This is a genomic window from Shewanella basaltis, assembly GCF_023283885.1.
Classification (GTDB): Bacteria; Pseudomonadota; Gammaproteobacteria; order Enterobacterales; family Shewanellaceae; genus Shewanella; species Shewanella basaltis.
On record NZ_JAKILA010000016.1, the window covers coordinates 1 to 57,671 of the forward strand.

Here is a 57,671-nt window from a genome sequence, read left to right on the forward strand (position 1 = left end):
TATCAATTCAGCAATAAAAGGCGAGCAACCACCAGAGCTATTACCGTTTGTGGGAAATGAAAGACTCAATATGCCTAACGGGCTCATGTTCAGCGTTAAAGATTACATTGTTCTAGTTGAAGATACCGGTCGGATTATTCGAGAAGATAAGCGTGGCGCTATTAGCTCAAGCAGTCAGGACATACTGAATAGGCTCAACATCCCCGCAGAGAATTGGCTTAAAATCACTACAGAGTTTGGTGCATTATTTAAAGGTCCAGTCGGAGCATTACCTGCTTTAACTGAATACTGTGAGCATTTAGAGCGAAAACGACGACAAGGCGCGGCAAATTGTCAACGCTGGCTGTGCGCTTAAGTCATCATCCCCAATCAAATTTCAATTCTTCTTATGCTTGATTAATATCAAGGCCCTCTGCTGTGTTGAATTCTACAAATGATGAATAAACCACTAATTTAAATATAATATTTTAGCTATATTGATAAAAGTTGATGAGTTGTTCACATCGACGATATCTCTCGCCAACACAATGAGAACGGGTAAAGTTATTTTTCAAATAATGGGTGGCTTGGCTTTCGTTATTTTTCAAATAATGGGTGGCTTGGCTTTCGTTGGCTTTCAAATGCCTAAATTCAACTCAGCCATAAATAATAGAAAGAATACTCAGCCAACAATCGCTTTATGTATTATCCCATTGATGACAAAACGCGATAAAGCTTGTTAACAACGGGCTGTGGTATTTGTCTTTGTGCACCACTAGCCAAAAGGGGCGTTGCATATTTAGGGTATGATTGTGAGGTAATGGCAGTTGAGTGACTCGGCCGTCATTAATGGCATACTGCGCGGCTAGGGTCGATAAGCAGCCTAAACCTAATCCTGCCGCAACACTGTTGATGAGCGCTTCAGTGGTATTGAGCTCAAACACCTCATGCCATGCCTCAATGTGTGGTGCAACCGTGCGTAAAAAAAATTCTCTTGAGCCTGAACCTGCCTCACGTAATACCCATTGTGATTGTTCTAAATCGCTAAATGAGCATGGCGTGTGCTGGCTTATGGACAAATGAGGCGCAGCAATAATACACATTTGGTCGTGACTAAACTGATGGGCAACTAATTCTGGGTGATGGCTTTTACCTTCAATAAGGCCAATATCTAACTCGTAATCGAGCAGCTTTTGGCAAATTAATCGTGAGTTAGAAATCACCACACTTTGGGAAAAATGCTGTGATTGTTGCCTAAATTGGCTCAATAATCCCGGGACAACATGGTTACCTACCGTATCACTAGCGCCTATTTTTAACTGACCTGAAAAAGCGTGGTCTGCATCAAACAATTGGCTGATGCTATTTGCTCTACTTAGCAGTTCATCGGCAAGTGGCAATAGTTTGTGGCCTTCTTGATTGAGAATTAATCGGTTATTGACCCGGTCAAATAACGGGTGGCCTAGCTGTTTTTCTAATTCTGCGAGCGCCATGCTCACTGCTGCTTTAGATAAAAAAATGGCCTCTGCTGCAGCTGTTAAGGTGCTGTGTTGGGTAATGCTTATAAATACATTGAGCTGTTTAAGTGAAATATTCATGTTATTGGGATTTCTGATTAACAGGTATAACACTCGATGCTGTATTAGCACGCCGGTTACAGATAATGTTCAACTTTTGTTTAGTTTTATTGAACGTATGTTTCATATAATTGGATATTTATAAACAAACCGCAAGCGTAAAATGATGTTATTGGCTTGCAGGTTGGTTTGAGGTTGAAATGTTTCGAGCAGTAAAGCAAACAGTGATGATGGCACCCACACCTATGGCAGGCCTTGCCTTAGGCATTGCCAGTTTAGGTTGGAGTTGGGAAAACCTTGTCAGTATCAATCATTATGGTCAGTGGGGCGGTGCGGCCATTGCCAGTGTGTTGCTATTGGTGTTAGCGACAAAATTTATATTACATTCGCATTTGTTACGCCAAGATTTAGCTCATCCTGTGGTGGGCAGTGTGGTGCCTACTTTTGCCATGGCATTAATGGTGGTATCTAACTCGCTGGGTTATGTCTCAGCCATGGCCGGTGATTTATTGTGGTGCTTTGCAGTTATATTACACATTGGCTTTTTAGTGAGCTTTATTTACCATCGAAGTAAGCAGTTTTCACTATGCCACATGGTGCCGAGCTGGTTTATTCCCCCCATTGGTATTGTGGTGGCGGATGTGTCTTTTTCGGGAAATGCACATTTATTGTGGGTTGCTCAGTCGGCACTTATTTTTGGCATGTTAAGTTATGCGTTTATGTTGCCTATGATGATTTACCGACTTATGTTTACAGAGCAGGTGCCCGATGCCGCTAAGCCCACATTAGCGATTCTTGCAGCCCCTGCTAGCCTGTCTTTGGCGGGGTACTTAACCATTACTCAGCAACCGTCGCCTGTGATTGTTGCGCTATTGTTTGGTATTGGAGTGTTAATGACCTCGATTATTTATCTGTCATTTTTTAAATTAATGCGTTTACCTTTTAGCCCAAGTTATGCAGCATTTACTTTCCCGATGGTGATAGGGGCTACAGCATTATTTAAAATGGCAGACTGGATGGAAAGTGTTGGTATTGCCACACAATACATACAGCAAATTAATGCATTAGCAGAGTTTGAATTGCTTGTTGCCACTGCGGTTGTGGCTTATGTTTGTTTGCGATATTTGCATTATTATCAGCCCAATAAAGTGCCAGTAATGAATTTATAGGATTGAAATGACCCCAGCAATTAATATGGCTAAAAAGCATAAGATTGATTTTAAAGTGCATGAGTACCAGCATGATGATAGTAACGAAGCTTACGGCTTAGAAGCGGCACAAAAATTAGGATTACCAGCCGAACAAGTCTTTAAAACCTTGGTGGTGAGCCTTGATAATCAATCATTGGCCGTGGCGGTTGTACCTGTGTCAGCAATGTTAAGCATGAAATTAATGGCCAAAGCCTCGGGTGTTAAAAAAGCTCAAATGGCTGACGCTGCAGCGGTTGAGCGGTCTAGCGGTTATGTACTTGGCGGCGTCAGTCCGTTAGGGCAAAAAAGACGCTTAGCAACTGTGATTGACGCTTCGGCGCAGCAATTTGAGTGCATTTATGTCAGCGGCGGCAAAAGAGGGCTTGATATTTCGCTGAAGCCCGATGATTTACAGCGCTTACTCAATGCTAAATTTACCGATATTTGTGCCTAATAAACAGCGACATACCCCTGTGGATATATCGCTTTGTTGGTTTAAAGCTTCAATAAAAGCGGATTTACTTCAGCTCTGGTTAATTATTGATTTATTCTGGCCTTAAATTCAGCTTGCGTTTGTGGGCTTGCTTTTTGGTACCAGTAATCGAGCATGGTAGATACTTCAGCCTGGTTGGGTTGTTCTGTATGGTCGGTGATAACCGTGGCGGTATGTTGTGATTGACCATCGCTTATGGTCAACGTCGCTGGCACTGATGCTGCAGTTGAGGTCGAGACAGTTGAGGTCGTGACAGTTGAAGCAATTGGCGCAACCGCTGGGGCTGATACTTGCGCTGCACTCCAGCTAGCGGGGTTGGCGGCGCTATTGTATTTGGCGATTTCTTGTTCAAAATCACGACCAAGCTGTAAGCCTTTTTTCATTAATTTGTCTTGGGTAAACTCAACTGCATTACCTGCCTTATCGGTTAAGGTCAGTGCTGGCGAGTCATTAAACCGCGCCGCGCTGCTTTGTGAACGTATGCTGGGTAGGGTTAATTGATAGTCTTGATCGCTCGCGGCAAAACGCAAAATAATCACATCTGAGCTAAAGCTATGTTGGCTGCCTTGATCTCTAAAGCGCGCATGATAGCGAAAGGCGATTTGTTGTAACCCTTGTGGTGTTGTGATGTCTAGGGCCACTTGTTGCTGCTCAATTGCGACACCATTGACTAACACCGTATTGGCATTGTTAGGTAGCTGTAAGCTGGCTGCTAAACTGCTTGGGCTGAGTATTAATGTACTTAAACTGAGCGTGATAACAGTGAATAAACGCATGTGGTGTTCCTGTGGCTTAGCCACGCAATAGGGGTTGTTGGTCGGCAAACTGAGGTCGATAGTGTTGCGGTAATTCAAACTGTTTTTGTATGCCAGTAAGAGGGCATATAAAACCAAAGTAGCAAGAGGTTAAGGCAAGATCGGGGGATTGATCGTCACCATTACCGTGTAAACGGTCACCCACCACGGGATGACCTAAACTGGCCATATGAATACGGATTTGATGCTTGCGCCCCGTGTCGATTTTAACTTGCACTTTAGACTGGTTAAGCCCTGGATTAAATTCTAATAGGCTGGCGTGCGAGCGCGCGGGTTTATTGTCGACAGGGCTATCTATAATAACCTCTTGGCGAGAAAACTCACCTTCAACAATCACTTGGTAATATTTGGTGAGTGCGCGAGTTTCAAAGAGTTTGGCTATCGCGGCGGTGGCTTTTTTGCTATGCCCTAACACGATTAAACCGGTCGCTGCGCGATCGAGTCGGTGAATAATAAATGCGTTACGTTGCGGCTGTAAATTAAGCTCGGCATAACGATTAATGGTGGTGTGGTCGCTCCATTTTGAGCCCTGGCAACGCATGCCATATGGCTTATACCAAATGCTGTATTCACCTTCATCAAATAACAGCTCTGCCGGGGTGACTTGTTCATCAAGTATGTGTTGGTTGTAATATAGGTGCAGTTTATCACCCGCTTTCAATGGTTTTTTTGCCCGCCTAATTCGATTAGTTTGTTTGCCGTGGCTATGCCAAATAGCACCTTTTTGCATGGCATCTTTTAAGACTTGCTTTCCTAGGCCGCTGGCTTGGGCTAATAGCTCAATAGCATCAGTCGTTTGCTCAAGGATATCAATATGGTATTCGGTTTTATCGGCCATTATTTGGTTAGCTCTAATCGTGCGGTTCATCGGCAATTAATCGTGTTAAATGTTACCTTATTTACAGCCTCATTGTTAATTTACCTTACTTAGGTTAATGAAACTTTCTCTTCGCCCACGTATCTATGTATCATCTAAGATGAAGTTGTTTTAGCATAATGCGATAAAACATAGCATGAATTTGGAGTAGGTAACTTGGAACACATCGTTTGGGATTTTGATCCTATATTAGTCTCTTTTATGGGATTAACCGTCCATTGGTATGGGGCGCTGTTTGCGTTAGCCATCGCGACGGGTTTTCAGGTGATGAAGTACTTTTATAAAAAAGAAGGCTTAGACTTAGAGTCGCTTGATAATTTATTAGTGTACTGCGTTGTTGGCATTATTGTGGGCGCACGTTTGGCCCATTGTATTTTTTATGATCCGGCTTATTACTTTGCTCATCCACTGAAAATTTTAGCCATTTGGGAAGGTGGTCTTGCTAGTCATGGTGGTGGCTTAGGTGCGATTTTGGGGCTGTATTTTTACCAACGCAAAGTAAAATTACCGTTTTTGTTTTTGCTTGATCGTTTAGCCATTGCAACGGCAATATTTGGCTTTTTTGTGCGTATGGCAAATTTTGCTAACTCAGAGATTTTAGGCGAACCAACTACTCAGCCTTGGGGCATTATTTTTAAACGGATTGATATGTTGCCGCGTCACCCGGCGCAGCTGTATGAGTCGATAGCTTATTTATTAATATTTATTGGTTTATTTGCTATTTACAAATACACCAAGATGAAGCAAAAGCACGGTGCTATTTTTGGGGTGTTTTTAGTCGCTGTATTTAGCGCCCGGATTGCGATAGAAAGCGTAAAGGTGAGCCAGGCGGCTTATCATGAGTCGATGTTAAGTGCTGGGCAGTGGTTAAGTTTACCTTTTTTACTTACCGGTATTGTGTTGCTAGTGATGGCTTATCGTAAGCCTAGTTAGCAGTTAACAACAAGCATATACGATGAATAAATAACCTTGACTCTTCCAATGACTTCGAACGATATATTCAAACTTGAAGTTTGCGTTGATAACTAGACAAATTTACGCGTCAATAGCGAGTCTATTACAAGTCAATTTAACACCTGCATCGATGTAGGTGTTTGTTTATCAAATGTTTATTTCCAAGGGTTGAGGTTACTTCGTCGTAAAACACAATCGCCGGTTTTAGCTGGTGTGATTGGTGCAGGGTTATCGATAGTGCCTATTTTAGGTGTGGTTTATTTGGTGGTTCTACTGCTTAAAAAAGACATTAATACCACTTCAAGTGCGGTAAATATTTAGCTTGCAAGCAGTGGTTCGTTTGTTGCGCTTGAGATGTATTGTTATCAAGTAAGGCTATCATTTACGACACCTTGAGCTGACCCATTTTAGGCATCAGCTCAACGGGTTGGCCACAAGTTTATTTCAGTCTAAATATCACTTCGACTCGATCGCTGACCGTCACTTGGCTTTGTTGGTATGTTTGCGCCACGTCAGCGTTCATCTTCATGCTGGCGCGGTACATTTCAGGTTGATGTGATTGAGTGGGAAAATACCTCACCTCCCATACGCCAGCCACTTGTTCGCCAAAACCGTTGGCGAGCGAGTTGGCTTTTTGTTTAGCATCTTTAATCGCTGCCTGACGCGCTTGCAAAATCATCTCGGCTTCGTTGCTGGATTTGAGTTCGATATTATTCACCTGGTTAATACCGTCAGCCAATGCACTGTCTAGTAAAGTATTTAAGTTGTTGAGCTCAACAACGGTGACAGTCATTTGACGAGTCGCTGTGTATCCCATCAATTTACGTGGTTCATTTTGTTCATATTTGTAGACTGGGTTGAGCTGTAAATTGGCACTTTGGATATGTTTTTGGTCCACACCCGCCTTAATTAAACGTTGCATAAATTGGCTAACCGCCTCATCGGCTTGCTCTTTTGCTGATTTAGCATTAGCGGCTTCAATCGAGACGGCAACACTGATTATTGCCATGTCAGCTGGCGTTTCAATTGTGCTGGTTCCGACCGTTTCAATATGAGCGAAATTTAATTCAGCAGCTTGCAAGGTTGATAAGTGGCTTGCTGATAGGGTCAATAATGAAGCAGAAATCATTGTTGTGAGTAATCGTTTGTTCATGAAAAACTCCGTGATCATTTAGGGCTTATCGATGTAAACGTAGTAAAGCATAAAAAGGGTTTTATTTTTTGTTTAGAGCATTTCTAAAAAAGAGACTAAATCATTTTGCTCTTTTGTAGTTAAATTAAGTTGATGAAGTAATGATGATGTTTGTGGGTAGAGCGGGTCATCATTAAACTTCGTAGGTCGTTTGGGTCTCGCGCCACCTGCATTGTATAGCCGCACAATGCCAAGCATTTGCGTAAACAATCCATTATGCATCCAAGGGGATGTTTGGTTTAGCATTAATAATGACGGCGTTCTAAACTTACCTACATCGTCAGGGTTGTTGGTTATTTGGTAGCGGCCTAAGTCTTCACGCTTGCGACCATAAAAACTCAACCCGGTATTATGAAACTGATTATCACTGAGTAGGGCGCCATTATGGCATGTCATGCATTTGGCTTTAGTTCTGAACAAGTGTAGCCCATGTAGCTCTGCATCATTTAATTGAGCAATAGCACGTTGAGGTTGCAGAGTTGTTTGGGCAATAAACTCAGTAAATCGATTGTTTGGCAGTGGTAGTGAGCGTTCAAATTCTGCCAGTGCAGTCCCGAGATCTTGAGCATTAAGCTTTTTTTTGGCGAATGCTTTTTGAATTAATGGTAGATACTGAGGGTTACTGTTGATTCTAATAAGCGCTTCTGTGATTGACAGATCCATTTCTAATGGGTTTTCTATGGGCATTATTGCTTGTTGCTCTGGCGAACTGACTCGACCATCCCAAAAAAAACTTGTCCAATGATCAATAGCAAAGATAGCTTGAGTATTTCGATTGCCTGGTTGGTTTTTAATGCCAATGGCAACGGTTCTTGCATCGCTAAAAGCAATACGTTTTTCATGGCAGTTTGCACAAGATACGCTGTTATCGCGTGATAAGTTTTGATCATGAAATAGCTTTTCACCTAAAGCGACTTGTGCCAGATTCAGTTTAGGCTTAAGCCTTTTTAGCGGTGCAAGTGGTTTAACTGCACGATTGTCAGCGGTTTGAATATCTGGCCATTGTGACTGAGGTTGGCTATACAATTGGCGTAAGTTAATCATATTAGTTTGCACCTCTAGCGTGGTTGCAAGCACGTTAGAGGTGTGTATTAATAACAAGCTGGCTAGGTAATGAATTATGCTCCTTGGCCATATTTTCTTATTATTCATAGGTATAGGTAACCCCTAGCCATAACATTCGACCGGGTTCAATACCTGCACTGTCTTGTGCCACTGTGTAGGTACGACTATTAAGTAAATTACTAATATCAGCACGAATTTGTAACTGCTGATGTTCACTTAATTGCATTTCCCAACGTACATTAAGCGCAAGCATAACTCGCTCTTTTAAGGTGACTTTTTTGTACACAGGCAGCAATACGTTGTTTGATTCACATTCGGGGCATGTCCAGGTGAGTTCGTTGGTTGAGTAAAGGTTACTACTGAGCTCAGCTGTGTCATAAGCACCGCTGTAGGTTCCTGTAATACTGGTGGATAAATTATTGTTCCAGTTTGTGCTCCAACCAAAATTGGCAGTGATTGGACGACCAAAATTACTGCGAATGGTGTCTAATTCATCAATGCTGACAATGCCGCCATCATAGAACACTAGTTCTTCAACAGGCGTTTGTGTTGCGACAGCATCATAGTCGTCATTGCTTTCGTAGTTTTCACTGTAGCTCGCATTCGCCCAAAAAGAATGGTCGTAAAATTTAGCGTCCCACGAAATAGAAATTCGATCACTATGGCCATCACCAGAGTTATTCATGGTGATATATTGGTAGCCATCATTTGCTGTTGTAATACTGCTATTACGCGCAAGTTGACGATGCTTTTTACGCTTAACATATTTTATTGAAAAGTTACCTATAAAGTCAGTTGCTTGTTTAAATCCAATTGCAATTTCATCGTCATAGGGCGTAGCAAGATTGTCGTACTTGTATCGATAATTTCCGGTATAAGATGAGGGTAGCCAACCTTGTAAATATCCGTCCAGAATTGGACGATATTCAGTGTAAGCAAATCGCTGTTGTTCTTTTATTTTGTAGTGTAATAAACCAGCGTCGTAATACCTGTTGATCCCAAGTGTAAGTAAGCTGTCGTTATCGTCAAAAATGTCATACCCCATTGAAAATCTTGGAGCAACATTGTGATTTTCAAAAAAGTCATCGTAATCGTAACGTAGACCCAAATTAACTTGTAATTGCTCCCAATGTATTTTGTCGGTTACATAAATAGCAGCTTTATTCAAATTTACATCAATGTATTCTGCCGGTGTGACTTGCCTAGATTGGAAGTATTGCGGTGTTGTTAGGACATTATTACTGTATGCCTGAATGTGTTCAATTTGAGTAAAATCGATGGTGCCACCAAGTTGTTCAGCAAGGGTGTCAAGGTCAACAATAAAGCTTTGCTCAATACAACTGGTGGTATATCCGCTGCAATTGAGTTTGGTCGTGCTATCTGTTGAATACTGTACGGGCGAGTCATAAGAGTAGCTATCTTGAGCACGATCGCGGCTGATTTCTTGGCGGTTTAATTCTATGCCGGTTTTTATGTGATGTTCAGTGTTGTGCCAGTTTATGACTGGTAGGGTTAAGCTGTTGCGCCATTGCTGTGAGGTTTGTGTGTTGTCTAAGTTTCCGTAGCCACCTTGTTTAGACACTTGTACAGTATCTTCACTTTGCACACTGTCTTGCCCCCACTCTTTTCCTTTGGCTTGCAACCATAGGTAGTAATGTTCTGGTCCTGTGCGGCTATTACTACTCTGGCTTAGATTGATATTACTTTGCCAAAGTCCAAGATCGGTTTCTTGCGATAAATTAATGATGCCACCAACGCTACCACCTTCGAGGTGGAAATCACTGTTAAGTACGTCTTTTAGGAACGAGTCTTCTTCGTAAGGGGCGTATAATAAACTGATGTCAAGCATATCAACCCAACCATCTCGATAACCATATTTGAGCAATGCATTCGCATTTTTGCGCTGTTGTTGCTTAGTTTTACCCAAAGAAATATCTGAAATGGTGCTTTCTAAATAGTTCATATTGAACATTAATGCATGGTGCTGATTTATTGTGCCTTGCAGCATTAAATCAATGTTATTTTTTTCGTAAACTGGCGCTTCATAGTCTATATCCGGGGTATCTTCACTACTGTGAGTCGATTCCGGCGCGATGTAATTGTATTCTCCCCAACTGGTTTTATTACCACGATAGCCCACAGATACTTTACCATCACTGATAAAGGGACTTATGGTTTCTACATCAACCACCCCACCAGAGAAGTCACCATATTCTGCAGGGATGTTGTGATCATATACTGTAATTGATGAGACGATTTGGCTGTTAACGTTCATACTTTGCACGCCACCAGAAACATCGTTACTGGTTGAGTTGATGCGGCTGCTACTTGCTGGATCGATACGATTGTTGTAGTTCATTCCATCAATAGTAAAGCCAGTCTGCCAAGGTTTCGCACCTGAAATAGTAATTTCTGGCGCGCTGATTTCGGCTAAGTTATCAATGGACGAGGCACTCTCACTAAGTTGTACGCCTGGCAGCAAAGCAATTAATTCATTGATGTCACCGTTAGTTTTTGTCGTCGATTCAATAAACTCCCGGTTTAAGTGTGCCCTACCGACGACCTCAGGAACCTCAATACCAACATAGCGGCCAATGACTTCAATGTGCTCAATTTGGGGGGGACACACTTTGAGATTAGGAGAGGATTTACAGTTGTCTTTTTCCAAGTGATTAACATTGTCGCTGGTTTGTTTTTTGTCTGTTGTCTGTTCTTGGTTTGTGTCTGCAGCAAAGCTGCCGCTACAAAACACCAAAAACAGACATGCTACTGAACTACGCGTAAACATGTCTGTTCCTTACACCTTAATTACCCAATGGAGTGGTATCGATACTGTCTTCAATTCCATCAGCATCAGCATCGGTATCAGCGCGAAGCCCTGAGGCTTCAATTTCTGCATCTGTCACATTGGCTAGGAAAAAGTTGGGTAGCCCATCATGGTCGGTATCAACGCTAGCAAGGTAGGTGCTGGTAAAATCATCTTTTGCTGCAAGTAACATTGCATATTTCTTATACAGACTTATTTGATCGGCGGAACCATTAACCGAGTTTAGAATTAACGCCATGACTTCATCGGGTTGGTCGATGTAAAAATGCAAGTCAATAAGTCGTGACATATTGTCTTGCAGGGTTTTATCTGCTGATGACATTACTGTTGCGGTGTATTGGTTAATATCTGCCGTGACTCTAGTGATGATGGATTGGTAAATCGTGGCATAATTTTCTGTTTGGCTGGCATGGCGTGATAATTCGTTGAGTATGCTATTACGGTAGAAATAACCCGTTTCGGCTTGTTCACTTGCGAGCACTTCATTGTTGATTAGATCAAGAACGTCAGGAATTTGCTCTGCATCTTCAGACACAGCAAGCTTTAATTCATCTAATGCTGTGGTTAACCAAGGTAGATAAGCTTCTGTGATACCTGATGACGCGATATAGTTGAGTACTTGTAAACGATATTCTGCGCGTTCCAGTGGTGAATCAAGACGATTAATTTCAACTTCTATCATGGGGAGCACTGTGTCTTTTTGAGCAAAGTCACCAGAAATTTGGTAGGTATTGATGAGATTTATGTATGCGACAATGAGCTCTGTGGTGCTAAACGCCTCACTGTTTGCGGTTATGTAGGTGTTGATCATATCGCCACATTTTTGTGCTTGTGCCGATGCATCGCCACCAAAGGTTTCGGTGTAATCAACTAATCGTGCGCAACCAATAAATCCGGTGATTTTTGACATTAACGACTGCGAATAAACATATTCTTCAGAAGTAAGGATGTCGCTGCCACGTTGCAGTAACGCTAATGCCAGGTCGTTATAACCTTGATTGTGTAAAATGAGTGCCGCACCATTAGTCGATGAGCTAGCCACGAGAGATTCATATAAACTGCGAATACCATCTTGTTGTTGCGCAAAGTACGTGGTTGCTGCATCGGTTGCATCATCAATACTGGTTCCCAACTTCATTGCTTCTGCAATTTGTTTCGCAAACATTGATGCTTTGGCATCTGCAATATCGTATTCGTTAGTTAATAATGCAAGTGCAGGGTTATTTGTTTCATCGGGATATAATCCGGCGATTAAACCAGCAAGGTCCAGAAGCGGATAAGTATAAGTGGCGAGCGTTGCTTCAGCGTAAGGCGAAGCCTCGTAGTGATACGTTTCATCTAAAGTTGTGTGACCATATAGTGATAACGCTAAGTTAACGTAATTTTTAGCTTCGTCGATAGCATTTATTTGGAACAGTAAATCAGCTGCCCAAACAATATATAAGGCTTTTAATCTTTCTGTGGGTTGATTTTTATAATCACCACTCTTTTGCAGGTAGTAACCCGTTTTAGCCGTTAACTCTGCATATGTTGTGATTATTGATAATGCTGTTGCTTTATTTTCAGCGCTATTATTACTGATGTAGTTTTCTGTTGCAGCAATACTGGCTTTGTTAAATGAAGTTAAGAAACGTCCATAAGTTGTAGTGTATTGTTCTTGACGTACAGTGTCGGCATACACTTTAAGGGTATCTAATAATGCATTGGCTTGCTCCACTTGGCCTGCTTCACGATAGTGATTAATGACAGTGATGTAAAAAGTGGGGTCGTCACTGTTGATGTTATCTAACCCTTTATCTGCAATATATTGGTTATAAGCGATAATTGCTTTTTCTCTATACTCTGCAGCTTGATCAAATAATCCCACATTGTCATAGCTATTTGCTGCTGTGCGAAATGCAGTTGCTTTAGTCGGTAAGGTTTGTATGTTGTCAAAGTGTGTTTGCGCTGTTTCGATAAAACCTGCGAGCAGATACCCTATAGCCAATTTTTCATTGACCTCTTCTAAGGCGAAATCATCATTAATGTTAAGAGCAATATTTTCAGCTTGTTTTAAGTGAGATTTATTGGAGCTGTAGTAATAATTACGTTTATCTTCATTGGTTATGTACGAAGGGGTAAGGGTAATCGTGGTTTCAATTGGTTGTGCGATAATTCCGTCGGTATAACTGATTTTAAATGTGTCTTCAATTTCAGATAACGTTGCTGCCGTGTAAACAAACTCACCTGTGCTACTGTCGAGTATGAGTTCGCCTTCTTGTGGTGATTCAATCAAGGTTACACTAACCGTATCATTGTCAGCATCAAAAAATGCTAGCGTCCCTTCTGTAGTTGTCGAAGAGGTGACGTGTATTTGTGTGCTCAAAAGTTGAGGTGCATCATTAATATTGTTAATGGTAAATATTAATGATGCTTGGCTGCTTAAATTACTATCCGAAGCATTGATGGTGACTTGATCTGTGCCAACGAAATTTTCGTTAGGGGTATATGAAAAACTACCATTGCTGTTAATGGTGAATACACCATTACTGGCTGCGGACGCTGTAGTGTAGGTTATCTCATCGTCATCTTGTGCCATCACAGCATCACTAAAAGTACTGTCTTCATCTAGGGTAAAGTTATATGTGGTAGTAGAAAATACAGGGGCTTTGTTGCTTTCGTCACTACCACAACCACTCAGTGCCAAGCATGAAATAATGCCGAGAAGAAGAGTCGTTGGTTTCATGGGGAGTTCCTATTATTGACTGTTATTAAAAATCGGCAAAATGCTAACATTTAAATGGTAATGATAATAGGTCTCAATAGCGTTTGCGGGGGTTCGCTGTAAATGTAAAGAAGTTGATATCGATATTTCTAAGTCGATGTATATGGTTGCGTTAATGTTACCGTTTTCAGTTTATTGTTGTTAATCATTTGTTTTTATGATCTATTTATTTTTTCTGATTCATTTTTTTACATCGATAACTTACATTTTTGGCGTAATCTATTGATGTGAAATTATGGGTGGGAGACCTAAAAACTTACAAAGTCTTTGTTTAGCTGACAAAAATTTGTGCTGAAATATCAAGCAATTTTTGTCTTATCCATTGATTTACCGGATCGTCATCGGCTTGTTTGTGCCAGTACATGTGCACCGCTAAATCGGGTACTTCAAAGGGTAAGGGCGATACCACAATAGGCATGGATTGTTGCAACAACATGGCGTAACTGCTTGGCATGGTCATGATCATGTCTGACTGGCTCACCACATTAATGGCGGCAAAGTAATGCTCGCATCGTAATACAATGTTGCGGGTAATACCTTGAGTGGCCAATGCCATGTCGACCGTGTCGATGGCAAAATCTTTTAAACTGACCAAAGCATGTGAGGCATTGGCATAATTTGCTAGGGTTAATTGCTGCAAGATTGGGTGGTTTGTACGACAAACCAGTGAAAATGACTCGTGACAAATTAAGCTACTGCGAATGTCTTTGTGGGTTGGCATGAGTACATCGATGACTATGTCTAAGCTTTGCTGCGCTAAAGAAGTTTCGAGTTCAGTACGTTTGATTTGTCGGCTATTTAAGGTGAGGTTTGGCGTATTATTGAGTAAATCGGGAACCAATACCGGAAAAAACATCGACTCTAATATGTCTCTTAACCCTAATTTAATTTCACGCTTGTGCTGCAGAATATCGAAATTGGCCGGAGTTGATAGGGTATGCTCAAGCAAGTCCATCGCCTGCAATACATCGGGAATGATTTTTTGACATAACGGTGTTGGCACCATTTTGCGACCATGACGCACAAATAGTGGGTCATTAAACTTAGTTCGAAGCCGAGCAATAGCATGGCTTACCGCAGGTTGGGTTAAGTGTAATTTACTGGCGGCACTGGTGATACTGCCTTGTTGGTAAACCGTTGTCATGATGAGAAATAGGTTAAGATCAATTGTACTATGCAGCATATTTATAGTTATCTATGATTTAGTATCATTTGAATTAATTTTAGGCTTGGTTAAATTAAAGTCAAACTAAACCAATAAAAGCAGATTCAACATGACTACACTACAAGAAGCACAACAAATTAAAAAAATGACTATCGGTACCGACAAGTACCCCATGCCATTACCGCCTAAATTTGACTCTAAACAACAGCAGCAACAATATGAAAAACAGCGCTTAGCCGCTGCGTTTAGGGTGTTTGCCCATTACCGATTTGACGAAGGTTTAGCCGGCCACATTACCTTGCGGGACTGCATCGATCCAGACACCTTTTGGGTAAACCCATTAGCAGTACATTTTTCTAAAATTAAAGCATCTGATCTTGTCCGTGTTGATCACAAAGGCAACATTTTGGAAGGTAAACACCCGATTAATAATGCCGCATTTGCGATTCATTCTCGTATTCATCATGCTCGCCCAGATGTGAATGCTGTTGCCCATGCGCACACCACGTACGGCCGGGCTTTTTCGGCTTTAGGTCAATTACTACAACCGATTTCACAAGATGCTTGCATGTTTTATGAAAACCACAGCGTATTTGACACCTTTACCGGTGTAGTGGCTGATTTGTCTGAAGGCGATATGATTGCCAAGGCGCTGCAAGGCCATGCGGCGGTTATTTTACAAAATCATGGCTTACTCACGGTTGGCAAATCGGTAGATGCGGCCACGGCGAATTTTGTGATGTTAGACAGTTGCTGTCACAGCCAGTTACTGGCACAAGCTGCGGGTGATCTTAAATTGATAGGCCATGATATTGCCACTAAAACTCGCCAAATGAATGGGTCTGACTTAGTTACCTGGGGGAATTTCCAACCTATGTATCAAGTGGTGCTGGCGCAAGACAACAGCTTTTTAGATTAATGCTGCTTAAGCCGTTAACACGACTCTCGCTAGGCCGCCAGGCTTGGCGAGCAAGGATGGATGTATGACAGGTTCGATAATTACCGAAATTCTGCTGCCACTTGCACTTGCTTTTATCATGTTTGGTATGGGATTAAGTTTAACGCGGTTTGATTTTTTACGCCTCTGGCAAACACCAGCGCCTATTGTCACAGGTTTTTTTGGGCAAATTATTGCACTGCCTTTATTAGCGTTTGTTATTTGTTTGGCAATGGATTTACCTACGCCTATGGCGGTTGGCTTGATGATATTGGCCGCCTGCCCAGGTGGCACTACATCAAATGTTGTAAGCCATTTGGCTAAAGCCAATTTAGCTTTGTCTGTGAGTTTAACAGCCATTAGCAGCATAGTGTGTGTGTTCAGTGCGCCATTTGTGATTCAATTTGCAATAGGGTATTTTGCCAATGAAGCGCCAATAGAGGTGTCGCTCAGTAGCATCTCGTTAGGCTTGCTGGTGATCACCTTATTGCCCATAGTACTTGGTATGCTGGTTCGCAGTTATTACAGAGCATGGGCCATTAAGGTTGAAGTGTATTTTAGGCGTTTTGCGTTTGTGTTTTTGTTATTGATGATTGCCGGGGTGGTGATTCAGGAGCACACCATTATCGTTGAAGCATTTAATGAGGTGTTTCTGGCCTGTATTTTACTCAATTTTGGTGCAATGATGATTGGTGGTTTGAGTGCGAAAGGCTTGTCGCTAGCAGACAAAGATGGTTTAACGCTGGCAATTGAAATTGGTTTGCAAAACTCAACTATGGCGATGCTTATTTGTATCAGCTTATTGAATATGCCCAGTTATGCTGTGGTTGCAGGCGTGTACAGCTTAACCATGTATGCTGGCGCGGGTTTGTTAATTGCTTATTCGCGCTATCGCCCCTTTGCTAAATCAGCCAAAAGCGCGCTGTAGTCAGCGCGCTTTTACTGTGTGATTAGCTGCCTATATTAATGCGATTACGGCCGGTTGATTTTGCTCTGTAGAGCGCGGTATCTGCTGCGCACATCAATGCGGTAGGTGTACGGTATTGGCCACTGCGCTCACAGGCTATGCCTTGGCTAACACTAATGTGAGTTTGTGCTGGTAAGCCTATGTCAGTAAAGCTTAATTGGTTAATTCTATTTTGAATGTTTTTCGCGACATACTCTGCTGTTAAAGGGTTGCTGTTTGGTAAAATAATCACAAACTCCTCACCACCGTAGCGAGCCGCCATCGCATTATTTGATGGCAGTGCTTCTGCCAACACCTTGGCTATTTTTTGCAAACATTTATCGCCGTTAACATGACCATACTGGTCATTAAAGATTTTAAAGTAATCAACATCAATAATGATTAAACACAGTGGTTGATCGTGATTGATGCTGTCGTTCCAATGAGTTTGCAAGGCATCATCAAAAGCGTGACGGTTGGCAAGGCCTGTCAGTTTATCTGTGTGGGCTAGACGCCTAAGTTTATTGTACTCAGCCTTGTGCGATGTGAGGTTATGCATGATGCCGATAAATAAGGGTTCAGATCCTATTTGTATCGATGGCAAATAAGAGAGTGATAAGTCGGCTTCGAGTAAGGTGCTGTCGGCGCGATTGATGATAATTTCTTTGGGGCCATGGTTAAATGGTGTGTCGATACGGGTGTGATTGGCTGCGCCATTCCATAGTGAGAATAGCGATTGATATTCGTCTTTAAACGGACTTTGTAAGTAATCGGTCCAGGTTTGACCGATTAACATTTCAGCAGGCGCACCAAATAATTTGGCCCCTAAAGGATTTATCATTTCAATAATACCGTTTGAGTTAACCACAAAAATGGCTTCTGAAATGGCGGTAATCACGTTCAATAAAGTGCGTATTTGTACATTATCTGTCATTGCCAAATTGCTTTCTTGATTAGGTGACTCGGTGCTGGTGGTCACTTGATTGACCATTGTTTGGCAGCTTACTGTTTTGCCTGACGCTGGGGATTTGGCAAATGAACCTGTTAATTTTGTCACTCGAGAAATCGTATCATTGAGTTCAGTTAATTTGTCATTAGTAAACATGGTGCATTCCCTTAAGCGTTTGGTATTGGTAACCCTTGGTTGATGCCAATCACTCTATTAGGAATGCCGTTTATTTACCTTTCGGTAATCTTCTGATTTTAAGTTGTTGATTTTTATTGTTTTAAATTTTGGTTTAATGCTGTTTTTTTTGTGTGACGGTATTGGGTATGAGCTGGCTTTATTGTTTATTGCAGATGATGATGCGTTTAATTAACCTCAACTCTGGATAAGAGATGTATTGATAACGATATAAATCAATAGATTGACTAAAATCCACTGTCAAGCTTGTGATTTGTTTTGCTAACAAGGCGAATTAACGCGTCAATAGCTAGCCTATTGCAAGTTAATTCAACGCAGTGAGGAAGGCAAAGGACTGCTTGAAAGGCGTTTGTTATCCAGAGCTGAGGTTAATTATCTTTTAACCGAGGTGTTTTTGGCTAAAAAGTCTTATTGCGCGCGTGTGTTTAATGGCACTTTTTGCTGAGGTTTGGCCAATATTGGCAGGTGCTAAATTTGCAGTATTTAATCGATAACCCCAGCCGTTTAGCAAGGGTTAATAATGATGTTGTACACTTTAAAAAGCTCAGGATAAGCCTGAGCTTTTTAATATGTTTAATGCTCTGGAGTATTAATGACTTGCGGATCGGGACTGAGTACCTGCAAGGTATTACTGCTGTTTGACAACACAAACTGAAAACCGGTATTGCCTGGGGTTTCATCTAAATCGGTTAATTGAATTAATGTGCCATCGCTGCTGATGGTAATTGCATTAATAATGTTATCAAAAGGAGTCGTAAAGGCCGCACCAACAAATTTTAGCCCTTTACCGGTTTTATCAATTAGTTGGTAAGAAATGCTGCTGTATTGGCTGACGACAACATTGCCACACACAGGGGAGCCGTCAAGGTTGGTGTAAGTAAATACTGGCACTTCTTTTTTGTTCAGGGTGACGGTGAGCTTAAAAAACGTTGCTTGGCCTTGAGTGTTTGACATTTTATTCTCTATTCTTTTATTTAGGGTTTAGGGCTAAACCTGAAATCGGTTATGGCCGATTGTTGTAACAGTTGCAATAAACTAGGGTGTTGGTCGAGTTCGCCAAGGCAATCGAGAGCTTGAGCATAAGGAACTGTAAATTGGGGAGCATTACTTTTTTCTGCAATAGACGCTAGTAAGACTTTTGATTGCTCACACAGAGTATGTACATCTTTATGCCGGTTTAACGCATTTAGCAATCTTGCAGTTAACATCTTACTTTGAGCTAAATTAATTGAGTAACTCGTGTCTTGGGTGAATTCTATTGTCAATTGCTTAAATGAAGCGATGGCTTTTTGAGCATAAACTAGGCCTTGTGGTAACAGATCTTGTGATGCTAGGTAAGTCGCTGACGAGAGTTGAAATTTAGCCAGCAGTGGATTCTTTTTATTGGAATTTGCCAAAGCGATATCTTTACTAAGATTCTTGGTCAACGTTTCAATACTATAATCCATGTGTTTTTCAATGTATTGGGTGCTAAATGTCAACATATCGAGGTAAGCGTAATACTGTTTAAGCTTCCAAACATCGTTATCTGGATCTTGCTTAAGGGCATTGGTAATTGTGTCTAAGCCCAATTGCGCTTTTGTAAATGCTTGTGATGAGTGTCCTTGATAACTCATCAAACTCGCAAGAAATCGATAACTACTGGTTAATCGTTCTAACAAGTAGGGTTGTTTTTCTATGGCGTTATTGACCAGTAACTGTTGAATTTGTTCATGGATTTTTATTGCTGCATTAATATCGCCTTGGGCGGTGGCGGCGCTGGCAATCCATGAGCGAGTGTCTGCAATATCAGCTATTAGCTGGCTGTTGGTGTTATCTTGTTGCCATAGTTGTAACTTGAGTAGTAACGATTGCTCAAATGCCTCTCGTGCAGCTGCAAAGTTTTGCTGCTTCATGTGTATCGAGCCAAGAGAGTTTTGTGCGTACGACAACTCCATAATGGCATCGTCATCGTTTGGCGCAAATTGATACATGGCTTGGCTGTATGTTAAATATTGTTCGAACCAAGGCTGCGTTGCTGCCCAATCACTTTTATCGTATTCAAGCTGGCCAAGCCAAAAAGCATTGGCTCCTAAGGTTTTAAGTAAACTCAGGTTTTGCGGTTGTATGTCGAGTAATGGCAGCATGCGCTCGCGGGCGGCGATTAAAGCGCTGTGTGCTTCGCCGGTATTACCACGAGAGTAAGCCACTTCGCCCATAGCCTCTAAGGTTTGGCTGTGTTGAAATTGGGCGTCAAAACTTAAGTAGTTGGCGTCGTCGGCAGAAAAGTCGCTGAAATATTCTAATGCTTTATTACTGATACCATCGAGTAAGTCCATGCGGCCAATGCCGCGCATTTTGTCGGCGAATTCACCCACCATAAAACCCAGTAAGTTTTCTGCCGCAAGACGTTTTTGCTGGGCTTGGTTTTCGGCCTCAATGCTGCGTATGCTCATGGCAATAGATATAATCGTTAATGCGGCGAGACTAAACATCATAATACGGCGGCGCCAGCGCCCCATATTGGCTCGTTTGCTTGAGGCCTGTATAAGTGATAATTCTTGTGGTTCCAGAGTGAATAAGGCATTACTGACTAAACTTTGTGCCTCGGCTAAGGGTTTACCTTCTGCCAGTAGATAGGCTGGACTTTTTGACTCAGTTAACCAGCGTTGGGTTTGGTGTTGTAAACGGCTTTTTATGGCTAAACTGTCTTTGTGTTCGCTTATCCACTGGGTTGCGCGAGGCCAACGTCTCAATAGTGCTTCGTGGGCAATACTAAAACAGGCCTTGTCGTATTGCAGGTGCGAAACAAATAGACGATTGTCGACCATTGCTTTTACCAGGTGTTGTTCTGCCTCTGTTTGCAACCTATCCCAGTTAGCCGCTCGGCTGGTCACTGACTTTTCGTCTTCAGATAAGGCCACTAACATGGATAATATGTTAGGTAATGCAGCGCGTTCGGCATCATTTAATTGGGCAAGTACCTTTTCGGCATTTTTACCTATGGCCCCTTCTAGACCACCTAATGAACGGTATTCAGAAACCAAAAGCTGATTGTTCTCATCACGTTTTAAGTACAGCGCTTCTAGTGTGTATTGCAGCATTGGTAGCGCGTCTGGGTTCGATGCCGCATCGCTACACAGAAGCTCATCAAGAGGCATGGCGGTATCTGGATCAATAGACCAGGTCAGGTTGGCTGCATTAGCTGGCAGGCGGATCATTTGCATCAGCTCTGAGCGGCTCGGTGCCGATAAGTCAAAATGTGAACCATTTGCCTTGCCAGCCATTAGGCTAGAGTGGCTTACCACTTGAGGATAAAAATCATTTCGGCAGGCACTAATCACCAGCACAACGCCAGATGTGGCTAATTTTTCAAGGACCTCTAATGCCTCAATTCGTTGTGTTTCACTGTAAATGGGGGCTGATAGGAGAACCTCTAAACGATCGATAAACAAACAAAAGAGTGATGTATTGTGCTTAATATTAGGCTGAGCGTTGGCAATCGCTTGTTGGCATTGCGCAATCACAGCGGGCATATCTTCAACAAGTTGCAATGCCAGATCTTGCGCGCTCAGTTGGGTAAAAACGGGTGTGTCGTTAATTTCCCAGTCGAGCATCGCGCAAGCGATATCAAGCAGTAGCCTTCCTTGGGTGACGTCGGCTAAATCTAGGCTGGCATGATCGACTACACCAACGCCATTAAAGCCTGTGTGGCTTTTAAGGTTAGGGATGACACCTGCATTAATCAAAGAAGACTTACCACTACCACTTGGGCCAAGCACTAAACAAAATGCTCGGCCAAATTCAATTTGCTTGGTAATACGATTTAATAAAGTATCGACTTGCTCTGCGCGGCCAAAAAAAACATTCGCATCATTAGCTTCAAATGCACGCAGGCCAGGGAAGGGCGATTGACCTTGCCATGGCTCATTTTTTACTCGTGTGTGATGACCAATTGGGAACTCAACCTTGGCTAATGTTCGGTATCCGCGTTTACGTATGGTTTCGATATAGCTTGGGTTTGATGCTTGGTCGCCAAGTGCTTTACGCAGTTGTGTCATGACTTTATGAAGTGGATTATCGCCAATGGCGATATCGCCCCAGCACTGGCGAATAATATCGTCTGGGGTAAGCACCTCTCCCTGGTGTTGGCATAATAGTCTCAGTACATCCATGGCTTTAGGTTCAAGGGTGCGGGTTACACTACCTGATTGAACACTGTTACTTTGTGGATTAATTTGCCAATCGCCAAAAAAGAAAGTGCTGTCTTTCATGTTTTATCCAATGAATAAATGTCTAAATAATGTGGCTATCTATCTTTCAAGCTTGTTTTGCCACTACTTGTTGGATATCTATCTAAGGTAAAAACGTTTCCTGTTAAAATCGCTAGGGTCTGTTGAACTTTCAAGGTTATTTTTGCAGCGAATTGTTGGCCATTACTCATATACAAGTGCGCGGCAGAGACTTTGAAGTGTAGTTATTCTACATAAAAAGTCGATAACGCAGTAAAAATGACCAACAAACGCTGCCCACAGGGTTCGGCTAAAAACGTTTTACTCTTTGTTGAATAGATTTTGCTTAGGTGGCTAGGCTTCAATCCATTCGCCTCGATTAAAACGTTTTTAACTCGAACAAAATTCAACCAGCAAAGATCAACAGACCCTAGCAAAAAACGAACCGCTGCCAAAATGGGTGGATTAAATGCAGTTGATTTGTGGCGAGCCAGTTGCACTGACTTGAACACCTATCTTGTCGTCATTTAAACGCGTTTCATTCAGTGTGCCGATGGCTCAGCCCAGGTCAACTTACATTGCCTTGATTATGTGTCAGCCATTATATCGATTGTTGTTAAATTGTAACTTAGCTTTACATCAGTATCGACACATATATCTGGTACGCAGTCTGGTTAAATAAATAATGCAAATGGTATTAAACGGATTGTTCTAATTTATGTATTTGTGCAACGATGGCACGATTAATTGGGGTATTAACACCATATTGTTTACCTAGACGTACAACCGCGCCATTAATGTACTCGATTTCTGTTTTACGTTTGGCCTGTATGTCTTCCCACATTGATGAGCGCGCTTGCGGGTCAATGTCGAGCATTTGTTTTGCCAGTAGGGTAAATAACACATTGGGCAGCGACAAAATAAGCGGCAACCATTTGGGCTTCACTTTAGTGTATTGATGCAGCGCTATGTTAGCGGCTTGGCATACATTGAGCCATTCGGTCATGGCACCGGCTAGTTGACGGCGACTCTCACGCTGGCTGAGTTGTTGTTTAATCGGTAGGTCGGTTATGGCATTTAATGCGTTATTTAGGTTTAACAATAGTTTGCCGTAAATCACTGGTGCCATATCGGGGTGTAAGTCACAGCCAAAACCTTGAGCTTGCATTGCGGTTTGTATCGTTTGGGTACGCTCATTTTGCTGTAAGGTGAAAACGCCTTCAGTGCCTTTATGAAAACGCCCACCCGTTTGTTGCAACACATTAAAAGGGGTTATGCCTTGCAGTAAATTACAGTGTTTTAGCGTATCTTTGATGGTATCGAAACTGCCTAAGCCATTTTGCATAAAAATAATGCTGCTGTTGTTGTGGGTGATTTCGATTAAGGTATTGGCAATACTGGAAACTTGATGGCATTTCAACGTGACAAATACCACATCAAAAGCGGCATATGCTGTTGGGGTTTGTTCTATATCGGTGATCATCTTTTGTGGCATCACAGTGGCTAGAAAGCCTTGATAATCACTCATGGTGATGCCGTTATTTGCGAGGATGGTTTGCTTTATTGTCGGCCTGCAAATTAAGCTAACATCAAAACCAGATAAACACAGTTGTCCTGCTAAATAACAGCCAGTTGAACCCGCACCAAAGATGGCAATTTTCATTATGTCGTTTCTCTTTATAAGGGGCTGTTGATTTTTCAAGGTTATTTTTGCAGCTAATTGTTGGCCATTACTCATATACAAGTGCGCGGCGAAGACTTTGAGGTGTAGTTATTTTACATATCTACATAAAAAGTCGATAACTCAGTAAAAATGACCAACAAACGCTGCCGACAGGGTTCGGCTAAAAACGTTTTACTCTTTGTTGAACGATGCTTTACAAATAAAGAGTTGCTTAGGTGACTAGGCTACAATCCATTCGCCTCGATTAACACGTTTTTAACTCAAACAAAATTCAACCAGCAAAGATCAACAGGCCCTAGCAACTTCGCAATCAAATCAGTGTCACTTAAAGGGCGCTTGTTATTAGTTGTAACATATCAAAACTTGTAACATATCAACCTTTTTGTCAGTGTAGAACTTTTAACTTGCGGATAATAATAAAAATGAAAAATCATTACATAACTACGCTAGCACTGAGTTGCTTTGCGCTAAGCGCTTCGGTTATTGCGGCTGATATTAAAGTGATCCATGCCGGTACAGTATTAACTCTGGCCGGAGAGTCGCCACTGACTGAGCGTACGTTGGTCATTACCGATGGCGTAATTACCTCAATAGAAAAGGGATACCTCACAGGACCAATGCCAACAGCGACAGACACTGTTGAAGTTGTGGATTTAAAAAATCGCTTTGTTATGCCGGGGCTTATGGACATGCATGTACATTTACAAGGTGAACTCGGTCCTAAAAATGACAGTGAAGCATTACGCATGTCAGATGCCGATGTTGCAATGCAAAGTGTTTATTTTGCTAAAAAAACCTTACTTGCAGGGTTTACGACAGTACGTGATTTGGGGGCAAAACCAGAGCAAATTTATGCATTACGTGACGGCATTAATAAAGGCTGGATTGATGGGCCGAGGATTATTGCATCTGGCGGTGTATCGGTGACGGGCGGCCATGGTGATGTTGACGGCATGAGCCCAGATTTACTTGATAAATACACCTCAAAAACCATTTGTGATGGGCCTTATGATTGTCGACGTGCCACACGCCGAGCCATTAAATTTGGCGCTGATGTTATAAAAATCACCTCAACCGGTGGCGTATTATCTGACACCAATACCGGTACGGGGCAACAAATGGATGATGATGAATTACGTGAAGTCATCCAAACCGCTCATGCATTAGGGCGAAAAGTAGCCAGTCATGCTCATGCTGCGCAAGGGATTAATGCTGCACTGCGTGCAGGTGTCGACAGTATTGAACATGGCAGTTATGCCGACAAAGAAAGCATTAAGCTAATGAAGCAAAGCGGCGCATATTTAGTGCCGACGTTATTGGCCGGTGACACTGTGGTTGCAATGGCCAACAGTGCGGGTGCTGACTTTATGTCACCAGCCATCAAAGCTAAAGCGATTCGAGTTGGTTCAGATATGATGGCAAATTTTACTGCGGCATATAAAGCGGGCGTCAACATCGCTTATGGTACCGACAGCGGTGTGTCGCATCATGGTAACAATGCCAAAGAGGCTGTGTTAATGAGTCAAGCTGGCATGAGCAATAGCGATATTTTAAAAAGTGCCACGATAAATGCCGCTAAATTGATTGATATGTCGGATTCATTAGGTTCATTAGCGGTTGGGAAACAAGCAGACATTATTGCATTATCAACCAGCCCGCTGGAGCAAATAGATACATTACTCAATGTGCCTTTTGTGATGAAAGCCGGGGTTATTTATAAACGTTGATGTTAAATTAACCGTCATGGTGCCTGTAATTGACGTTTATCGCGTCAATTAAGTTATTTTTATTCATTAAGCTCATTATTTATTTGATTTGTTTAGCTTGTTTTCACATACTAGCTAAAGTTAAACAGAGTTGTTTGACTAAATAATAGCAAGCACATGGATGTGGATTGAAAGCTAAGGAATGCTCATGTCGATTGATAATATAGCGTTGTTAATAACCGTGTTACTGGGTTTAATCGCCTTGCTAATGTTGTTCAATTTACGTGAATATCACAAAACCCAATCTAAAAAACAACAGCTCAATTCTTACGAACAAATCCTCGACCAAGTTGGTGCTTATGTTTACGTCAAAGACGTGAACTGCCGTTATGTTTATGGTAACAAACTTACCTTAGATTATTTTGGGGTCACTCAAGAGCAGTTAAAAGGGACGAGAGATCAACAATACTTCCCATTAGTGGTTGCCGATGTCTTGCAAAGAAATGACCGTAAGGTACTGTCTAAAAAGCAAAAAATGACTGACGATATTAAAGTTGATAGCAATGGTCAACAACTTGTGTTTCATGAAGTAAAACAACCATTATTTAACAAAAAAGGGAAGTTAATTGGGTTAATTGGTATTTCTACCGAAATTACTGAAGAGTATCATTTACGCTCTGAATTAGAACAACTTGCCAATACCGATCCATTAACCGATTTATTTAATCGTCGTTCATTTACCGCATTTAGTGAGCATGAGTTCTCCAGGGCGATGCGATATTTTAGCCCCTTATCCCTTATGATGATTGATATCGATTTATTTAAAAATATCAACGACACCTATGGCCATTTAGTGGGTGATGAAGTCATAAAACGTGTCGCCTCTATTTGTGATGAACACATACGTGAGTCAGATATTTTGGCTCGTATAGGCGGCGAAGAATTTGCCATTTTATTGCCAGACACTGACATCGACTCAGCGTTTAAACTGGCAGAGCGATTGCGACTCGCCCAGCAAAATCACCAAGAAACCATTCTTCCAATCAATGATAACTTGCCCCAAATAACAATTAGCATTGGGGTGTCGTCTATACATGCAAAAGATAAATCATTTGCTGACATGTTTGCACGTGCAGATAAAGCCTTATATTCATCGAAACATATTGGCCGAAATAGCGTCAATGTCGCGTAGACGTGAAACAGTAAAAAGCATCATGCCGACTTAAAGGATTAAATTAAGTTGTGCGCAATTTATTATTGTTGTTATGATGTGAGGCAGATGTGCACTGTAAGCGTTGACGATTAAAAATCAATGTGATCAACCAATTTCGCCTTAAATTTTTCGAGCAACAATTTGAGTTGATCCATCTCCTCAACACTTACACCACATTGTTCAACAATACTGTTATGTATCGATTGCGCCTGTGGTTGTTTTTCTCGGCCCAATTCAGTGAGTTGTAAACATAGCTTACGTCCGTCTTGAGGCATACGAACGCGTTTGACTAAGCCATCAGACTCTAGGCGTTTAATCACTGGTGTGAGCGCCCCTGATTGTTGCCCCAATTGGTTTGCGACATTTTTTAAGCTTAAGCCGTCTTGTTCCCACAAAATGAGCATGACTAAATATTGAGTGTAAGTTAGGCCAATAGACTCAAGCAAAGGCTTATAAAGTTGAACAATGGCTAGCGAGGTTGAGTAAACCGCAAAGCAAAACTGATTATTAAGTCGAATAGGTGGGTGTTCATTCATAATTTGGCGCTCAGCGATTCTAAATGGTTTTTTGATCAACCTAAGTCATGTTTTCGTACAACATGGCTTTATTGGCAGATAACAGGCCCTAGTAGTGTACTTGTATATACCACTAAAGGCTATGCTGTTTTTATGTACAACTCGACATGGGGTTTTCATTGTTATTGAGTGGATTAAGCAAAGTATATGCACTGCTATAGTCAGTTTTATAGTCAGTTTAAATAGTTACTTTTAATAGTCACTTTTAATAGTTACTTTCGATTCTATTTTGCGTTAACCACAACCAACTACATATTTAACAGCCACAGTAAATAATAACAGTAACTGCTAGCCCAATAACTGCTAGCCCAATATTGACCCAAATAAAGGATATAAAATGAAAGTATTAATGGTATTAACCTCACACGATCAACTTGGTGACACAGGTGAAAAAACGGGCTTTTGGTTAGAGGAGCTTGCAGCTCCTTATTACACTTTTGCTGATAAAGGCATCGACGTGGTGTTAGCGTCACCCAAAGGTGGCTTACCACCGCTAGACCCTAAAAGTGATGAAGCCGATTTTCAAACGGATGCAACACGTCGTTTTGCAGTTGATACAAAAGCCCAAGCATTACTGGCCAACACACATGCGTTGGCGACAATCAATCTAGCTGATTTTGATGCCGTATTTTATCCAGGTGGCCATGGTCCTTTATGGGATTTAACCAACGACAAAGATTCTATCGCACTGATTGAAGCGTGTTACAACACAGACAAACTCCTTGGTTTAGTGTGTCATGCACCTGGTGTGCTTAAGTACCCTAAAAAAGCCGATGGCACACCGTTAGTTGCCGGTAAAAATGTTACTGGTTTTACCAACAGCGAAGAAGAAGCCGTGCAGCTAACCAACGTGGTACCGTTTTTAGTGGAAGACATGCTGCAAGAAAATGGCGCCACTTACAGCAAAGCAGATGATTGGCATCCTTATGCGGTTGTTGACGGCAAATTGATTACCGGCCAAAACCCCGCGTCTTCAGAGCTTGTTGCCGAGAAAATGTTAGCGATGCTGAGCTAACCCAAATTTGCTCGAGTAGCAGATTAACCAGTACATCCATTAGCCCAGTGACATGTTATTGGGCTGATTTTATTGCTTAAAGGAAGGATGGCAAATGATTAAATTACACCATTTAAATAAGTCACGTTCAAAACGCATTATTTGGTTACTCGAAGAACTCGGCGTGGAGTATGAGTTAGTTGCTTACCAGCGCGATGCAAAAACTTTTTTAGCGCCAGAATCGCTTAAAAACGTTCACCCGCTAGGCAAATCACCCGTGCTTGAGGCTGACGGTTTGACTATTGCAGAGTCTGGTGCGATTACACAATACCTTATTGAAACCTATGGCGCAGATAAATTAATGCCAGCTAAAGGCAGTGCTGATTACATTGACTACATACAATGGATGCACTTTGCCGAAAGCTCGGCTGCCTTACCCTTGTTGTTAAAAATATTTGTCAACATGGAAGGCGGTGAAACTCGATTTATTGGTAAGTATGCCGATGTCGAGGCACAGAAAGTGATAAGTTATGTGGATAAGCGACTTGAAGGAAAGCGTTATCTTGTTGGCGACAGCCTAAGCGGCGCCGACATCATGATGTCGTTTATTGCAGAGTTGGTTGGGCAAAATGGCGACTTTGAAAAGTACCCCAATATTGCTCAGTATTATCAACAATTATTGACTCATGAAGCGTTTAAGCAGGCGCTGAAAATCGAAGCTGATAATTAACATATACCGGCAAGACGAAAGGCGGATTTGATTCGCCTTTTTTATACGTATAAAAAACAAACTCGTTACACAGTAAAAACGGGTAAAGTTATTGAGCAAAGTTTGTTCAGCATCATACTAAGGTGTTAGAATAATGGCTGGTTGGTAAGATTTTTGTTTAGGATTGTCTATGTCTACTTTATCTAGAGAAGAGTTAGCCTACTTTAGCGATGTGTTTTCGCCAGAGTCTTCTGGTGATTCTGAAGATAATGTATTTTCAAAACATTCGCTGAGCGTAGCAACTGAAATTCCACAAGTGTTATCACACATATTGGGTAACGCTAAACTCACCCTATTGGCAGAAATAAGCTATTACCGCTTGTGGTTTCCATTGCAATTAAAGCAAGATGAGTTTGGTCAGTTTACGCCAGAACTCGGTATTCCTGAAGTGGTCGACATGCGTGGCGGTGAACGAAGTTGGCGTATAGATGACTTAAAAGATGTACGAGTCATGGACAACGAAACGTCCAAATTTGTAGAGGTGTTGTCTTTGTCTAGTTCAGGCATCACCATAAAAATCCCAAAAGAGCTCGATACTAAATCGCCACGCCATACTCAGCTTATTTTACCTAACGGCACTCATGTTGATATGGAGTTTGAACCCGTCAGAACGGAAAATGGCGTGATGGCAGCAAAAATTAGCGCAGAAGGTGAGTCGCGCCAACTTTTAAGGCAGTTTTTGTTTAGCCAGCATAAAGCCAAGTATTCACATCTTTATGAAAACATTAACCGTTAACTTTAAAGTCTTTTGCTAATATCACTTTCATTGCATTGATAAAGTCCAAATCATTTTTGGCTTGGATCAATTGGCACAATTCATCGCCCACCGTAGTGAATCGATAGTAAGTGAACAACAAGTGCTGCCCTTTAGGTTTTAAACTGATATTGGCATGGCACAAGGTTAATTGAATCTCTTCGTTACGGTTTAATAAGCCGGTTTCAAACTCACTTTTATGTAAAATCCCCGCATCGACCAGGGTTAAAATATTTGAATAAGGCAAGCCAAATTGCGACAAGCCAAAGTTAGCTTGGTTGTGTTTACGAAAATATTGAGTCAGCCCACCATTTAGCCGATAACCACTTAATAGCTTAAACCTCGGTTCAGTGTTTATTTTTACCGACATGCCCAACGCTTTTTCAAAAATCTGTGCTTCGCGCAAGGTTAATTGCTTTAACACTGCTAACGTGCGCAGGCTAAAGTTGCCAGGATTGACGATTTCGCTTGCTAAAATCCGCGCCCACAAATCTTGCATTTTACGATTGTGTATTTGTTCTGCCATTTGAAAAAACTGATAACGCCAGTCTGGGTCTAACTCAACGCCAGTCACATCTGAGGGAGTATAATTAAGGGCGAGGGCAAAAATACTCTCAAGATTACTTTGATGCTGGCTAAGTTGTTTACGCAGACGATGCTCAGCACGCTCTGCGATAGATGCCGATGATGGACGATATTCATCTTCGCTTGCTAAACCAATAACACGCCCGAGTAACAACGCCTTTTTACGTGCAGACACTTGCGTATTGTCATCGGGTAGATCTATTACGTCCATATCAGCCATAACCATCCAAAATAAATTTAACGAACTGATTTAAAAGGCGCCTGAGTTGGCGCCTCGTTAATGTTTTGCTGTTTGTTTGCGCCGTAAAATCAAATAAACGCCTGTTTTTTTGATTGCCATCGACGCTATTTCAATATGATTTATCGCCTCAATATGAGTTTAACTATGCCCTAGATTTATCTCATTTCCAACTAAATGCGTCGTTATTTAATGGCGATAATCCACTCTTGTACAGCGCTAATATAGCGCACTTCACCCTGGTTTTATGCGTGTGAGTACACAAGGAAATAAGCTGTAATAGTGAGTGAACGCCAATCTTTACAAAGTAAATAGAAATGTAAATTGTAATGCGAATTATTATCAATATGTGTATGGTTGTGTGCAGTTTTTGAAAATTGTTAACGCGTTGTGCGTTTTGTTGGAGAGATAAATGAACCTAAAGTTAACCTTGCTGGCGGTCTCTGTCGCGAGTGCGTTCAGTCTAATGACTCAAGCGCAGGCAGCCACCGATCCAGAGACGTTAGCCAAAGCCATTGCCAAGCAAGAGGCTGAAATTGCTTTACTTAAACAACAATTGGCAACACTTGCAACAGAGCAAAAACAGCAACAGCAAAATAATACCGACGTTGCCAAGCAGGTTGAACAAGTATCGCACCATGTTGCTAAAGCAGATGACCGCTTTAGCCGCTTTAGCTTTGCATCCTATGGTACTGCCAATTACACCAGCGATGAATATTTCGATAACGTGCAAGATACCACTGGTGAGCGACGTAACCGCACCGATCTTGAGCGTATTGTGACTGAATTTGGCTATCAATTTACCGATCATTGGAGCATGGAAGTTGAAATCGAATACGAACATGGTGGTACAGGAACAGCATTAGAATATGACGGTTTTGACGAATTTGGTGAGTTTGAATCTGAGGTCGAAGCTGGCGGAGAGGTGCTTGTTGAAAAGGCTGAGATCCGTTACCGCCCCAGCCAAGCGTTTGGGGTTAAGTTTGGTAATATCCACTTGCCAATGGGTTTAACTAGTATTTTACACAAACCTAATCAATACCTTACGGTGCAGCGCCATAAAAGCGAAGCGGCAATGATGCCGGCCGTCTGGAATGAAAATGGCATTGGGGTTTACGGTGAAATTGCCGACTTTCATTACCAGGCTCAGGTGGTCAGTGGGTTAAATTCTGAATACTTCCGCACCTATGACTGGGTCGCTTCAGGCCACCAAAAACGCTTTGAACATGTCAACACTGATGATTTAGCCTTTGCGGGCCGTCTTGATTACGGCAATTTTAAAACGGGTAGTGCCGTTGGGGTGGCGTATTACTTTGGCAATACAAGTGGTAATAGACATAAAAGTAACAAGTTAGATGACGATGGCGCACTGCGCATTGTGTCTGTTGCAGGCGCTTTTGTTGAAGGCCCGTGGATACTGCGTGGTCAATACCTCTATGGCACGTTAGATAACGCCGATGCCATTACGCAAGCCAATAAAACCACCCCTGGTTTACGCCCAGGCAACTTTGCGCAACTAGGGTCAGAGTCGCAATCATTCTTTGTCGAAGCCGGAGTCAAACTCGACGAATGGTTTGATTTACCCATGACCGTTTTTGCCAATATTGATTATTCCAACCCGCTTATGGATGTCGAAACCGGCACCGCAACCAAGCGTTATGAAAATACCTGGAGCAGTGTGGGTATTAACTACTTCCCAATCCCAGAAATTGTGATTAAAGCCGAAGGGGGGCTGCATCAAGTCGCCGTGGCGAGTATTCCAGACACCGAATTTTTTGCGTTAGGTGTTGGGTACCAATTTTCACTTTAAGTCAGTTTATTTAACGAGTACGACCTAAATTTATTAAATGGAGTTTTATTATGCGTTTTAACTACACCGTAATCTCATTAGCATTAGTGGCTACATTATCTGCGTGTGGTGGTTCAGGTTCTGATTCTGGTGACACAGAAACCCCAACAGTTGGCTTTAGTTTTGCCGCGACAGAGATGATCACCAACATTACCGATGACATTATTGTGGCCGGATATGCTGACTTGGCCGCCCAAGGCGATGCATTACTTTTAGCAACACAAACATTATTAACGTCAACTTCGCAGGCTGATTTAGTCGCCGCGCAAAACGCCTGGAAAGCCGCAAGACAACCCTGGGAGCAAGGCGAGGCGCATATTTTTGGCCCGGTAGATTCGTTAAGTATCGATCCGCACTTAGACAGCTGGCCGCTCAATACCACAGACTTACAAACTCAGTTGGACAACAGCGAAGGTTTTGATGCCGAAACCATTAAGGGGTGGAACGACGACGTGCAAGGTTTCCATACTATGGAGTACCTATTATTTGGCGACGGTGTGAATAGCAACACTAAACAAATTGCAGACTTAACCACCAAAGAGCGTGAGTATCTTATTGCCCTTGCAGAAGTGTTTCGTGACTATGCCGTACAGCTTGATGACGCATGGCAAGTAAGCTACAACCCGCAAGACACCAATGCCTTACCTTATGCCGAGTTACTTAAAACGCCTGGTGATGCCAACAATGCGATTTATTCATCTGAGCTTGCGGTGATTGAAGAATTAATTAACGGCATGATTGGCATTGTAGATGAGGTAGGTAACGGTAAAATTGCCGATCCATTTGGCGAGTCGCTAGCCACTGCCGACACGTCTAAAGTGGAGTCTCAATATTCTTGGAACTCGTTAACCGACTTTGCAGACAACATTATTGGTGTGCGCAATGTGTATCAAGGTGAGTTGACCGGCTCGGCCGATAAAACCGGGCTGATTGATTTTGTTGCTGCTGCCGATGCACAGTTATCTGCCCGAGTGGCGAGTGAAATTGACGATGCCATTACTAAAATCCAGGCTATTTCTGGCACCACTGACATGCCATTTCGCCAAGCTATTTTGGATGAAGCGGGGCGCGAGCGGGTACAAACTGCCGTTGATGCCTTAACGACATTACAAACCTCTTTAGAGTCAGACGTACTTCCGCTGTTATCTGAGTGGAATTCATAGTCTGTCTTTGTTTGGCCTATATCACTTTGGTGTAGGCCAAACATCACCGCCAACGCTTACCAAAACAACACAATTAGAGTAAGCGTGGATCATTTGAGTGAGCCTGTAATGAATCATTTATCGACCCCCCCTTATTTTTTATTAGCCTTGATGGGGCTAACCTTAACGGCATGTGGTGGCAGTGGCGACGACAGTGGCGCACCCACCACACCAACAGTGAGTTATCCATCTTATACAGATGTCATCGCGTTAGGCGGTGACACCACAACCTTTGATGCCAGTAACTCTGGGCATGGATTTTCTACCCCGTCATTAAACTTAACCGAAGATGAGCTTGCATTGCACCTAGAGGGCGATGCTAATTTTGAAGCGTCATTTACCACTGCACCTAACAGCGAACACCCAGAGTTAGATGGTTTAGGGCCGGTATTTAATAACGCCGATTGTAATTCATGCCATCAACGTGATGGCCGAAACTCAACGCCGTTTTTAGCGGCTGACCAAACTCGAGTCAAACTCGACTCTTCTGCTGGGATTTTTTTACGGATCAGCAAAGCTTCCGATCAACCCTGTACCGTTGGTACGGCAGACAACCAATATTGCGCCCCCATTAAGGTGCCTGATTTTGGCGACCAACTCTTTCATCGTGGGGTATTAAAAGCCCGTGCCGATTGGCAAAACAATGCGTTTGTCGGCCAGGCCGATGTGTATTTATCTTATGAACGTCACGATGTGACTTATGCCGACGGTGTAGTCGTTAGCCTTAAAAAACCGATTTTTGAGGTTGAAAATCCCTACGACGCACCCGGCGAAACCAAACAAAGCGCCAATGTTACCTCCAATTTATTGCAAGACGATGTGTTAATGGGCTGGCGTAATGGCATGCCAGTCTTTGGCCTAGGGTTACTCGAAGCCATCCCAGAAGCGAGTATTCTGGCAAATGTCGATGCAGATGACAGCAACAACGACGGCATTTCAGGCCGTGCAAATTGGGTATTTGATGCAGTAAAAGCGCAGCAAGGTGACGAAAATCCCGTCTCTTTAGGCCGATTTGGCTGGAAAGCCAATACCCCTAGTGTGCGGGTACAATCGTTAGGTGCTTTACGAGGCGACATTGGTATCACTAACCCACTGTTTCCCGATGAAAGTGTCGCTGGCACCAGTTTGCACGACTCGTATTTAACGCGAACTGGGTTTATTGATACTGGCGAAGATGCCAATGGCGAGCCTGAAGCCAGTGCAGCATTTAGTGATTCGGTGGTTTTTTATGCCGAAACATTAGCCGTGCCAGCAAGGCGCAATGTTGACGATAGCGATGTTCGCGAAGGTGCGCGGCTGTTTGAACAGCTTAATTGTAGCGGTTGTCATACACCGTCGTTTGTCACCAAAACCTCGGGCGATATTGGTGGTTTACCGATGAGTGACAGTTTAAAAGGCCAAACGATTTATCCATTTAGTGACATGTTGTTACATGACATGGGCGAAGGCTTAGCCGATGGACGGCCAGACTTTTTAGCCGACGGTAACGAGTGGCGCACCCGCCCATTATGGGGCATTGGGTTAACGCAAACGGTTAATCCGCAAGCGGGTTTTTTACATGATGGCAGGGCCGCAACACTAGAAGAAGCTATTTTATGGCATGGTGGAGAAGCGCAGCAATCAACTGATGAGTTTATGGCACTCAGTCAAGATGAGCGTAATCAAGTGATTGTGTTTTTACGCTCGTTATAATCAAGGTTACATGTAACATGACGACTTACCCTAGCGGGTTAGCTAGGGTATTTTGTGTATTACTTCACATTGCTACCATAGCGGGTTGCAATGGCGTGATCGGTTTCATGTAAATTTGTTATTCAGTCAGCTAAGATATTGTATTACTTTTAAATGATTTCAATTTGAGGTCAGCATGAGTCATATTTTACTGATCCACTCAAGTGTTCATGGTTATACACAAAAAATATGTGAATACCTTAAAGGCAAGCTAGAAGCCCAGCAGCAACAGGTTACCATTGCGCCCCTGTCTGAGGTGCCTGAGCTAGCCAAGTTCGACAAAGTGTTTATCGGGGCCAGTATTCGCCACGGTAAGCACCGTCCAGCCCTATACCAGTTTATTGAAGATCACCGTAAAGAGTTAGAAAGCATCCCCAGTGGATTCTTTTCTGTCAGCTTAGTGGCGCGTAAACCGCTTAAAAACACCCCACAAACAAACATGTATATGCAGCAGTTTTTAAGCCAAAGCGTATGGCAACCTAAGCTTTTACAAGTGTTTGGCGGTAATTTAGATTACCAAGGCTATGGAGCAATGGACCGTAATATTATTCGCTTTATTATGTGGATAACCAAAGGGCCTACCGACCCCAATACCAAAGTCGAGTTTACTGATTGGCAAAAAGTCGATGAATTTGCTCAGCAAATGATAGAGGCTTAACCGTCATGAAATTCAAGCTGTTATGGCAGCGTATTGAAGTGATGTTGCATCCATTAGTGATGTTAATGTGCCTGTTATTAATTTGCACCAGTCCGTGGATCCTTATTGGCCGTCAACTTGGCTCGCGTGCCAGTTTTTGGGATTTTTTCCATGTATATGGTGGTTTATTCACTGCTTTATTGGCCGTCATGTTTACTTATAAAGTGTGTTCAGCCGGGCAATGGCGCCAATTTTTTCCTTGGCTAACACTTGAGTTCAAACCACTTCTTGCAGATATACGCGGTTTGCTACGGGGGCAATTACCTCATTCAGGAGGCAAAGGCTTAATTAGTGTTATTGAAGGCATAGGGGTTATTTTATTGCTGCTAGTGGTCATCACTGGTGGTGTTTGGTACGCGGTAGAGCCTCACGCTGCATTAGTGTGGCGCGGTTATCATATTCTGTTTGCACAAGGATTTATCGGTTTTATTGTGTTGCATTGTTTATTGGCACTGCTACATCTTAGAGACTTTTTTAGTTAGCCGTGGGTATCTTGATTTGTGTAAAAAGGTGTTTCTCTGGCATGTTGCTGCACTTAACGAAGTAACATAAATTCTGTTATCGATAAGCGTTAACCCAACACCATGGGTATTGTTTAGTGGTTGTTTTATCAAATCATAATTTTGTTTTTTGTGCTTCACCTTCATCAATAAACCTCTACACTAGTGATATCCTTATCTAAAGAGAGTTTATTTAATGTCAGCGCTTCCATTACAAAATGTATTACCTCATGTGAGTTCGTTAGCCTACGGCTGTATGGGGTTGGGTGGCGGTTGGAATAATAACCCTATTTGTGCCAGCGATATTCAACAGACTCACGACATTATCGATACCGCATTGCAAAACCAGATTAATTTTTTTGATCATGCCGACATATACACATTCGGTAAGGCAGAAACGGTATTTGGCCAAGTGTTAAAGCAGCGGCCTACATTGCGCGATACTCTGTACTTGCAAACCAAATGTGGTATTCGTTTTGAGGACCATCAAGGCCCAAAGCGATACGATTTATCATCGGCTTGGATCACCCACAGCGTTGAAAAAAGCCTCACTGCGTTAAACACAGATTACATTGATGTGTTACTGCTTCACCGACCAGATCCATTAATGCGAGTGAGTGAAATTGCAGACACTTTTCATCAGCTAAAAGCGGCGGGTAAAGTGCGCTTTCTTGGTGTGTCTAATATGCAACAGCATCAAATGAGCGCCTTGCAACGGGCACTGAATGAACCATTAGTGGTCAATCAAATTGAGATGAGCTTGCAAAAACATGCCTGGGTTGACGAAACCGTTTACGCAGGTAATCAAGACGGAAAAGACATTAACTTTACCCCAGGTACACTCGAATATTGCCATCAACATAATGTCCAACTGCAAGCTTGGGGCAGTTTATGTCAGGGCATTTACACTGGCGTTAGTACAACAGGGCAATCTGATGCAGTGCAGCACACCAGTCAACTTGTTGCTAGGTTAGCTGCTGAATACGGTGTCAGCCCAGAAGCCATTTTACTCAGTTGGTTAATGCTACATCCAAGCCAAATTCAACCTGTTATTGGCACAACCAACCTTGAACGGATAAAGGCTTGCGCGCAAGTAGGAGTTATAACCCTAAGCCGCGAGCACTGGTATGCATTGTATGTCAGCGCTAAAGGGCACGAGCTTCCTTAAAAGGCTGCACAGTTCAATAAAAAATGGCTATCCACTGGATAGCCATGTTTATTTTGTAAGGTAAACTTTAATTTCTAAAGCAAATTACTTTTCTAATGCGAGATAGTTAATTAAACCAATAATGTCATCAAGGGTGCGCATTTCATTTAAGTTAATGGCGTATTTATCGTTAACAATAAAAGCGGGCACGCTTTGTACCGCGTATATGACTTGCTGCTGACGCCATAAACTGAGTTTTTTGTCGGTTGCCGCGCTGTCGGCAACATCATCATACTGCTTGGCATCAACACCAAATTCAGCAAACACTTTTTTTATGTCATCACGGCTGTTAATCAGCGATTTATGCTCATGTCCTGCCGCGCTATGATCATGGCCAGCGTTATTGTCTTTACCTTGAATGGCACCAAACATGGCCATTTTTAATGCTTCTTTGTTAGCTACTTCGTGGATAACCGCTAATGAGCGCATGACTTCTGTGCCTAAATCACTGTTCATAAAGTCGACGTGTTTGCTGTCAAATGCCACTCTTTTGTCTAAGCCTTTTTTAATTTCAGGTAGATACTGGCTTTCCATGTTGAAGCAGTTATGGCAATAAAAAGAGAAAAACTCAGTCACTTTAGGTTCGCTTGGAACCATGTTGTTTGAGATTTGAGTGTAGTGTTGACCTTCAACAAATTGCGCCGCAAAACTGCTAATAGGGGCAAGGGCAAAGGTGACGGCTAAAGCTAAATATTTAAACATGGCAACCTCAATCTGGAACAATAAACCACAATATGATGGCATAAATAGCCAATCACGGCGGCAGAATTTATGTGATCCAGCTGAGATTTACGCAAAATACTTCAGCGATAATCGTATAGGGTTTATTCTCGGAGCGTTTGCCAGGCTTCGCATACTTCACGAAACCGTTCTGTATCGCCTTCATCACGATCAGGGTGCCATTTAAGGGCTAGCTTGCGCCATTGCTTACGAATGTCTCTGTCTGTTGCGGTTTCATCCAGCTCGAACACTTTTAAAGCATGGCCTTTATTCATTAATTTAACATTAACACCAATATACTGTTGGTAGCTTGACCAGAAAGACTCCAGCATTTCGCGCACCACATTGACACTGGCATCATAATTACTCCAATCAAGATAATAGTCACGTAAGGCGCCATCTCTTACATGCTCAATATCTGCGTTGGCCGGAATAATCCTAAAAATTTGAATGTCCATCGCTTTTACTTGCAGCCATTGTCTGGGCATTAACATATCTTGCAACTCATAAAGGGCATTCATCAGCAGAAAGTTGCGTTTAAACAAATCTTTTTCAGGCAATGGGTCAAGATCGTGCATCAAACCTTTGGCTTGCAGTTCGCTGGCCAAATGATGGACCTTCCAGCTTTGACTTGAGGATTTTAATAACGTTAATACAGGCCAAATTAATGGATTGTCGCCTTTAGGCACATTCATTTCGCGAGTTGATCCCGCGTGAGATAAAGCGTGTTGTGAATGATTCTGTGAGTTTTTGTCGAGCAACATAGTGGCGTATTCATCCTGAATTGGCGATTGAATCAATGTTTCGATGAAATCACTATGCCATAGCCGCAGTGAATGACAAGTAGATTTTAAGAGCGACTCAACAGACATTCATGAGCTTAAAGCAAAGCGATATGAGTTCACTTATTTTAGAAGATAATCCAGTTTCTGGTCTTAATGTAGATTTTGATCAATTAATTCTGATTCTTACAGGCAAGATAATTTGATTTGGTATAAAATTCCCGGCAACAAATTAATAAGGGGCTTTGCAATGACCGATAAACACTATATTAGCGCACAACAACTTTTAGAAGATTCATTTAGACTGGCAGCGCAAGTGTATGACAGTGGTTTTAGACCGCAGTTTATTGTTGGTATTTGGCGTGGCGGGGCTCCCATTGGTATTGCAGTGCAAGAGTATTACGACTTTAAAAAAGTCGAAACCGACCACATCGCGGTGCGCACGTCATCTTACTATGGCATCGGCACCGACAAGCAAGATAAAAATATCAAGGTTCATGGTCTGCATTACATTATTGAAAATGCCAATGCCAGCGATGGTTTGCTGATTGTAGATGACGTATTTGATTCAGGTCGCAGCATTGATGCGCTAATTGGCAAACTTAAAAAGTTTATGCGCCTAAATGTACCAAACGACATTCGTATTGCTTGCCCATATTACAAGCCTAAAAACACTAAAGTGGATTTAAAGCCTGATTATTTTATTCATTCATCTGAAGACTGGTTAGTGTTTCCACACGAAGTATCAGGCTTAACACCACAAGAAATAGCAGAAGGTAAATCGGACTTTAAAAACATCCAAGAGCTGTTTTTATAAACCAGCGAGTTAGTCGTAATTTTACTTAGAACTTTGATTAAAGTTTGCTAAAATACGTGTTAATGCGAGTGCGTCAACATACTCATGTCATTGAGACGATATCAGTATGTTGGCGCACTTTTTTATCCGAATTGAGCGAAATTTAGTTAACATTATGGTTTCTGTAGAATTGTTTACCCCTGAGGCACCTGTAAAGCGCCAACTTGAACTGCTTGCACCAGCTAAAAATGCCGATTACGGCATTGAAGCGATTCGCCACGGTGCTGATGCGGTTTATATTGGCGGCCCTGCGTTTGGCGCGCGTCATAATGCTGGCAACAGCGTTGAAGACATTGCTCGCCTGGCAGAGTTTGCTCATCGTTACCATGCCCAAGTGTTTGTGGCATTAAACACCATTTTAATGGATAACGAGATAGACAAAGCGCAAAAGCTCATTTGGGAACTCTACGAAGCCGGTGTCGATGCCTTGATTATTCAAGACATGGGTGTATTGCAACTGGATTTACCGCCTATTGCCTTGCACGCAAGTACACAAACCGATAACCGCAGCCCAGAAAAAACCGTCTTTTTAGAGCAGGTTGGCTTTTCGCAGGTGGTTTTGGCTCGCGAGCTGAATATTCCGCAAATTCGTGATATTGCCGCCAGTACCAAAATGAAGTTAGAGTTCTTTATTCATGGGGCGTTATGCGTAAGCTACAGTGGTTTATGTAATTTAAGCCATGCCTATTCTAACCGCAGTGCTAACCGTGGCGAATGTTCACAAATGTGCCGCCTACCGTGTAATTTAACCACGCGTGACGGTGACGTATTAGCTGAAAACCAGCATTTATTGTCACTGAAAGACAACAACCAAACCGATAACCTAGAAGCCTTAATCGATGCAGGTATTAGCTCGTTCAAAATCGAAGGCCGCTTAAAAGACATTACCTATCTTAAAAACGTTACTGCACATTATCGCCAGCAACTAGACGCCATTATTGCCAAACGCAATGATTTAGAATCAATTTCTCACGGTCGCTGCGAGTTTAACTTTACGCCAGACCCAGATAAAAGCTTTAACCGTGGTAAAACCGATTATTTTGTTAATGAGCGCACAGAAGCCATTGAACACTTTAGCTCGCCTAAGTTTATTGGTGAAAAAATTGGTCGTATTACCCAGGTTGGTAAAGACTTCATTAAAATTGATACCAAAGAAAGCGGCAAAGACATTCAATTTAACAACGGCGACGGCTTATGTTACTTCGTTGAGCACTATGAAACTCAGCGCCTGTCTGATGACAAACTCTCAGGTTTACGGGTTAACCGTGCCGACGGTCATACCCTGTATTTAACTGAAGTACCAAAAGACTTAAAAGTCGGTGTAATGATGTTTCGTAACTTCGACCATAAGTTTGAAGCGACATTAAATAAAGACTCAGCAACACGTAAAATTACTGTTGATATGAAACTGTTTGATACCGACGACGGTGTGGGACTAACCATCACCGACGTACATAATATTAGTGCCAGTGCAACGCTAATATGCGACAAAGCCCCCGCAAACGATCAAGCAAAAACCGCTGACAACCTTAAAAAGCAATTAGGTAAACTTGGCAGCAGTGATTTTGTGTTAAACAAGGTTAACTTACACACCGCGCAAATGTGGTTTTTACCGGCCTCAATGATTAACGAGCTGCGCCGTGATGCCGTTAGCGCGTTAATGGCGGCACGAGTGGCTGCTTACAAGCGCCCAGAACGTTGGGTGCATGATAAAAGCGCTCGTTTCCCACAAAAAGCCTTAAGCTTTTTATCTAATGTGGCCAACGAAAAAGCCAAATCGTTTTACGAGCAACATGGGGTGATTCAAATCGAAGACACCTACGAAAAAAACACCGTATTGCATGATGCGCCATTAATGGTCACCAAGCATTGTTTACGTTACAGCTTTAACTTGTGCCCCAAAGAAGTTGAAGGCATTAAAGCCGAGCCGATGTTCCTCGATGTGGGTAAAGACAAGCTAAAGCTGGTTTTTGATTGTCATAAATGTGAGATGATGATTGTGGGTTCAAACCAGTTAGTGAAGCAGCAATAACGCCATAATAAAAAAGCGTTAAAAATAACCAATAATAGCTGCCCAAACTCGTTTGTATCGAGTACACTGCGCGGCTGAAATTTCATGGGTTTTGCACTGCGATACCCAAAGTAGGATAGAAAAGATTATGAGCGATAGCAAAAAGTACGGTTTACGTGTTACACAGGTTGAAAACACCTGGAAAACCGAAATTACTCGTCGTATGACAGCGACTAAAACCATAGTATCAAAAAGCCAAGATGGTTTTGCCACAGAAGCAGAAGCCATTGCATGGGGCGAGCAGGCATTACAAGGCTTTTTGTCTAAGCAAGCTGACCGCAACAAGCGTAAAACAGAGAAACACCTCAAGGCTAAGAGTTTAGCGGCTGCTATCGCTGCAGAATCAGCTGTTGATGAAGAATACGAAGACGACGAAGAGTTAAACTAACATTTTACAATGGTGTAAATGTTATAGATAAGTTTCAATTTTTGTATGTTCAGGATAGGATATACGTAATTAGCATGATATTTAATCAACTTATCGCCACATCTTGACCTAGCAAGGATGACATTAGGATGAACAAGGTTGCTGCATTTATCTGCTACGCGGGTTGTGCTGGATTAGCTTGGCTACTACCTCATACCGCGTATGCAACTTTACCAGCATTGGTCACATTGGGCGCCCAAAGTGACTCACCTGGCGTGCTTGTTATGTCTAGCGATGTCAAGCGCTTAACCACGGTATCGCAAACGTTCGGTTTTTTACCTCCTCTTTCATGGAAACTCGCCTTTAACGAAAGGCGTGGTGACATGACCATGGCAGAATTTATTCCCGCAAATGAAACGCTCAATGATTGGTCTAGTATGGTGTGCATGCAGGGCTTTAAAGGGCTTGCAGAAGATGTAGACCCAGAAGACTTTTTAGATTCTATGGCCAACACTTATCGAGAACATTGCCAGGGTGAGGTGATTTACCAGCAACTAGGCAGTTTGAAAATTGAGGGATACGAAGCCGTGCATGGGTTATTAGGCTGCACCAGTATGCCCAATATTCATAATGCCTCGGCGGTGGTGTCAACATCTTACATTACCAGTCCGCAGGGTGAAATGGGCTACTTTACGGTGATAAGCGATGATGACGATATTTATTTAGTGCATAAATCGATTCGAACGGCAGTATTTACGGCCACTTCAGCGCCGATTAATCAAAACAATTATCGTGACTTTATGGCTGAGCCCTAATGTGAATAATCCGCGAGTTGTTTTCATGTCATTTGCCTATCAGCCACGCATCGATTCAGTTATAATCCCGCCGACGTTTATGGCGGGATGTTCAAATCCCCTGGGCCATTAAACCATTCAGTTTAGTCAATCTTTACGGTGCCAATATTGAGTCAACCTGACTCATTGGAGAATCGGGAAACCAGTGAAAGTCTGGTACTGCCCCCGCAACGGTGATGGGTGAGAACTTACCTAAGTTCGCGTGTACTGCTAAAGTACCACAGCCTCAGTCCGGAGACCGGCCATAAAGATGATTTCGATGATTTCGGTGGGCAGATCTCGAGATGTGATGTTATGCCGTTTTTGGCTTACTTGGATAAGTAAGCCGCAAAGTGGTGGCAATGTTGCGGCGCTACTGCCCCATTTTTCCTTTTAGGAGTTAAAGGTAAATGGGTACTAAACCAACTACACTGGCACTATTAATTAGTGCAACGCTTTGTGCTACCAGCCTTAACGCTGTTGCAGCACCAACCTCAACAATTTTGGCTTCAGCCACATCTACTGCCGACGTGGCAATGGATGAGACGATTGTGGTCATTGGCCGTAATCACACTAACCCGTTAAATATTGCGGCTAATGTTAATGTCATCGATGCAGCTGACATCGAAATGAGCGGCGCAACCAATTTAACCGACTTGCTACGTGGCCAATCAGGCATACAGGTATCAGATAATAACTCTGGTGCGGTATTTTCTATGCGCGGTTTTTCATCTTCGCAAGCGGTTAATAATACCCTTATTTTAGTCGATGGCCGCAGGCTCAATAATATCGATATTTCAGCGCCAAGTGTGGAGTCTATCCCACTTAACTTAATTGAACGTGTTGAAATACTCTCTGGTAGTGCAGGCGTGTTATACGGCGATCAAGCGGTAGGCGGGGTGATTAACGTTATCACTAAAGCCCCAACCGAAACCTCTGGTGGCCTGCAAGTGGGTGGCGGCAGTTTTGATACCTATGAAGTTAAAGGTGATGTGTCTGGCGCAATAACCGACACCTGGCGTTACTTTTTAGCGGGCAGTTACAATCAAGGTGACAATTACCGTGACAATAATGACAATGAAACCGGCTCTATTTTAGGCCGTATTCAGTACCAAACTGATGTTGAAGATTTTTATGTCGAAGTGAATCACTTTGACAACGACCGTCAGGCACCAGGGGCCTTAAGTTTAACGCAATATGAGCAGAACCCTCGCCAGGTTGCGTCTTTTTCAGAGGGTGAATATTCTCACGAAATCACGACCGCTTTACGCAGTGGCTATCAATATCAACTCACCGATGTATGGGCACTAGCTGCTGACTTAACCTATTCAGACTCTGCAACAAGCAGTTTCCTGTTTGGTAGCGCAGGGCACATTGACCGCGAGTTATTGAGTTTTTCACCTAAAGCCACAGCAAACTATCAACTGGCTAATGGCGCATTAACCATGGTTGCCGGTATTGATGTAAGCCGAGGCGAAGCAGACTTTGACACCTTGTATATTCAACGTAATAACCAACAAACAATGCAAAGTGCCTATGTGCAAGCCTCGGTGCCGTTAACCTCAACATTGTCGTATGTGGTTGGTGGTCGTTATTCTGAAGTCACAGACGATTTAACCGATCAATTACTGTATGCGCAGGGCATTGAACTGGACAATGATGCACATGCATTAGAACTTGGCTTAAATTATCGTCCGAGTGCCGAGCATCGTTTATATGTTCGCGCTAACGATAACTTCCGTTTTGCAAAAGTAGATGAGCAAGCATACACACCATTAGACGTACAAGGCTTAAACCCACAAACTGGTCGCTCTTATGAAGCGGGCTGGGATTGGGTTGGCGCAACGCAAACCGTTACGTTAAATCTTTACCGTCTTGATTTAGAAGACGAAATTGTTTATGACGGCAGCCGTACTGACGGCCCGTACGGTGGTGGTGCAAACGTCAATGCTGACGAGTCGCGCCGCGTTGGTCTTAACACCCGTTATGAAGTGCAATTATCAAATGACTGGCTGTTAGGGGCGTCGTACGACTATATTGATGCTGAATTTACTCAAGGTGAAAACGATGGAAAAGCACTTTCTTGGGTGGCGGAGCATTCTGGTAAAGCTTACATGAGTTACGATTTTGCCCAGCACTGGCAAACGTTTGTGGAAGCCGTTTACACGGGCGAGCGTTACATGGAAGGTGACAACAGTAATGCAGGGGATAAGCTAGACAGCTATGTGTTAACTAATGTCGCGTTAAATTATCGTCGCAATGCTTGGACAGCCAGTTTACGTGTCGATAACTTACTAGACGAAGACTATGTTGGCACCGGATATTATTCCTCTTATGGCAATGGTTACTACTCAGGTACTGGCCGCTCATTTAGGATCACAGCCGGTTATCGCTTTTAAAAGGTAAACCTAAGCGTGTTGAACACCAAAGCCAGTAACTATTACTGGCTTTCGTTTTGATATATCGTTAAATTAACCTGAGCTCGGGATAATAAATGCCTTTCAAACAGTCCTTTGCCCTGCTCACTGCGTTGAATCGACTTACAATAGGCTAGCTATTGACGCGTCAATTCGCCTTGTTAGCAGAACAAATGACAAGCTTGAAAGCGATAACGGGTAACATGTTGATTTTAAATAGTATAATTTCATCCCTTATCCCGAGCTCAGGTTAAATTAATTTATACCCCGAAATACTCATTTAAGGTAACTGACGCAAATGACAAATCTTGAACAACAAGTGCTGACTCAAGTTCAAGCCATTATTGGCAATGAAGAGCAGGTTATTGGCCGACGTGGTATTTTGATCCCATTAAAAAAAGCGTTAATTAACGAAGCCGATATTCGTATTGTAATTGATACGGTTTCAGCCGACCCAGCGCTTGCGGCTCATTTATTACAACGCAGTAATACGGCACAAGCTGCCGGTGTTGTGTCGACTAAAAGCCGCAGTGTAAAAGATGCCTTAATCCGCTTAGGGCAGGTCAATATTTACCGTTATGCGTTTTCGTTTTATTTAAAAGAGCGCCTTGATGAACTTGCCCAGCCATACAAAAAGTTAGTACAGGGCTACTGGTCGTTAAACGAATCTATCGCCCAAGACTGCATGACCTTATTACGCGAAGAAAGCGACGCCGGTATAGCAACAAATGTAGATGCCGATGAGGTACAAACCTTGGCCTTGTTTAGTGTGTTTGGTCAGGTGATTGCGTTAACGGCCTTTGCTTATTTAAATGCTGAACTGCCAAGGCCCGTGTCGTTAAAAGTACTTAAATCGTTAATTGAGCAACAGCAACAAAAACTGTCGTTAGAGGCATTTGAGTCGCTGGGGCTGGATGATGATTTACGCGATGAGTTTTTAATTGCGCATAACTTACGTCAAACACAAAACCCTGGCTCAGCAGGACTTGTGCTTCGACGTGTGTTATCTAAACGAAACTTATTGATTAACCCGCTGTAATGCAAGCCCTTCGCTCGCCACAAGCTCTAGCCACTTTTGAATTAAACTTGCATTAGTGGCATCGCGGCGATAAGCACCAAACAATGGGCGTTTAAGTCCTTCTGCGCCTAATTTTATCGCGGCTAAACTCAAGCCTTGGCTTTCACGGATTGACCAAGTTGGCAGTGTTGAAACACCATCATTACAGGCAACTCGTTGCAATAACATTGAGGTTAAATCACATTGCTTTTGTTCACCCGGCTCAACACCTGCAGGCTCTAAAAAGTGTTTGTAAATGTCTAGGCGCGCTAATGGCACAGGGTAGCTGATCACTGTTTCTTTAGCCAAATCAGACGGTGTCACATAGGCCTTTTTCGCTAGCGGATGTTCACTTGACGTGACAAGCTTTACCTCAAAATCAAACAAATGTTGATACGCCACACTGTGTCCAGGCACAGGATCTGAGGTCAGTACAATATCTAACCCGCCCGTTTGCAGTGCATTGAGCGAATCAAACAAGTGACGGCTTGAAATATCAACCTGTGCATCGGGAGCGTGTTGCTTAAATTGCTCAATGACCGGCATTAACCAACGAAAACAACTATGGCATTCAATGCCTAATTTTAACTGCTGGCTTTCACCTTCAAGACCACGTTTAAGATCAGATTCGGTCGCAATCACCTTTGGTAAAATTTCTTCTGCTAAATTCAGCAGGCGTGCACCTTCATGGGTGAAAGTTAACGGTTTACTTTTGCGCACAAAAATTGCCGAGTTAATACGAGTCTCTAACTCTTTTATTTGATGAGAAAGCGCCGACTGGGTTACAAACCGCTTTTTAGCTGCACCTGCCAAACTGCCACTTTCTTTTAACGCCATCAAGGTGCGAAGGTGTCTAAGCTCTATCATTTTCTCTCCACATGAAACTTGCTCAACTCGCTGTTGAAATCAATTCGATTGCTTGACAGCAGATTAACACAATAAACTTCTAGACGTCCAGACGCCTGTATGAGTTATTTTACATATTTAACTATTAATTTTAGTTAATAAAGCGGTTTTTCTGTATACAATATTCAATAACTGAGTTTGCTATTATTACCGCAGCTGCTAAACGATAAACTCAAGCAGGTATTTGAAGAGCCAACGCGCTTGCCTGCAGCACATGATTGACACCATATCCCTACAAGCCTCTAGCGACAGAAAAAAGCGCACCGACAAGCTTAAGACTATACTGATAAATGATTAATCAATTATCAGCAGCGCTTAAATGAGCTGAAAATAAGGAGTTAAGCATGAGTCATACTTACAAAATCATCGAGCTTGTTGGTTCATCGCCCATCAGCAGTGACGAGGCAGTAAAAAACGCCATTGCGTCAGCCAATAAATCGCTAAAACATCTGCGTTGGTTTGAAGTAGTTGAAACCCGAGGGCATCTAGAAGAAGGCTTAGTTGCCCACTGGCAAGTCACCATTAAAGTTGGCTTTACCTTGGAGAATTAATGTATTGAAGGTTGGGTATGAATCACACTTATAATAAATCCACTAGGCATCTCTTGGTAGGCCTTTTTGTATGGCTCTAATGACGCGTTGGGTTTTGCGTGAAATCGCGTCCTGTGGTGCTTTTTGTTGCTGCTGTGTAATAGCCCAGTCGATGTGTTCTATTACCATGTCGTCGACTTCATCGCTGAGCTTGCGTTGATTGAGCGCGGCGATGATTTCTGGGTTTGCAGGGGCGTTTCCTAGTGCGATAGCAATATTGCGTAGCCAGCGTTTATGGCCGATACGGCGAATGGCGCTGCCTTCTGTTTGACGCAGAAATACCGCTTCTGACCAGTTAAATAGCGTGATGAGTTCGGGTTGAACTAGCGCTTGGCGGGTATGAAAGTCAGACTCTGCTGTTAGTGGTGCTTTGCTGTTAACGGGGCAGACGAGTTGGCAGTCGTCGCAGCCGTATATGCGGTTGCCAATTAAGGGCCGAAATTCTACTGGTATTGCTCCTTGCAACTCAATGGTTAAGTACGATATGCAGCGCCTTGCGTCGACGACGTAGGGTTCGACTATGGCGTTGGTTGGGCATGATTTTATGCAGGCAACGCAGGTGTTGCAGTCGGCTTTTATTGGGATGTCTACCGGTAAAGGGAGGTTAATGAGCAGCTCACCTAAAAAAAACCAACTGCCAGCGTCTGGATGCAAAATAAGCGAGTGCTTGCCTGTCCAACCGAGCCCTGCTTTATCGGCAAGTGGGCGCTCAAGTATGGGGGCCGAATCGACAAAAGGCCTAAAGTCGGTGTTATTGACCCCGAGGGTGTTGCAGTGTTCGGTAATTTTGTCGCCCAGTTTTTTAAGCCGTTGACGGATCATTTTGTGGTAGTCCCGCCCGCCTGCGTACCGGGAGATATAGCCTAAATTGGGGTCGGTTAAATTACTGGCAAAACCCGCCTCTGGCGGCAGGTAATCCATGCGTGCACAAATCACTCTTAATGTGCCTGGGTGGAGCTCATTAGGGCGTGCGCGCATCATGCCGTGGCTGGCCATGTAGTTCATTTCACCGTGGTAGCCGTTATCTAACCAGTGTTGTAAACCCGCTTCGTGTTGGCTTAAATCGATATCTGCCACCCCGATGTGGGCAAAGCCAAGCGCTTTGCCCCAACTTTTGATGTGTTTGCTTAGCTCGGTGAGTTGAGCTGCGGTTAGCGGGCAAGACTTGGCTGTTGCTTTGGTGAGCGGTTTTGTTATTGATGTTGGGGTTGTAGGCGTCATGGCACTGTTATTAAGTAAACACCCCGAAATTATACGCGTTTTACTCGGCTTTGACACAGTTTCTGCCCGCGGCTTTGGCAGAGTAGAGTGCTTTATCGGCTTTGAGTAATAAAGGGGATAATTCCGTTTCATTACTGTAGCTTGCCACCCCAGCACTGATTGTTTGTTCTAAGTGGGGGGATAGTTGGCTCCAATCATAATTGGCGATGGTGTCAATTAAGCGGTTGGCAATTTCAATGGCTTTGGTTTTATCGATATTGGGCAGTAGTACCAAAAACTCTTCGCCGCCCACTCGGCCAACCACGTCTGTTTCGCGCATCATGCTTGAGCAAATTGAGGCTAATTTAACTAAGACTTTATCGCCTATCTCATGGCCTAAAGTGTCATTCACTTTTTTAAAGTGATCGGCATCGAAAGAAATAATAGAAAAGGGCTTGGCCGACTGTTGTGCAGCTTTTAAAAAATGCTGGCCTTGTGCATAGGTGTCGCGTCGGTTTGACAATTTAGTGAGATCATCGGTTAGTGCTAACACTTTAAATTGTTTTTTTCGCACAAGCTGTTTGTAAGCAAACACGGATACAATCACTAAAATAATGGCTACAAGGATAATTATAATAATCTGCATTTGTTCATTACGTTGCAGAATTTGTAATTGTTGTTCTTTGTCTTTGTCTCGTTGCACTAACCATTCGTTTTCGGACTGAATTTTGTCGGTGTTAAAGCGCGTTTGCATTTCTGTGTTTCTGTCTGACATGGTTTGTTTGTCGAGTTCAAGATGTGAGTCGACATAAGCCAGTAGTGAGTTATATGCTTCTTGCCACAAGGCTAAGTCTTGATAGATTTGGCTTTTTAAACGCAGTGCGCTGTTAAGGCCACGAGCATTTTCACTGTCACTAAACGCTTGCTCTGCTTTTTGTATATATTCTAATGCTTGGGTATTGTTGTTGAGTTTGTTATGCACATTTGCAAGGTACAAATTCATATAACTATAGCTGCCTTCGTTGTCCGATTTAATCTGTTTTTCGGCTTGTTCTAGTATGGCTTTGGCTTCGTCTAGGCGATTGAGGTGAATTAAATTTCCACCGATGCTTATCGAGGCATCTGCAGCGGCGGTGATTTCATTTTCACTTAACCAAAAATCTCGGCCTTTTTGATAACGGACTATGGCCTCTTGGTAGCGCGCTAACTCTTCCAATGACATGGCGATTTCATTGTTGATTTTATTTGCAGCAAATAACTGATTTTGTTGGCGGTAGTATTGCTCAAGTTTTAATTGGTATTTAAGGGCATTTTCGGCATCACCAAAGCGGCGGTAACTGTTAGCCAGCTCGCCCAGATTTACATTGGCCCAGTAGGGAAGGTTAAGCGTTTCGTATAGGTTTTGTGCGGTAATAAGATCTTCTAACGCGGCAGAAAAATTACCCATGTAAGACAATATGGTGCCTCTAATACTGCGACCATCGGCAATGAGTCGTGGGTCTTCTAGTAGATAGGCATTGTCGATGGCGGTGTCTAGGTCAGCAAATAACGTATCGTTTTTACCCAAATAATGTAAAAACCATGTTTTACATAATTGCAGATCAATTTGGATTAATGATGGTGTGGCTTGGTGATATATTTTGAGATGTTCATCAGCAAAACGAACTGCAGCTTTCATTTGTTCTGAGTTGTCAGCGGGCAAATTCCAACAGGTTAAGCGCGTGTGCAGTTGTTGTCTTGCCACGTCGTTACTCGCTAAACTGTCTTTGTATTCTTGAAGCAGTTTGCTGATGTCGTCGTCAGACAAAAATTTTCCGCTGTCAAACAGTTGATAAATTTCATCGGCCCTTGGGTTATCAATCGGGCTGGCATTTGTTTTGCCAGCGATGCCGACTAACATAAACAGTATTAAACAATTAACTGTGCCTGTGAGTATTGATTTAAACAAAGCGACTGAGTCTCATTTTAATTATTATTAGATAACGTCGTGATTTAGATTAGCGTTTTTTTAAACAAATGTCTTGTATATAAATTGTTTAGTTGATGATTTGTTACACATTCATTTTGTTTCAATTGTGGTGCCCCTTGGTCAGTAAACTGGGTTTGCATTTGGGGGGGCAGACGCCTTTATGATGGTGGTATTACATCCCTTTGCGTTGAACCTTGCCTAAAAGAATGCCCAGCTGCTTTGGCTTTACGTTCTCGCTATTTGAAAGGGAGCAACCATGACTTAGCGACGCCTTAATCAAATACCGCTGGACGCATTCTGAGTGGTCACTTATTGATGCGCAATGGTATTATGTACATTGTTGCTAAAAAGTAGAGAGAACACCATGAGCAAAGTTGATCAAGAATATGAAAAAGTGGCTAGGCAAATTTCTTATAATGTCGCCAATAAAGTGTTACCCATGGATCAGTTGCCGCAAACACTGCAAGAAGCTTACGATGGTTTATTTAACGAGTTAGTTGCAGACAAGGCCAATGTATTTGCACAAGCTTGGGCTGCTTTGCCTGCCAGTGCGCAAAAGTTATTTACTCAAGCTGAGTTTCATGGTTTTTATATTGCCAATGCGTGGATGCAATTAAGCCGGGTGGCACAAGAAATTGCCGACAGCGCCGACTCTGAAGAAGAAATGAATAATAATGAATACGATGGTGTCTTTGGCCGTTTAGCTGAGCAATCACTTAAAGAGTGTTTGCGTAAGCTTAAAAAGGCCCGTACCGATAGGTCAATGTTTAACAGCTTTAAGCAAGTCATGTCGCAATAGTGTTTGCCAAGATAAAAAATCCCAGCTGAGCTGGGATTTTTTATGCATAAAATTATTAAAACGAGGTGCGTCTATAACGGCGATATTCTGGTTCCCAGAAGTTGGCTTCAATAGATTGTTTTAATAGCTCATCGGTGCATGGTAAGGCTAAACCTTGGTCAATAGCGGTACGAGCTACTGCAAAGGCGATGTACTTACTCACACTTTGAATATCTTCTAGTTTTGGCAATAACGATCCGGTGCCATTTTTACCTAATGGAGAGCATTCTGATAACGCTTGGCTTGATGCCATTAGCATTTCATCTGACACGCGTTTGGCGCCGCAAGACAATACCCCTAAACCAATACCCGGGAAAATAAAGCTGTTGTTGCATTGGGCTATTTCATAGGTTTCGCCATTAACGACAACCGGTTCAAACGGGCTACCCGTTGCCACTAATGCCTGGCCAGATGTCCAGTGTAAAATATCTTTTGGCGTAGCTTCAACGCGGCTTGTTGGGTTAGAAAGCGGAAACACAATTGGGCGTTTACAATGGCTGTGCATGGCACGAATGATTTCTTCGGTAAATAATCCCGGCGCGCCAGATACACCAATTAACACAGTTGGCTTGGCATTGTTAACAACATCTAATAACGAAATGTTGTCGCTGTAGTTGTCCCAACCTTTAACGCGGTCGCATTGTTGTGCCAACTTTTGCTGAAATGGCAGTAAGTTAGGCATGTTGTCTAACAATAAGCCCCAGCGGTCAACCATAAAGACTTGCGAGCGAGCTTGCTCGTCGCTGATGCCCTCTGCAACCATTTGTGCCACGATGGCTTCTGCAATGCCGCAGCCTGCGCTACCAGCCCCTAAAAACGTGACTCGTTGCTGGCTTAAGGTGCTGTTAGCCGCTTTACATGCTGCCAGTAATGACCCCACAGTTACAGCTGCGGTGCCTTGAATGTCGTCGTTAAAGCTACAATATTGATCTTTATAGCGTTCAAGCAGTGGCATGGCATTTTTTTGTGCAAAATCTTCAAACTGGATTAAGGCATCGGGCCAGCGGCGGCTAACGGCCTGCATAAAGGCTTCAACAAATTCGGTGTATTCATCGCCGCCAATACGTTGGTGACGCCAACCCATGTACATTGGATCTTCTAATAAATGTGGGTTATCTGTGCCCACATCTAGGGTAATGGCTAAGCAGTATGCTGGGCTTATCCCGCCGCAACTGGTGTAGAGTGATAATTTACCAATGGGGATCCCCATGCCGCCAATACCTTGATCACCAAGGCCTAAAATACGCTCGCCGTCTGTGACAACGATGACTTTTACTTTATGGCGGGTTGAGTTGTTTAAGATGTCGTCTATGCGGTCTTTGTTAGGGTACGAAATAAATAACCCACGGTTGCGGCGATAGTTTTTAGAAAAACGCTCACAGGCTAAGCCTACCGTTGGGGTATAGATTATCGGCATCATTTCGCTGATATGATTACGCACTAAACGGTAAAACAGGGTTTCGTTGGTGTCTTGAATGTTGCGTAAATAAATATGTTTATCAAGGTCGTTATTGAAACTTTTAAACTGAGCATAAGCGCGCGAGGCTTGCTCGTCGATGGTTTCAATTACCCAAGGCAATAATCCTTCGAGGTTAAAGTAAATGCGTTCTTCTTCGCTAAATGCAGTGCCTTTGTTAAGCAGAGGAGATTCAAGAATCGCAGGACCAGCGAAAGGAAGATAGAGGGGGCGTTTATTATCGTCCATGGGGAACCTTAATGTGTGTGTGTTTTAAGAATATTTATTATTATAGATTATCACGTCTGATCTTTTTTGTGGTCTGTTAAGTGACTAAAATCACGTTTTTTATTTTGAATTATTCTCCTGTTCAATAGAGTGAATATTGTTTGAATTTAAACGTGAGATACAAAAATGCGCAACCTAAGCTGCGCATTGATAGCGTGTTTTTTCAACTGTTACGCTTAAATTACTTACCGCGATGTTTAATCGATAGGCCTTTTACAAAGTTACGTAATACCTGGTCGCCACAGGTTTTATAGTTTTTGTGGTCTGGGTTACGAAACAGCGCCCCAAGTTCAGACTTTGACATGGCAAAATCGGCTAATGCTAAGGTTGCAATGATGTCTTCTTCGCGCATTTCAAGGGCAACGCGTAATTTTTTGAAGATCAGGTTATTGGTTAGTTGCTTTAACGGTGCAGGGACTTCAGTACCTGGTTTTAAACCACGGTTGTTGATGATTAAACCGTCTAAAAACTGACACATTAATTTGTCATTGCATGCTTGATAACCTTCTTCGTCCTCTTTTTTCAGCAAGGCAATAATTTGATCTGAGGTGATGTCGGTATTAGCTTGGCTGAAAATATTAATCATTTTGGCATTTGAATAATCAAACACAAAACGAATACGGCGAAGAATATCATTGTTAATCATAAGGTTCTCTGGCGCGGCGGCGCATAAATAGTTTAGGTCAAGTGACGAAGCGTTATTATAGCGAGTTATCAGCGAAGCGTCAGATTATTCGTCAGTTTTTAGTTGATTTCTTATTGCTTGACGGATCTTGTCATGCAAACCAAACACTCGCGTTATGTTGTCTAAGTCCCATGAGGTATTTTCTAGTATCACGACGCTCAAGTGTGCTTGCGGATAATACAGCATAAGGCTGATGTAGCCGGGCAGGTAACCGCTGTGACTGTATTCGATTAGCCCATCCCGATGATTAATTTGCAAGCCATAGCCATAATCGAGCTCACCCCAACGATGCGGTCTTTTGGCGCTAGGAGTGGTCATTGCTTTTACACTCGCGGCAGATAAAAACGGTTGTTGTTTAAGGCCTGCAATAAATGCTGCAATACCTTGGCTACTGGCTTGCATTGCACCAAAAGCAATAAAACCGTTATCTATGGTGAACTCATCTAACCGCACTGGTTGCTGTTGTTGCTCCATAAAGCCGGGCACTAATCGTGGCTGTTTAGCGTATAACTCAGTTATTTCACCCACATCAGCACTGATGTCGAGTTGATATTGCGCTGCAAATTGATTGACTAACTCTGCAAAGGGCATGTGGTAACGCTGGCTAAGAATATCGCCAAGCAGTTTGTAGCCATAGTTTGAGTAGCTAAATTGACTGCCAGGCATAAACTGCGATTGCGCGTTAAGGCTCGATGATTTAGGCGGCAATATACCCGAGGTATGATTAAGTAACTGCGCGATAGTGATTGGGTGTTCGGTCACTATATTCAGATAATCAGTTATGTCATCGTTTAAGGATATTTTTTGCTGATCAGCAGCGCGTAATACCAAAGTGGCGGTGATGGTTTTAGAAATAGATCCAATTAAAAAACGACTGTCGGCATTAATGCCGTCTCCTTGGGTGAGGTCGACATAAGTTTGCTGGTTGTCATTGATTAAAATTCGTCCTGTAAACGGTCTTGAACCTTGGTCGATGATTGTTTGTACATCGGTGTTGGTGATATTTAATGCCAACGCAGAAAAAGACACTAGGTTGCAACCGAGTATGAGTAAGGCGATCTTTTTTAGCTGACTCATTTTGTTAAGTACCAGTAAATAAACAACAGTGCAAAGCTAATTAAATACACTAAACCCAACCAGGACAGCGCGACCATTACAGGGCCATAGCGATGCTGTTTAGGTAAATTTTGACTGGTCATTAAGCGGAAGTTTAACCAGGCAAAGATCACCGTGGTCATATAGGCAAGGATCATCACAAACTCAAGCAGTGGCAATAAAGCGCCTTTAAAAAATAAAATGAGTAATAAACCCAAAGCACTTACCGCTAACATGACTGGGGTTAAATAACTGCGTGGTGAGGTGCTGTGAGACAGTAGCCTCCAGCCCATGTCTAAAGTGCGGCTGTAGCCGTCAATCACGGTTACCGTGGTACTAAAAATACATAAAAAAGCCACAATCCCAATTAAGTAGCGGGTTTCATTGCCCATCACCTGGCTGTAGAGGGTAATTAATTGCGAGGCAAACACCGCCCCAGAGTCAGAAAATCGCTCGCCACTGCCGTGCATCACTAATGCGCCAAGGGCTAAAAACACAATGGCTAAAATGGCTGTGGTGACATAGCCTAGATTAAAGTCAAAAATAGCTTGTTTTGCAGTGACGGTTTGGCTTTTACGTTTTTCAACGAGCCATAATGAGTTCCAGGCGCTTACTTCAATTGGTGCTGGCATCCAGCCCATCATAGCCACTAAAAAGCCCACATACGCCCATTGCCAAGGTGACTCATTTGTTGATGGCGTGGCTAATCCAGTTTGGTGGTTAAAGGCTAATGCGACTGCGGTTAATGTGGTCAAGGTGAGAGCAAACATAATCACTTTTGTGAGCCTGTCGAGCAGTTTGTAATGACCAAAAATGAGTAAGGCCAATGAACTCAATAATACGATTAGGGCCAATACATCAATTGACAGCGGAATAAATTGAGTCAGCATGGCGGCCGTTAACATGCATACCCCAGCTGTGCTAGCGATAGCGGCAATAACATTGAGCCCTGTAAACAGCATTAAATAACGACGGCCTTGTTTTTGATAACCTTGCAGTAAACTTTCTCCCGTGGCTGCTGTGTAATGTGCACCTGCGGCAAAGAAAGGGTATTTGAGGATGTTGACTAACAAAATTAACCAGGCTAATTGCCAGCCAAACTCAGCCCCTGCTCGGGTCGATGCCACCAGGTGTGACGCGCCAATAGCCGCCGCAGCCATTAAAATGCCGGGGCCTGTTGCTGATAAAAGGGTTGTTATTTGATGAATAACTGGAGCGGTATTATTTTTGTGATACATGATAAAAGCCAATGCTTATTGTGAGGAGTGAGAGGTTAATACTTGTTCTATACGCAATAACGTGGCGTTTATTTGTTGTAGATTTTCAACGAATAACGCATCTAAAGTTGGTGGCTGCGTGGCGTTTTCTTGGCGTTGGTTTAATAACGATTTTTGCGTTAAAACCTGTTCTCTAAAGTGATACACATCAACAACGCCGACCAAATTAATTAACGCGCCAGTACCCGATTGCCCAGCGGTTTCAACGGTTAATTTATGCAAACCAAACAGGCGCATAATTGGGCCTTGAATCAGTGCCATATCGGTAATTTTATCCAAGGGGATGGTGTTCTCTGTGCGGGTTAATAATCCTTTTCGGACAATGAGCTTTTGTTCGGTGAGTTCTGCACTCATGTTGGCAATATACCGTCTGGTTGCCCATATTCCTAAAGGAAACCATAACAATAACAGCGGAATACCAATC

The 57,671-nt window shown here is 42.7% G+C and carries 49 protein-coding genes, 1 pseudogene and 1 riboswitch (1 of these 51 running past the window's edge); of the genes and pseudogenes, 26 read left to right on the plus strand and 24 right to left on the minus strand.

Going from position 1 to position 57,671, the window contains the following annotated elements; all coding sequences use genetic code 11:
- Positions 1-355 (plus strand): annotated as a pseudogene (locus L2703_RS12115) (transposase); the annotation flags it as partial.
- Positions 356-677: 322 nt separating this feature from the next.
- On the opposite strand, the gene L2703_RS12120 reads toward L2703_RS12115, so the two are convergent.
- On the minus strand, positions 678-1,577 hold the full coding sequence (locus tag L2703_RS12120; RefSeq protein WP_248971348.1) for a LysR substrate-binding domain-containing protein: 900 nt from the start codon (positions 1,575-1,577) through the stop codon (positions 678-680).
- Positions 1,578-1,756: 179 nt separating this feature from the next.
- Here L2703_RS12120 and L2703_RS12125 point away from each other — a divergent pair, with 179 nt between their 5' ends.
- Both L2703_RS12125 and ybaK read left to right on the plus strand, forming a co-directional pair.
- Positions 1,757-2,725 (plus strand): TDT family transporter, encoded by a 969-nt coding sequence (locus L2703_RS12125; RefSeq protein ID WP_248971349.1) that lies wholly within the window; start codon positions 1,757-1,759, stop codon positions 2,723-2,725.
- A gap of 7 nt (positions 2,726-2,732) precedes the next feature.
- Positions 2,733-3,200 carry a Cys-tRNA(Pro) deacylase gene (gene ybaK / locus L2703_RS12130; RefSeq protein ID WP_248971350.1) on the plus strand — a complete coding sequence of 156 codons (468 nt, stop codon included), beginning with the start codon at positions 2,733-2,735 and terminating at the stop codon, positions 3,198-3,200.
- Between the two features lie 83 nt (positions 3,201-3,283).
- Here ybaK and L2703_RS12135 read toward each other — a convergent pair whose 3' ends face one another.
- Positions 3,284-4,015, minus strand: coding sequence for a YccT family protein (locus tag L2703_RS12135; RefSeq protein WP_248971351.1), 732 nt, complete (start codon positions 4,013-4,015; stop codon positions 3,284-3,286).
- Positions 4,016-4,031: 16 nt separating this feature from the next.
- Positions 4,032-4,892, minus strand: coding sequence for a pseudouridine synthase family protein (locus L2703_RS12140; protein ID WP_248971352.1), 861 nt, complete (start codon positions 4,890-4,892; stop codon positions 4,032-4,034).
- A 195-nt stretch (positions 4,893-5,087) separates the two neighbouring features.
- On the opposite strand from L2703_RS12140, the gene lgt reads away from it, so the two are divergent.
- Positions 5,088-5,864: a prolipoprotein diacylglyceryl transferase gene (lgt, locus tag L2703_RS12145; protein WP_248971353.1), complete on the plus strand. Its 777-nt coding sequence runs from the start codon at positions 5,088-5,090 to the stop codon at positions 5,862-5,864.
- Between the two features lie 189 nt (positions 5,865-6,053).
- Positions 6,054-6,206, plus strand: coding sequence for a hypothetical protein (locus tag L2703_RS12150; RefSeq protein ID WP_248971354.1), 153 nt, complete (start codon positions 6,054-6,056; stop codon positions 6,204-6,206).
- A 118-nt stretch (positions 6,207-6,324) separates the two neighbouring features.
- Here L2703_RS12150 and L2703_RS12155 read toward each other — a convergent pair whose 3' ends face one another.
- The 5 genes from L2703_RS12155 to L2703_RS12175 all read right to left on the minus strand — a co-directional run bounded on the left by L2703_RS12155 (position 6,325) and on the right by L2703_RS12175 (position 14,916).
- Positions 6,325-7,038 (minus strand): oxidative stress defense protein, encoded by a 714-nt coding sequence (locus L2703_RS12155; RefSeq protein WP_248971355.1) that lies wholly within the window; start codon positions 7,036-7,038, stop codon positions 6,325-6,327.
- Positions 7,039-7,110: 72 nt separating this feature from the next.
- Positions 7,111-8,121 (minus strand): cytochrome-c peroxidase, encoded by a 1,011-nt coding sequence (locus tag L2703_RS12160; protein WP_248971356.1) that lies wholly within the window; start codon positions 8,119-8,121, stop codon positions 7,111-7,113.
- A 100-nt stretch (positions 8,122-8,221) separates the two neighbouring features.
- Positions 8,222-10,930, minus strand: coding sequence for a TonB-dependent receptor (locus L2703_RS12165; protein WP_248971357.1), 2,709 nt, complete (start codon positions 10,928-10,930; stop codon positions 8,222-8,224).
- A 16-nt stretch (positions 10,931-10,946) separates the two neighbouring features.
- Entirely contained in the window at positions 10,947-13,694 is a 2,748-nt protein-coding gene (locus L2703_RS12170; RefSeq protein ID WP_248971358.1) for a cadherin-like domain-containing protein, read from the minus strand.
- A gap of 310 nt (positions 13,695-14,004) precedes the next feature.
- Positions 14,005-14,916 carry a LysR family transcriptional regulator gene (locus tag L2703_RS12175; protein ID WP_248971359.1) on the minus strand — a complete coding sequence of 304 codons (912 nt, stop codon included), beginning with the start codon at positions 14,914-14,916 and terminating at the stop codon, positions 14,005-14,007.
- A gap of 91 nt (positions 14,917-15,007) precedes the next feature.
- On the opposite strand from L2703_RS12175, the gene L2703_RS12180 reads away from it, so the two are divergent.
- Positions 15,008-15,817, plus strand: a complete 810-nt coding sequence (locus L2703_RS12180; protein WP_248971360.1) for a class II aldolase/adducin family protein — start codon at positions 15,008-15,010, stop codon at positions 15,815-15,817.
- A 64-nt stretch (positions 15,818-15,881) separates the two neighbouring features.
- On the plus strand, positions 15,882-16,763 hold the full coding sequence (locus L2703_RS12185; protein ID WP_248971361.1) for a bile acid:sodium symporter family protein: 882 nt from the start codon (positions 15,882-15,884) through the stop codon (positions 16,761-16,763).
- A gap of 22 nt (positions 16,764-16,785) precedes the next feature.
- Here the strand turns inward: L2703_RS12185 and L2703_RS12190 are convergent, their stop codons facing one another.
- From L2703_RS12190 to L2703_RS12210, 4 genes are all read right to left on the minus strand, one after another.
- Positions 16,786-17,886, minus strand: coding sequence for a sensor domain-containing diguanylate cyclase (locus L2703_RS12190; protein ID WP_248971362.1), 1,101 nt, complete (start codon positions 17,884-17,886; stop codon positions 16,786-16,788).
- A 612-nt stretch (positions 17,887-18,498) separates the two neighbouring features.
- Entirely contained in the window at positions 18,499-18,879 is a 381-nt protein-coding gene (locus tag L2703_RS12195) for a DP-EP family protein (protein ID WP_248971363.1), read from the minus strand.
- Between the two features lie 20 nt (positions 18,880-18,899).
- Positions 18,900-22,178: an nSTAND1 domain-containing NTPase gene (locus L2703_RS12200; RefSeq protein WP_248971364.1), complete on the minus strand. Its 3,279-nt coding sequence runs from the start codon at positions 22,176-22,178 to the stop codon at positions 18,900-18,902.
- 655 nt (positions 22,179-22,833) lie between these two features.
- Positions 22,834-23,799, minus strand: a complete 966-nt coding sequence (locus tag L2703_RS12210) for a 2-dehydropantoate 2-reductase (RefSeq protein WP_248971365.1) — start codon at positions 23,797-23,799, stop codon at positions 22,834-22,836.
- Between the two features lie 443 nt (positions 23,800-24,242).
- Between L2703_RS12210 and L2703_RS12215 the strand changes: the two genes are divergently transcribed.
- Together L2703_RS12215 and L2703_RS12220 are read left to right on the plus strand one after the other, a co-directional pair.
- Positions 24,243-25,547: a metal-dependent hydrolase family protein gene (locus L2703_RS12215; RefSeq protein WP_248971366.1), complete on the plus strand. Its 1,305-nt coding sequence runs from the start codon at positions 24,243-24,245 to the stop codon at positions 25,545-25,547.
- 187 nt (positions 25,548-25,734) lie between these two features.
- A complete protein-coding gene (locus L2703_RS12220) occupies positions 25,735-26,718 on the plus strand; it encodes a sensor domain-containing diguanylate cyclase (RefSeq protein WP_248971367.1) in 984 nt (327 codons plus the stop codon).
- A gap of 110 nt (positions 26,719-26,828) precedes the next feature.
- On the opposite strand, the gene L2703_RS12225 is transcribed toward L2703_RS12220, so the two are convergent.
- Complete coding sequence (locus L2703_RS12225) at positions 26,829-27,275, minus strand: MarR family winged helix-turn-helix transcriptional regulator (protein ID WP_248971368.1); 447 nt, start codon at positions 27,273-27,275, stop codon at positions 26,829-26,831.
- Between the two features lie 376 nt (positions 27,276-27,651).
- Here L2703_RS12225 and L2703_RS12230 point away from each other — a divergent pair, with 376 nt between their 5' ends.
- The 3 genes from L2703_RS12230 (at position 27,652) to L2703_RS12240 (ending at position 29,813) form a co-directional block, all read left to right on the plus strand.
- On the plus strand, positions 27,652-28,329 hold the full coding sequence (locus L2703_RS12230; protein ID WP_248971369.1) for a type 1 glutamine amidotransferase domain-containing protein: 678 nt from the start codon (positions 27,652-27,654) through the stop codon (positions 28,327-28,329).
- A 94-nt stretch (positions 28,330-28,423) separates the two neighbouring features.
- Positions 28,424-29,038: a glutathione S-transferase family protein gene (locus tag L2703_RS12235; RefSeq protein ID WP_248971370.1), complete on the plus strand. Its 615-nt coding sequence runs from the start codon at positions 28,424-28,426 to the stop codon at positions 29,036-29,038.
- Positions 29,039-29,207: 169 nt separating this feature from the next.
- Positions 29,208-29,813, plus strand: a complete 606-nt coding sequence (locus tag L2703_RS12240) for a hypothetical protein (RefSeq protein ID WP_248971371.1) — start codon at positions 29,208-29,210, stop codon at positions 29,811-29,813.
- Here L2703_RS12240 and L2703_RS12245 read toward each other — a convergent pair.
- A complete protein-coding gene (locus tag L2703_RS12245; protein ID WP_248971372.1) occupies positions 29,803-30,636 on the minus strand; it encodes a TIGR03899 family protein in 834 nt (277 codons plus the stop codon). The genes L2703_RS12240 and L2703_RS12245 overlap by 11 nt on opposite strands.
- Positions 30,637-31,066: 430 nt before the next feature.
- Between L2703_RS12245 and L2703_RS12250 the strand changes: the two genes are divergently transcribed.
- From L2703_RS12250 to L2703_RS12275, 6 genes are all read left to right on the plus strand, one after another.
- Entirely contained in the window at positions 31,067-32,464 is a 1,398-nt protein-coding gene (locus L2703_RS12250) for a porin family protein (protein WP_248971373.1), read from the plus strand.
- Between the two features lie 50 nt (positions 32,465-32,514).
- On the plus strand, positions 32,515-33,666 hold the full coding sequence (locus L2703_RS12255; protein WP_248971374.1) for an imelysin family protein: 1,152 nt from the start codon (positions 32,515-32,517) through the stop codon (positions 33,664-33,666).
- A gap of 108 nt (positions 33,667-33,774) precedes the next feature.
- Positions 33,775-35,397, plus strand: coding sequence for a di-heme oxidoredictase family protein (locus L2703_RS12260; RefSeq protein ID WP_248971375.1), 1,623 nt, complete (start codon positions 33,775-33,777; stop codon positions 35,395-35,397).
- Positions 35,398-35,572: 175 nt separating this feature from the next.
- On the plus strand, positions 35,573-36,094 hold the full coding sequence (gene hemG, locus L2703_RS12265) for a menaquinone-dependent protoporphyrinogen IX dehydrogenase (RefSeq protein ID WP_248971376.1): 522 nt from the start codon (positions 35,573-35,575) through the stop codon (positions 36,092-36,094).
- Positions 36,095-36,099: 5 nt separating this feature from the next.
- Positions 36,100-36,615: a cytochrome b/b6 domain-containing protein gene (locus L2703_RS12270; RefSeq protein ID WP_248971377.1), complete on the plus strand. Its 516-nt coding sequence runs from the start codon at positions 36,100-36,102 to the stop codon at positions 36,613-36,615.
- Positions 36,616-36,829: 214 nt separating this feature from the next.
- A complete protein-coding gene (locus L2703_RS12275; protein WP_248971378.1) occupies positions 36,830-37,801 on the plus strand; it encodes an aldo/keto reductase in 972 nt (323 codons plus the stop codon).
- Between the two features lie 84 nt (positions 37,802-37,885).
- Here L2703_RS12275 and L2703_RS12280 read toward each other — a convergent pair whose 3' ends face one another.
- Both L2703_RS12280 and L2703_RS12285 read right to left on the minus strand, forming a co-directional pair.
- Positions 37,886-38,542, minus strand: a complete 657-nt coding sequence (locus tag L2703_RS12280) for a thiol:disulfide interchange protein DsbA/DsbL (RefSeq protein ID WP_248971379.1) — start codon at positions 38,540-38,542, stop codon at positions 37,886-37,888.
- Positions 38,543-38,664: 122 nt separating this feature from the next.
- A complete protein-coding gene (locus L2703_RS12285) occupies positions 38,665-39,324 on the minus strand; it encodes a DNA-J related domain-containing protein (RefSeq protein ID WP_248971380.1) in 660 nt (219 codons plus the stop codon).
- A gap of 268 nt (positions 39,325-39,592) precedes the next feature.
- On the opposite strand from L2703_RS12285, the gene L2703_RS12290 reads away from it, so the two are divergent.
- The 6 genes from L2703_RS12290 (at position 39,593) to L2703_RS12315 (ending at position 46,925) form a co-directional block, all read left to right on the plus strand.
- Positions 39,593-40,159: a phosphoribosyltransferase gene (locus L2703_RS12290; RefSeq protein ID WP_248971381.1), complete on the plus strand. Its 567-nt coding sequence runs from the start codon at positions 39,593-39,595 to the stop codon at positions 40,157-40,159.
- A gap of 154 nt (positions 40,160-40,313) precedes the next feature.
- Positions 40,314-42,230, plus strand: a complete 1,917-nt coding sequence (locus L2703_RS12295; RefSeq protein ID WP_248971442.1) for a peptidase U32 family protein — start codon at positions 40,314-40,316, stop codon at positions 42,228-42,230.
- A gap of 127 nt (positions 42,231-42,357) precedes the next feature.
- Positions 42,358-42,657, plus strand: a complete 300-nt coding sequence (locus L2703_RS12300; protein WP_248971382.1) for a DUF3622 domain-containing protein — start codon at positions 42,358-42,360, stop codon at positions 42,655-42,657.
- Between the two features lie 128 nt (positions 42,658-42,785).
- A complete protein-coding gene (locus L2703_RS12305; protein WP_248971383.1) occupies positions 42,786-43,451 on the plus strand; it encodes a hypothetical protein in 666 nt (221 codons plus the stop codon).
- Positions 43,452-43,570: 119 nt separating this feature from the next.
- A riboswitch (cobalamin riboswitch) is annotated at positions 43,571-43,751 on the plus strand.
- Between the two features lie 128 nt (positions 43,752-43,879).
- Positions 43,880-45,868 carry a TonB-dependent receptor gene (locus tag L2703_RS12310; RefSeq protein WP_248971384.1) on the plus strand — a complete coding sequence of 663 codons (1,989 nt, stop codon included), beginning with the start codon at positions 43,880-43,882 and terminating at the stop codon, positions 45,866-45,868.
- 316 nt (positions 45,869-46,184) lie between these two features.
- Positions 46,185-46,925 (plus strand): HDOD domain-containing protein, encoded by a 741-nt coding sequence (locus L2703_RS12315; protein ID WP_248971385.1) that lies wholly within the window; start codon positions 46,185-46,187, stop codon positions 46,923-46,925.
- Here L2703_RS12315 and L2703_RS12320 read toward each other — a convergent pair.
- Positions 46,905-47,810 carry a LysR family transcriptional regulator gene (locus tag L2703_RS12320; RefSeq protein ID WP_248971386.1) on the minus strand — a complete coding sequence of 302 codons (906 nt, stop codon included), beginning with the start codon at positions 47,808-47,810 and terminating at the stop codon, positions 46,905-46,907. The two genes, L2703_RS12315 and L2703_RS12320, sit on opposite strands and share 21 nt — an antisense overlap.
- Positions 47,811-48,193: 383 nt before the next feature.
- On the opposite strand from L2703_RS12320, the gene L2703_RS12325 reads away from it, so the two are divergent.
- Positions 48,194-48,400 (plus strand): dodecin, encoded by a 207-nt coding sequence (locus tag L2703_RS12325; RefSeq protein WP_248971387.1) that lies wholly within the window; start codon positions 48,194-48,196, stop codon positions 48,398-48,400.
- A 42-nt stretch (positions 48,401-48,442) separates the two neighbouring features.
- Here the strand turns inward: L2703_RS12325 and queG are convergent, their stop codons facing one another.
- Together queG and L2703_RS12335 are read right to left on the minus strand one after the other, a co-directional pair.
- The gene (gene queG / locus L2703_RS12330; RefSeq protein WP_248971388.1) at positions 48,443-49,660 is read right to left on the minus strand and encodes a tRNA epoxyqueuosine(34) reductase QueG; all 1,218 of its coding nucleotides are present in this window, start codon (positions 49,658-49,660) and stop codon (positions 48,443-48,445) included.
- A 40-nt stretch (positions 49,661-49,700) separates the two neighbouring features.
- Positions 49,701-51,587, minus strand: a complete 1,887-nt coding sequence (locus L2703_RS12335) for a tetratricopeptide repeat-containing diguanylate cyclase (protein ID WP_248971389.1) — start codon at positions 51,585-51,587, stop codon at positions 49,701-49,703.
- A gap of 385 nt (positions 51,588-51,972) precedes the next feature.
- On the opposite strand from L2703_RS12335, the gene L2703_RS12340 reads away from it, so the two are divergent.
- Complete coding sequence (locus L2703_RS12340) at positions 51,973-52,407, plus strand: DUF3069 domain-containing protein (RefSeq protein WP_248971390.1); 435 nt, start codon at positions 51,973-51,975, stop codon at positions 52,405-52,407.
- A gap of 55 nt (positions 52,408-52,462) precedes the next feature.
- On the opposite strand, the gene L2703_RS12345 is transcribed toward L2703_RS12340, so the two are convergent.
- The 5 genes from L2703_RS12345 to L2703_RS12365 all read right to left on the minus strand — a co-directional run.
- Positions 52,463-54,151, minus strand: a complete 1,689-nt coding sequence (locus tag L2703_RS12345; protein ID WP_248971391.1) for an NAD-dependent malic enzyme — start codon at positions 54,149-54,151, stop codon at positions 52,463-52,465.
- A gap of 220 nt (positions 54,152-54,371) precedes the next feature.
- Positions 54,372-54,836 carry a YehS family protein gene (locus tag L2703_RS12350; protein ID WP_248971392.1) on the minus strand — a complete coding sequence of 155 codons (465 nt, stop codon included), beginning with the start codon at positions 54,834-54,836 and terminating at the stop codon, positions 54,372-54,374.
- A gap of 84 nt (positions 54,837-54,920) precedes the next feature.
- Positions 54,921-55,952 carry a serine hydrolase domain-containing protein gene (locus tag L2703_RS12355; protein WP_248971393.1) on the minus strand — a complete coding sequence of 344 codons (1,032 nt, stop codon included), beginning with the start codon at positions 55,950-55,952 and terminating at the stop codon, positions 54,921-54,923.
- Positions 55,949-57,208, minus strand: coding sequence for an Nramp family divalent metal transporter (locus L2703_RS12360; protein ID WP_283107874.1), 1,260 nt, complete (start codon positions 57,206-57,208; stop codon positions 55,949-55,951). The genes L2703_RS12355 and L2703_RS12360 overlap by 4 nt, the downstream gene beginning before the upstream one ends.
- A 15-nt stretch (positions 57,209-57,223) precedes the next feature.
- Positions 57,224-57,671, minus strand: partial view of a PH domain-containing protein gene (locus L2703_RS12365; protein WP_248971394.1) — the 3' portion only. 92 nt of this gene lie beyond the right edge of the window; 448 of the gene's 540 nt are visible here — the last part of the coding sequence; its start codon lies off the right edge, out of view; it ends in the stop codon at positions 57,224-57,226.

Excerpts from the sequence above, each read along its gene's own strand:
- L2703_RS12120 (WP_248971348.1), bottom strand. The coding sequence starts at position 1,577 with ATGAATATTTCACTTAAACAGCTCAATGTATTTATAAGCATTACCCAA.
- L2703_RS12125 (WP_248971349.1), top strand. The coding sequence starts at position 1,757 with ATGTTTCGAGCAGTAAAGCAAACAGTGATGATGGCACCCACACCTATG.
- ybaK (WP_248971350.1), top strand. The coding sequence starts at position 2,733 with ATGACCCCAGCAATTAATATGGCTAAAAAGCATAAGATTGATTTTAAA.
- L2703_RS12135 (WP_248971351.1), bottom strand. The coding sequence starts at position 4,015 with ATGCGTTTATTCACTGTTATCACGCTCAGTTTAAGTACATTAATACTC.
- L2703_RS12140 (WP_248971352.1), bottom strand. The coding sequence starts at position 4,892 with ATGGCCGATAAAACCGAATACCATATTGATATCCTTGAGCAAACGACT.
- L2703_RS12155 (WP_248971355.1), bottom strand. The coding sequence starts at position 7,038 with ATGAACAAACGATTACTCACAACAATGATTTCTGCTTCATTATTGACC.
- L2703_RS12160 (WP_248971356.1), bottom strand. The coding sequence starts at position 8,121 with ATGATTAACTTACGCCAATTGTATAGCCAACCTCAGTCACAATGGCCA.
- L2703_RS12165 (WP_248971357.1), bottom strand. The coding sequence starts at position 10,930 with ATGTTTACGCGTAGTTCAGTAGCATGTCTGTTTTTGGTGTTTTGTAGC.
- L2703_RS12170 (WP_248971358.1), bottom strand. The coding sequence starts at position 13,694 with ATGAAACCAACGACTCTTCTTCTCGGCATTATTTCATGCTTGGCACTG.
- L2703_RS12175 (WP_248971359.1), bottom strand. The coding sequence starts at position 14,916 with ATGCTGCATAGTACAATTGATCTTAACCTATTTCTCATCATGACAACG.
- L2703_RS12180 (WP_248971360.1), top strand. The coding sequence starts at position 15,008 with ATGACTACACTACAAGAAGCACAACAAATTAAAAAAATGACTATCGGT.
- L2703_RS12185 (WP_248971361.1), top strand. The coding sequence starts at position 15,882 with ATGACAGGTTCGATAATTACCGAAATTCTGCTGCCACTTGCACTTGCT.
- L2703_RS12190 (WP_248971362.1), bottom strand. The coding sequence starts at position 17,886 with ATGTTTACTAATGACAAATTAACTGAACTCAATGATACGATTTCTCGA.
- L2703_RS12195 (WP_248971363.1), bottom strand. The coding sequence starts at position 18,879 with ATGTCAAACACTCAAGGCCAAGCAACGTTTTTTAAGCTCACCGTCACC.
- L2703_RS12200 (WP_248971364.1), bottom strand. The coding sequence starts at position 22,178 with ATGAAAGACAGCACTTTCTTTTTTGGCGATTGGCAAATTAATCCACAA.
- L2703_RS12210 (WP_248971365.1), bottom strand. The coding sequence starts at position 23,799 with ATGAAAATTGCCATCTTTGGTGCGGGTTCAACTGGCTGTTATTTAGCA.
- L2703_RS12215 (WP_248971366.1), top strand. The coding sequence starts at position 24,243 with ATGAAAAATCATTACATAACTACGCTAGCACTGAGTTGCTTTGCGCTA.
- L2703_RS12220 (WP_248971367.1), top strand. The coding sequence starts at position 25,735 with ATGTCGATTGATAATATAGCGTTGTTAATAACCGTGTTACTGGGTTTA.
- L2703_RS12225 (WP_248971368.1), bottom strand. The coding sequence starts at position 27,275 with ATGAATGAACACCCACCTATTCGACTTAATAATCAGTTTTGCTTTGCG.
- L2703_RS12230 (WP_248971369.1), top strand. The coding sequence starts at position 27,652 with ATGAAAGTATTAATGGTATTAACCTCACACGATCAACTTGGTGACACA.
- L2703_RS12235 (WP_248971370.1), top strand. The coding sequence starts at position 28,424 with ATGATTAAATTACACCATTTAAATAAGTCACGTTCAAAACGCATTATT.
- L2703_RS12240 (WP_248971371.1), top strand. The coding sequence starts at position 29,208 with ATGTCTACTTTATCTAGAGAAGAGTTAGCCTACTTTAGCGATGTGTTT.
- L2703_RS12245 (WP_248971372.1), bottom strand. The coding sequence starts at position 30,636 with ATGGCTGATATGGACGTAATAGATCTACCCGATGACAATACGCAAGTG.
- L2703_RS12250 (WP_248971373.1), top strand. The coding sequence starts at position 31,067 with ATGAACCTAAAGTTAACCTTGCTGGCGGTCTCTGTCGCGAGTGCGTTC.
- L2703_RS12255 (WP_248971374.1), top strand. The coding sequence starts at position 32,515 with ATGCGTTTTAACTACACCGTAATCTCATTAGCATTAGTGGCTACATTA.
- L2703_RS12260 (WP_248971375.1), top strand. The coding sequence starts at position 33,775 with ATGAATCATTTATCGACCCCCCCTTATTTTTTATTAGCCTTGATGGGG.
- hemG (WP_248971376.1), top strand. The coding sequence starts at position 35,573 with ATGAGTCATATTTTACTGATCCACTCAAGTGTTCATGGTTATACACAA.
- L2703_RS12270 (WP_248971377.1), top strand. The coding sequence starts at position 36,100 with ATGAAATTCAAGCTGTTATGGCAGCGTATTGAAGTGATGTTGCATCCA.
- L2703_RS12275 (WP_248971378.1), top strand. The coding sequence starts at position 36,830 with ATGTCAGCGCTTCCATTACAAAATGTATTACCTCATGTGAGTTCGTTA.
- L2703_RS12280 (WP_248971379.1), bottom strand. The coding sequence starts at position 38,542 with ATGTTTAAATATTTAGCTTTAGCCGTCACCTTTGCCCTTGCCCCTATT.
- L2703_RS12285 (WP_248971380.1), bottom strand. The coding sequence starts at position 39,324 with ATGTTGCTCGACAAAAACTCACAGAATCATTCACAACACGCTTTATCT.
- L2703_RS12290 (WP_248971381.1), top strand. The coding sequence starts at position 39,593 with ATGACCGATAAACACTATATTAGCGCACAACAACTTTTAGAAGATTCA.
- L2703_RS12295 (WP_248971442.1), top strand. The coding sequence starts at position 40,314 with ATGGTTTCTGTAGAATTGTTTACCCCTGAGGCACCTGTAAAGCGCCAA.
- L2703_RS12300 (WP_248971382.1), top strand. The coding sequence starts at position 42,358 with ATGAGCGATAGCAAAAAGTACGGTTTACGTGTTACACAGGTTGAAAAC.
- L2703_RS12305 (WP_248971383.1), top strand. The coding sequence starts at position 42,786 with ATGAACAAGGTTGCTGCATTTATCTGCTACGCGGGTTGTGCTGGATTA.
- L2703_RS12310 (WP_248971384.1), top strand. The coding sequence starts at position 43,880 with ATGGGTACTAAACCAACTACACTGGCACTATTAATTAGTGCAACGCTT.
- L2703_RS12315 (WP_248971385.1), top strand. The coding sequence starts at position 46,185 with ATGACAAATCTTGAACAACAAGTGCTGACTCAAGTTCAAGCCATTATT.
- L2703_RS12320 (WP_248971386.1), bottom strand. The coding sequence starts at position 47,810 with ATGATAGAGCTTAGACACCTTCGCACCTTGATGGCGTTAAAAGAAAGT.
- L2703_RS12325 (WP_248971387.1), top strand. The coding sequence starts at position 48,194 with ATGAGTCATACTTACAAAATCATCGAGCTTGTTGGTTCATCGCCCATC.
- queG (WP_248971388.1), bottom strand. The coding sequence starts at position 49,660 with ATGACGCCTACAACCCCAACATCAATAACAAAACCGCTCACCAAAGCA.
- L2703_RS12340 (WP_248971390.1), top strand. The coding sequence starts at position 51,973 with ATGAGCAAAGTTGATCAAGAATATGAAAAAGTGGCTAGGCAAATTTCT.
- L2703_RS12345 (WP_248971391.1), bottom strand. The coding sequence starts at position 54,151 with ATGGACGATAATAAACGCCCCCTCTATCTTCCTTTCGCTGGTCCTGCG.
- L2703_RS12350 (WP_248971392.1), bottom strand. The coding sequence starts at position 54,836 with ATGATTAACAATGATATTCTTCGCCGTATTCGTTTTGTGTTTGATTAT.
- L2703_RS12355 (WP_248971393.1), bottom strand. The coding sequence starts at position 55,952 with ATGAGTCAGCTAAAAAAGATCGCCTTACTCATACTCGGTTGCAACCTA.
- L2703_RS12360 (WP_283107874.1), bottom strand. The coding sequence starts at position 57,208 with ATGTATCACAAAAATAATACCGCTCCAGTTATTCATCAAATAACAACC.